Source organism: Undibacterium sp. GW821-FHT11B02, assembly GCF_058808955.1.
The window spans coordinates 1-57671 of the sequence record NZ_JBXASD010000013.1 but is presented as its reverse complement, the minus strand read 5'-3'; the positions used below and the strand labels follow the sequence as shown (position 1 = coordinate 57671).

At 49.5% G+C, this 57671-nt stretch carries 50 protein-coding genes, 1 tRNA gene and 1 pseudogene (1 of these 52 running past the window's edge); 15 read left to right on the top strand and 37 right to left on the bottom strand.

The genetic code is table 11. From position 1 onward, the window contains the following. Positions 1 to 36, top strand: the final stretch of a protein-coding gene (locus tag AC1RVX_RS24110) for a LacI family DNA-binding transcriptional regulator (RefSeq protein ID WP_493219133.1). 1035 nt of this gene lie to the left of the window's left edge; the window shows 36 of its 1071 coding nt (coding positions 1036-1071); its start codon lies beyond the left edge, outside the window; its stop codon occupies positions 34 to 36. Between the two features lie 46 nt (positions 37 to 82). Here the strand turns inward: AC1RVX_RS24110 and AC1RVX_RS24105 are convergent, their stop codons facing one another. After that, positions 83 to 3091: a DUF4982 domain-containing protein gene (locus AC1RVX_RS24105; RefSeq protein WP_493219132.1), complete on the bottom strand. Its 3009-nt coding sequence runs from the start codon at positions 3089 to 3091 to the stop codon at positions 83 to 85. A gap of 383 nt (positions 3092 to 3474) precedes the next feature. On the opposite strand from AC1RVX_RS24105, the gene AC1RVX_RS24100 reads away from it, so the two are divergent. The 4 genes from AC1RVX_RS24100 (at position 3475) to AC1RVX_RS24085 (ending at position 9262) form a co-directional block, all read left to right on the top strand. Then, positions 3475 to 4548, top strand: a complete 1074-nt coding sequence (locus AC1RVX_RS24100; RefSeq protein ID WP_493219131.1) for a M29 family metallopeptidase — start codon at positions 3475 to 3477, stop codon at positions 4546 to 4548. Between the two features lie 140 nt (positions 4549 to 4688). Further along, positions 4689 to 6749, top strand: a complete 2061-nt coding sequence (metG, locus tag AC1RVX_RS24095; protein ID WP_493219130.1) for a methionine--tRNA ligase — start codon at positions 4689 to 4691, stop codon at positions 6747 to 6749. A 25-nt stretch (positions 6750 to 6774) separates the two neighbouring features. Beyond that, on the top strand, positions 6775 to 7254 hold the full coding sequence (locus AC1RVX_RS24090) for a GNAT family N-acetyltransferase (protein ID WP_493219129.1): 480 nt from the start codon (positions 6775 to 6777) through the stop codon (positions 7252 to 7254). Positions 7255 to 7438: 184 nt separating this feature from the next. Beyond that, positions 7439 to 9262, top strand: a complete 1824-nt coding sequence (locus tag AC1RVX_RS24085) for an aminopeptidase P family protein (RefSeq protein WP_493219128.1) — start codon at positions 7439 to 7441, stop codon at positions 9260 to 9262. A gap of 105 nt (positions 9263 to 9367) precedes the next feature. Here AC1RVX_RS24085 and phoR read toward each other — a convergent pair whose 3' ends face one another. From phoR to pstS (AC1RVX_RS24050), 7 genes are all read right to left on the bottom strand, one after another. Next, on the bottom strand, positions 9368 to 10660 hold the full coding sequence (gene phoR, locus AC1RVX_RS24080; protein ID WP_493219127.1) for a phosphate regulon sensor histidine kinase PhoR: 1293 nt from the start codon (positions 10658 to 10660) through the stop codon (positions 9368 to 9370). A 301-nt stretch (positions 10661 to 10961) separates the two neighbouring features. After that, complete coding sequence (gene phoB, locus AC1RVX_RS24075) at positions 10962 to 11648, bottom strand: phosphate regulon transcriptional regulator PhoB (protein WP_241457019.1); 687 nt, start codon at positions 11646 to 11648, stop codon at positions 10962 to 10964. A gap of 9 nt (positions 11649 to 11657) precedes the next feature. Beyond that, positions 11658 to 12368, bottom strand: coding sequence for a phosphate signaling complex protein PhoU (gene phoU, locus AC1RVX_RS24070; RefSeq protein ID WP_493219126.1), 711 nt, complete (start codon positions 12366 to 12368; stop codon positions 11658 to 11660). A gap of 106 nt (positions 12369 to 12474) precedes the next feature. Further along, positions 12475 to 13254, bottom strand: coding sequence for a phosphate ABC transporter ATP-binding protein PstB (pstB, locus tag AC1RVX_RS24065; RefSeq protein ID WP_493219125.1), 780 nt, complete (start codon positions 13252 to 13254; stop codon positions 12475 to 12477). Positions 13255 to 13267: 13 nt separating this feature from the next. Continuing rightward, a complete protein-coding gene (gene pstA, locus AC1RVX_RS24060; protein ID WP_493219124.1) occupies positions 13268 to 14140 on the bottom strand; it encodes a phosphate ABC transporter permease PstA in 873 nt (290 codons plus the stop codon). Next, positions 14140 to 15123 carry a phosphate ABC transporter permease subunit PstC gene (gene pstC / locus AC1RVX_RS24055; protein WP_493219252.1) on the bottom strand — a complete coding sequence of 328 codons (984 nt, stop codon included), beginning with the start codon at positions 15121 to 15123 and terminating at the stop codon, positions 14140 to 14142. Before pstC ends, pstA begins: the two co-directional genes overlap by 1 nt. A gap of 152 nt (positions 15124 to 15275) precedes the next feature. Continuing rightward, a complete protein-coding gene (pstS, locus tag AC1RVX_RS24050; RefSeq protein ID WP_493219123.1) occupies positions 15276 to 16319 on the bottom strand; it encodes a phosphate ABC transporter substrate-binding protein PstS in 1044 nt (347 codons plus the stop codon). A gap of 244 nt (positions 16320 to 16563) precedes the next feature. Here pstS (AC1RVX_RS24050) and ppk1 point away from each other — a divergent pair, with 244 nt between their 5' ends. From ppk1 to AC1RVX_RS24035, 3 genes are all read left to right on the top strand, one after another. Continuing rightward, complete coding sequence (gene ppk1 / locus AC1RVX_RS24045; protein WP_493219251.1) at positions 16564 to 18735, top strand: polyphosphate kinase 1; 2172 nt, start codon at positions 16564 to 16566, stop codon at positions 18733 to 18735. A 2-nt stretch (positions 18736 to 18737) separates the two neighbouring features. Next, a complete protein-coding gene (locus AC1RVX_RS24040) occupies positions 18738 to 19217 on the top strand; it encodes a SixA phosphatase family protein (protein ID WP_493219122.1) in 480 nt (159 codons plus the stop codon). A 125-nt stretch (positions 19218 to 19342) separates the two neighbouring features. Then, the gene (locus AC1RVX_RS24035) at positions 19343 to 20230 is read left to right on the top strand and encodes an EamA family transporter (protein ID WP_493219121.1); all 888 of its coding nucleotides are present in this window, start codon (positions 19343 to 19345) and stop codon (positions 20228 to 20230) included. 306 nt (positions 20231 to 20536) lie between these two features. Here AC1RVX_RS24035 and AC1RVX_RS24030 read toward each other — a convergent pair whose 3' ends face one another. The 3 genes from AC1RVX_RS24030 to AC1RVX_RS24020 all read right to left on the bottom strand — a co-directional run bounded on the left by AC1RVX_RS24030 (position 20537) and on the right by AC1RVX_RS24020 (position 22910). Then, on the bottom strand, positions 20537 to 21403 hold the full coding sequence (locus AC1RVX_RS24030; protein ID WP_493219120.1) for a UDP-2,3-diacylglucosamine diphosphatase: 867 nt from the start codon (positions 21401 to 21403) through the stop codon (positions 20537 to 20539). Positions 21404 to 21408: 5 nt separating this feature from the next. Beyond that, positions 21409 to 22170, bottom strand: a complete 762-nt coding sequence (locus AC1RVX_RS24025) for a GNAT family N-acetyltransferase (RefSeq protein ID WP_493219119.1) — start codon at positions 22168 to 22170, stop codon at positions 21409 to 21411. A gap of 170 nt (positions 22171 to 22340) precedes the next feature. Next, positions 22341 to 22910 carry a hypothetical protein gene (locus tag AC1RVX_RS24020; RefSeq protein WP_493219118.1) on the bottom strand — a complete coding sequence of 190 codons (570 nt, stop codon included), beginning with the start codon at positions 22908 to 22910 and terminating at the stop codon, positions 22341 to 22343. A 108-nt stretch (positions 22911 to 23018) separates the two neighbouring features. Between AC1RVX_RS24020 and pstS (AC1RVX_RS24015) the strand changes: the two genes are divergently transcribed. After that, positions 23019 to 24080: a phosphate ABC transporter substrate-binding protein PstS gene (gene pstS / locus AC1RVX_RS24015; protein ID WP_493219117.1), complete on the top strand. Its 1062-nt coding sequence runs from the start codon at positions 23019 to 23021 to the stop codon at positions 24078 to 24080. Between the two features lie 26 nt (positions 24081 to 24106). Here pstS (AC1RVX_RS24015) and AC1RVX_RS24010 read toward each other — a convergent pair whose 3' ends face one another. From AC1RVX_RS24010 to AC1RVX_RS24000, 3 genes are all read right to left on the bottom strand, one after another. After that, positions 24107 to 24913, bottom strand: a complete 807-nt coding sequence (locus tag AC1RVX_RS24010; protein WP_493219116.1) for a DUF4184 family protein — start codon at positions 24911 to 24913, stop codon at positions 24107 to 24109. Between the two features lie 260 nt (positions 24914 to 25173). Further along, on the bottom strand, positions 25174 to 26493 hold the full coding sequence (locus AC1RVX_RS24005) for a c-type cytochrome (RefSeq protein WP_493219115.1): 1320 nt from the start codon (positions 26491 to 26493) through the stop codon (positions 25174 to 25176). Between the two features lie 21 nt (positions 26494 to 26514). Continuing rightward, a complete protein-coding gene (locus AC1RVX_RS24000; protein ID WP_493219114.1) occupies positions 26515 to 27183 on the bottom strand; it encodes a c-type cytochrome in 669 nt (222 codons plus the stop codon). A gap of 517 nt (positions 27184 to 27700) precedes the next feature. On the opposite strand from AC1RVX_RS24000, the gene rpoD reads away from it, so the two are divergent. Beyond that, a complete protein-coding gene (gene rpoD, locus AC1RVX_RS23995) occupies positions 27701 to 30442 on the top strand; it encodes an RNA polymerase sigma factor RpoD (RefSeq protein ID WP_493219113.1) in 2742 nt (913 codons plus the stop codon). Between the two features lie 90 nt (positions 30443 to 30532). Here the strand turns inward: rpoD and AC1RVX_RS23990 are convergent, their stop codons facing one another. Both AC1RVX_RS23990 and pnuC read right to left on the bottom strand, forming a co-directional pair. Beyond that, on the bottom strand, positions 30533 to 31057 hold the full coding sequence (locus AC1RVX_RS23990) for an AAA family ATPase (protein ID WP_493219112.1): 525 nt from the start codon (positions 31055 to 31057) through the stop codon (positions 30533 to 30535). After that, a complete protein-coding gene (gene pnuC, locus AC1RVX_RS23985) occupies positions 31045 to 31635 on the bottom strand; it encodes a nicotinamide riboside transporter PnuC (RefSeq protein ID WP_493219111.1) in 591 nt (196 codons plus the stop codon). The genes AC1RVX_RS23990 and pnuC overlap by 13 nt, the downstream gene beginning before the upstream one ends. Positions 31636 to 31932: 297 nt before the next feature. Between pnuC and AC1RVX_RS23980 the strand changes: the two genes are divergently transcribed. Next, the gene (locus tag AC1RVX_RS23980) at positions 31933 to 32424 is read left to right on the top strand and encodes a pilin (RefSeq protein ID WP_493219110.1); all 492 of its coding nucleotides are present in this window, start codon (positions 31933 to 31935) and stop codon (positions 32422 to 32424) included. A gap of 80 nt (positions 32425 to 32504) precedes the next feature. Here AC1RVX_RS23980 and AC1RVX_RS23975 read toward each other — a convergent pair whose 3' ends face one another. After that, positions 32505 to 34724: a TonB-dependent receptor plug domain-containing protein gene (locus AC1RVX_RS23975; RefSeq protein ID WP_493219109.1), complete on the bottom strand. Its 2220-nt coding sequence runs from the start codon at positions 34722 to 34724 to the stop codon at positions 32505 to 32507. A gap of 255 nt (positions 34725 to 34979) precedes the next feature. On the opposite strand from AC1RVX_RS23975, the gene AC1RVX_RS23970 reads away from it, so the two are divergent. Continuing rightward, a complete protein-coding gene (locus tag AC1RVX_RS23970; RefSeq protein WP_493219108.1) occupies positions 34980 to 35156 on the top strand; it encodes a hypothetical protein in 177 nt (58 codons plus the stop codon). Between the two features lie 63 nt (positions 35157 to 35219). On the opposite strand, the gene AC1RVX_RS23965 is transcribed toward AC1RVX_RS23970, so the two are convergent. The 6 genes from AC1RVX_RS23965 to AC1RVX_RS23940 all read right to left on the bottom strand — a co-directional run bounded on the left by AC1RVX_RS23965 (position 35220) and on the right by AC1RVX_RS23940 (position 41302). After that, on the bottom strand, positions 35220 to 35972 hold the full coding sequence (locus AC1RVX_RS23965; protein WP_493219107.1) for a hypothetical protein: 753 nt from the start codon (positions 35970 to 35972) through the stop codon (positions 35220 to 35222). A gap of 15 nt (positions 35973 to 35987) precedes the next feature. After that, positions 35988 to 36782 carry a MipA/OmpV family protein gene (locus AC1RVX_RS23960; RefSeq protein WP_493219106.1) on the bottom strand — a complete coding sequence of 265 codons (795 nt, stop codon included), beginning with the start codon at positions 36780 to 36782 and terminating at the stop codon, positions 35988 to 35990. 130 nt (positions 36783 to 36912) lie between these two features. Beyond that, entirely contained in the window at positions 36913 to 38040 is a 1128-nt protein-coding gene (locus AC1RVX_RS23955) for a glycosyltransferase family 4 protein (RefSeq protein WP_493219105.1), read from the bottom strand. 57 nt (positions 38041 to 38097) lie between these two features. After that, the gene (gmd, locus tag AC1RVX_RS23950) at positions 38098 to 39135 is read right to left on the bottom strand and encodes a GDP-mannose 4,6-dehydratase (RefSeq protein WP_493219104.1); all 1038 of its coding nucleotides are present in this window, start codon (positions 39133 to 39135) and stop codon (positions 38098 to 38100) included. 128 nt (positions 39136 to 39263) lie between these two features. After that, entirely contained in the window at positions 39264 to 40601 is a 1338-nt protein-coding gene (locus AC1RVX_RS23945; RefSeq protein WP_493219103.1) for an ATP-binding protein, read from the bottom strand. A 14-nt stretch (positions 40602 to 40615) separates the two neighbouring features. Then, the gene (locus AC1RVX_RS23940) at positions 40616 to 41302 is read right to left on the bottom strand and encodes a response regulator (protein ID WP_493219102.1); all 687 of its coding nucleotides are present in this window, start codon (positions 41300 to 41302) and stop codon (positions 40616 to 40618) included. Between the two features lie 238 nt (positions 41303 to 41540). On the opposite strand from AC1RVX_RS23940, the gene AC1RVX_RS23935 reads away from it, so the two are divergent. Beyond that, the gene (locus AC1RVX_RS23935; protein WP_493219101.1) at positions 41541 to 42257 is read left to right on the top strand and encodes a hypothetical protein; all 717 of its coding nucleotides are present in this window, start codon (positions 41541 to 41543) and stop codon (positions 42255 to 42257) included. An 83-nt stretch (positions 42258 to 42340) separates the two neighbouring features. Here the strand turns inward: AC1RVX_RS23935 and AC1RVX_RS23930 are convergent, their stop codons facing one another. The 10 genes from AC1RVX_RS23930 to AC1RVX_RS23885 all read right to left on the bottom strand — a co-directional run bounded on the left by AC1RVX_RS23930 (position 42341) and on the right by AC1RVX_RS23885 (position 52854). Beyond that, positions 42341 to 43282: an exopolyphosphatase gene (locus AC1RVX_RS23930; protein WP_493219100.1), complete on the bottom strand. Its 942-nt coding sequence runs from the start codon at positions 43280 to 43282 to the stop codon at positions 42341 to 42343. A 233-nt stretch (positions 43283 to 43515) separates the two neighbouring features. After that, entirely contained in the window at positions 43516 to 43941 is a 426-nt protein-coding gene (locus AC1RVX_RS23925; RefSeq protein WP_493219099.1) for a type IV pilin protein, read from the bottom strand. 13 nt (positions 43942 to 43954) lie between these two features. Next, positions 43955 to 44293, bottom strand: coding sequence for a hypothetical protein (locus AC1RVX_RS23920; RefSeq protein ID WP_493219098.1), 339 nt, complete (start codon positions 44291 to 44293; stop codon positions 43955 to 43957). 17 nt (positions 44294 to 44310) lie between these two features. After that, positions 44311 to 47643, bottom strand: a complete 3333-nt coding sequence (locus AC1RVX_RS23915; RefSeq protein WP_493219097.1) for a pilus assembly protein — start codon at positions 47641 to 47643, stop codon at positions 44311 to 44313. Positions 47644 to 47653: 10 nt separating this feature from the next. After that, positions 47654 to 48232, bottom strand: a complete 579-nt coding sequence (locus AC1RVX_RS23910) for a pilus assembly PilX family protein (protein WP_493219096.1) — start codon at positions 48230 to 48232, stop codon at positions 47654 to 47656. Next, complete coding sequence (locus AC1RVX_RS23905; protein WP_493219095.1) at positions 48232 to 49305, bottom strand: PilW family protein; 1074 nt, start codon at positions 49303 to 49305, stop codon at positions 48232 to 48234. The genes AC1RVX_RS23910 and AC1RVX_RS23905 overlap by 1 nt, the downstream gene beginning before the upstream one ends. Then, the gene (pilV, locus tag AC1RVX_RS23900) at positions 49302 to 49817 is read right to left on the bottom strand and encodes a type IV pilus modification protein PilV (protein WP_493219094.1); all 516 of its coding nucleotides are present in this window, start codon (positions 49815 to 49817) and stop codon (positions 49302 to 49304) included. The genes AC1RVX_RS23905 and pilV overlap by 4 nt, the downstream gene beginning before the upstream one ends. Positions 49818 to 49826: 9 nt before the next feature. After that, positions 49827 to 50372: a GspH/FimT family pseudopilin gene (locus tag AC1RVX_RS23895; protein WP_493219093.1), complete on the bottom strand. Its 546-nt coding sequence runs from the start codon at positions 50370 to 50372 to the stop codon at positions 49827 to 49829. A 380-nt stretch (positions 50373 to 50752) separates the two neighbouring features. Continuing rightward, positions 50753 to 52012, bottom strand: coding sequence for a putative glycoside hydrolase (locus AC1RVX_RS23890; RefSeq protein ID WP_493219092.1), 1260 nt, complete (start codon positions 52010 to 52012; stop codon positions 50753 to 50755). Next, the gene (locus tag AC1RVX_RS23885; protein ID WP_493219091.1) at positions 52009 to 52854 is read right to left on the bottom strand and encodes a polysaccharide deacetylase family protein; all 846 of its coding nucleotides are present in this window, start codon (positions 52852 to 52854) and stop codon (positions 52009 to 52011) included. Before AC1RVX_RS23885 ends, AC1RVX_RS23890 begins: the two co-directional genes overlap by 4 nt. A 211-nt stretch (positions 52855 to 53065) precedes the next feature. On the opposite strand from AC1RVX_RS23885, the pseudogene AC1RVX_RS23880 reads away from it, so the two are divergent. After that, positions 53066 to 53347: pseudogene (locus AC1RVX_RS23880) on the top strand (alcohol dehydrogenase catalytic domain-containing protein); the annotation flags it as partial. Between the two features lie 42 nt (positions 53348 to 53389). Then, on the top strand, positions 53390 to 53617 hold the full coding sequence (locus AC1RVX_RS23875; RefSeq protein ID WP_493219090.1) for a hypothetical protein: 228 nt from the start codon (positions 53390 to 53392) through the stop codon (positions 53615 to 53617). A 161-nt stretch (positions 53618 to 53778) separates the two neighbouring features. Here the strand turns inward: AC1RVX_RS23875 and AC1RVX_RS23870 are convergent. The 4 genes from AC1RVX_RS23870 to aqpZ all read right to left on the bottom strand — a co-directional run bounded on the left by AC1RVX_RS23870 (position 53779) and on the right by aqpZ (position 57070). Further along, positions 53779 to 53870: transfer RNA gene (locus AC1RVX_RS23870), tRNA-Ser, on the bottom strand. Positions 53871 to 53972: 102 nt separating this feature from the next. Next, entirely contained in the window at positions 53973 to 55223 is a 1251-nt protein-coding gene (locus AC1RVX_RS23865; protein WP_493219089.1) for an aspartate kinase, read from the bottom strand. A 455-nt stretch (positions 55224 to 55678) separates the two neighbouring features. After that, on the bottom strand, positions 55679 to 56245 hold the full coding sequence (locus AC1RVX_RS23860; RefSeq protein WP_493219088.1) for a DUF1415 domain-containing protein: 567 nt from the start codon (positions 56243 to 56245) through the stop codon (positions 55679 to 55681). A 135-nt stretch (positions 56246 to 56380) separates the two neighbouring features. Next, entirely contained in the window at positions 56381 to 57070 is a 690-nt protein-coding gene (gene aqpZ, locus AC1RVX_RS23855) for an aquaporin Z (protein WP_493219087.1), read from the bottom strand. Positions 57071 to 57671 lie beyond the last annotated feature (601 nt).

The following is a 57671-nucleotide window of genomic DNA, read 5'->3' as shown; positions in this document are numbered from 1 at the left end:
ATCGGATTCACCATCATTGAACGTGATAGCACCTGACCCGATTCTGAGTCAACATCAGACTCAGATCAGGTGTCGCTACTATTCAGTGTAGGGCCTCATAAAACTCGGCTTCGATAATTGATAGTGCTGCCTTGGCGACCACCTTGGCACCGGTATCCGTATTATTCTGGTTCGCAACTTCCTGCATGGCGAAGGCCTTGTCACTATCTGAAGCCATACCGGTCAATTCCACTTTGACCACGCGGCCCTGTACAGGTTTCAAGGGCAGGGTGACATAACCCAGGCTCTTGGGTGTCAATCCTTCATATACCAATTTGCCGTCTACGCTGATACGTATCGGGTAGCTGCGTTCACGCCAGCCTGTGAATTTGAAAACAGCTTCAGTCAAAGTGGCCGGACGTACCAGTTCATATGCTATCCATGCTTCGCCTGGCACACTGCTGCTGTGCCAGGCGGTGATTTCATCATCGTCATATGACTTGGCTGCAGTATCGACATTGCTGCCTGCTGTTACCTTTGCAATATCCATCGCCAGGCGAGATGGTTTGAATGAAGCCGTCGCCGGTGTCGGACCTCGTCCCAAATACGAAGGTAATTGTGCGCTAGCCAGTTGTGTACCCAGACCAGCATCCACTTTAACCGGTGTTGACGTGATGTCCAGGCTAGCTGATTTCAAGCCGGCAGCGGTGGCCGTCAGACGTATTTTTCCTGCATGGGTAGTACTGCGCAAGAGCACGCGATTGACACCACCCTCCACCGGCAAGCTGGGTGACAAGATATAGTTATTCTCGCCCTGGGCAATGCCTCCACGCCATTCTGCCGGGCCATCCAGTTTGAAATCAACCAGATTCAATGCAGTAGGATTGCGCTGGCCATTTGCATCAATGACTTCGACTTCCACCAATACCAAATCAGCCCCGTCTGCACGCCAGCCACTTGGTGCGGATTTGACATTCAGGCGCAAGGCCGCCGGCTCACCCGCAGTTTTCAATACTGTTTCACACAGCTTCTTGCCATCTGCAGCATAACCGACAGCACGCAATTCACCAGCCTGCCAGTTCACGTCCTTGAAGCTGAACAGGAAGCGTGCGCTTTGCTCGCCCCTTCCCAGGGATTTTCCGTTCAGGAACAGCTCCACTGCATCCGCACTGGATACCACGGTCACCGGCTTGGTTGTCGTCGGCGTGTAATTCCAATGGCCAATGATATGGATGCGTGGCTGCTCTATATCCACCCAGCCATCCCAAATGACCTGATGTGCGTAGAAGCCATCTTTAGGTATGCGCATGGCATCCACTTCACCGCTACGACGATAATTTTCTGCGCCGCGATGATGGGTATTGGTGTCAGAAAAAACGATATTCACACCGCCACTGCTGACCCGTTTTCCGGTACCCGGACGTTCACGCCAATAGTCGTACCAGCGCTGCACGTCTTCTATGGCATGTGAATCCTGGTTGCGGTTATAGATGCTGGCATCCTGTCCTTTATACAGGGGGCCATTCCCGTCCTTGTGATAAGGGGCTGTATAGTTGTCCCAGTATTTGCGCAAGCCTTCATCACGCGAATATTCCATGGCCCAGAATGGCAGTCTGGCGCTCTTGTTAATGTAGAGCATTTCACCACCGTATTCGGCTACCTGGCTATTCAGCATTTCGCGGCTGCCAGCGGCGCGTCCGCCATGTGGATCATACTGGTCACGGATGGCTTTCATCTCACGCATATGGGCTTCACTGATACCCTTGTTGCCGGATTCATAGAACAGGATGCTGGGATTGTTGCGGTTGTAAATCACTGCGTCGCGCATCAGTGCAACCCTTTGTTCCCAGCGACGGCCATCGACATCGGCTTCAGAATCACCAGCCGGCATGGCCTGTATCAGCCCTACCCTGTCGGCCGATTCTACGTCCTGCTTCCATGGTGTCACATGCATCCAGCGTACCAGGTTGCCATTGCTTTCCACCATCAGTTGATTGCTGTAGTCACTTAACCAAGGTGGTACCGACATGCCAACAGCTGGCCATTCATTCGAGGTACGTTGTGCATAACCATGCATTTGCAATACACGGTCATTCAGTTTGATCATGCCATTCGCAAATTCAGTCTTGCGAAAGCCGGTGCGGGTATGGACGGTATCCACTGCATGGCCATTCACTTTCAGCGTTGTGCTGACATCGTACAGATAACCATAGCCCCAGCTCCAGAAATTCAGTTTGCCTACACGCGCATTGGCTTTCACAATTGTGGTTTGGCCTGCGGCAATGGTTTGTTCCGGGCTGGCAAATGTGGCTACTTTCTTGCCATCCAGATCAATGATATCAACTTCATAGACCACACTGCTGGCAGCCTCCGTCTCATTCCTGATTTGTGATTCAGCAGTAATCGTGGCCGCCTTGCCAGCTATATCAAAGTCTTGCGCATAGACATAGGTGCCGGTAGTGCCCAAGTTGGAGTACAGCGGCAGGGTCTGGTACAAACGTCCACTCAGATGCAGGCGGATATTTTTGGGGATACCGCCATAATTCGCATTGAAATTATTGTTTGACCACTGATAGCGTTGGTTGCTAGCTTTTTCGCGATAATCCCAGGCATTGTCGGTGCGAACAGCAATCGTGTTTTCACCCGCAGTCACGGCCCTGCTGATATCCACACCAAAGGCCATGACACCATTTTCATGCAGGGCGACGGATTTGCCGTTGACAAAAATTTCGGCAGCCTGCCGCACACCTTCAAATTCGAGAAATACTTTGCCAGCTAAAGCACCGGCAGGTAAACGAAAGTGCTTACGATACCAGGCGATACCGGTAGATAAATCAGCAATATCTTTTTTAAAGGCTTCATCTTCGTTCCAGGCCCGAGGCAGGCTTATTGCCTTCCAACTGGCATCATCAAATGTTGAGTTCGCTGCGCCCGATGCGTCACCGACAAATAGTTTCCAGCCGGGATTGAAGTCATAGACGCTGCGAGCTGGTACAGCGACTGCCTGTGCAGCCTGCGCCGCCTGCATTGTCTGCGGCAGGCAGGCGCACAGGCCAAGCCCCAGTGATAACAAGCTGTTAAACAGTAATCGTGGTGGTCGAATTGCTTGCATGGCATACATTCATAGAAATTATTGGAATCCGGCTGTCGGCATAAATGGTAGCGCTATCAACATAGATGGTCAAGTTGCGGAACAGCCATACTAATGCCTGGAAATACACAGGTTTTCACTACCTGTCTGCTATGACAAACTGCCATTAACCAGGTAATTTTCAGAGCAATCAATTTGACGATTATTTGTCAGTCTTGACCAGAACTCATTTCATCAATTAGGGTGAAATGAATTCTAGAAACCATGTGGGTAGGCCCTGTCTATCTGCATTCCATGAGAAAAACTGCGTTTCCGGGCTGGCTGGCCTTAAAATAGCAGCTTTGGATCAATTATCCTCAGCATGCCGAATGGTTGCCACACCAGCTACCACCGCAGAAAGAACCATGATTTCCCCTGTAAGCCCCATAGAAACAGTAACAAACCCCGCAAGCAGCTGTTGCGCCTTGCCTGAGCCTGTCGTCAGGACGGCAGCGCAGCACTTGAACGATATCTTGCTGCAGGCGTTTGAGCATACCGGGCAACAGAGGGCTGTGCTGGTGTTTGACAACAATTGCGAGCTGGCAATGACGCTGACTGCAGCCTACAGGTTATGCTTGCCACAAGCGCAATTCATCGATTTCGATCAGGTAACACCGGACTTCATTTTGCAAACCCTGAATGCCCTGTCTGCCAATGACCTGGTAATTCTGGTTCAATCCACCAACTTCCGCCTTGAAGCATTCCGGCTGCGGGTAGAACTATTCAAGCGTAGCCTGAAAGTTATAGAACATCCTCATCTGGGTCGTATGCAGGGACAAGAAGTACAGTATTACATAGAGTCCCTGGCGTATGACGCTGCGTATTATCGCGGCACTGGCAATGCGCTCAAGCAAAAAATCGACAATGCCAGCACAGGCGTAGTGGATAGCGGCGGTGCCGAACTGATTTTCAGTGGTCGCTTTGAGCCGGCCAAACTGAATGTCGGTGATTATCGCGAGATGAAGAATATAGGCGGGCAGTTCCCTATCGGGGAAGTGTTTACTGAATCCGTCGCGCTGGAAGATGTGTATGGTCAAGTACGAATATTCGCCTTTGGCGATACCAGCTTTACCGTCAACCGCCCAGCACAGCCAATTACCCTGATCGTAGACAAGGGCCAGGTCGTTGATACCCGCGATTCCACACCTGAATTTGATCAGGTGCTGGCAAATATCCTTAAAGATGATGGTATCGTCTGGGTACGTGAACTGGGCTTTGGCATGAACCGTGCCTTTTCCAAAGACCGTAGCGTACGTGATATCGGCACTTATGAGCGCATGTGCGGTGTACATTTGTCACTGGGGGCCAAGCATGGCAGTTATGCAAAACCGCATATCAAGCGCGGCGAAGGCAGACACCATGTTGACGTGTTTGCCGTTACCGAAGCCGTCCGGCTGGATGAAGAAGTGGTGTACAGCAACGGTGCCTGGGTAGTCTGAAGCAGCCGCAGCAGGCAGCAAAATTAGCAAAAACACATAAAAACCCTTCGCCTGCGCTTGAGCTATGGGCAAAGCGTCTTCAATTTGGGCTTTCGCTGTTAGAATAATGCCCTTGTCCGTTCATAAAAAGTGCATCAACCATGACCCGTAAGCTGTTTGTCACCACTGCCCTGCCGTACGCGAATGCGCCTTTCCACCTTGGTCACATCATGGAGTATATCCAGGCTGACATCTGGGTAAGGCATCAGCGAATGTCAGGCAACGAGGTACATTTTGTCGGCGCGGATGATGCACATGGTGCACCTATCATGATTGCGGCTGAAAAAGCCGGTATCACACCACAGGCTTTCGTGGCGCAGATCGCTGCTGGCCGCAAGCAGTACCTTGATGGTTTCCATATTCAGTTTGACAACTGGCATTCGACGGATGGTGAAGAAAATCATCAATTGTCTCAGGATATCTATCGCAAACTGAAATCTGCTGGCTTCATCACCAGCAAAACCATAGAACAGTTCTTTGACCCGGTCAAAAACATGTTCCTGCCTGACCGCTACATCAAGGGCGAATGCCCAAAATGCGGTGCCAAGGACCAATATGGCGATTCTTGTGAAGTCTGTAGCGCCGTGTATGCACCGACTGATCTGAAAAATCCTTACTCTGTCCTGACCGGTGCCACACCTGTCATGAAATCGTCCGAGCATTTCTTCTTCAAGCTCTCGGATGAAAAATGCGTGGAATTCTTGCGCGGCTGGGCCTTGAAAGACAACCGCCTGCAATCCGAAGTGGCGAACAAATGCAAGGAATGGCTAGAAGGTGAAGGCGGCCTAGGCGACTGGGATATCAGCCGCGATGCGCCTTACTTCGGTATCGAGATTCCCGATCAACCGGGCAAGTATTTTTATGTCTGGCTGGACGCGCCAGTTGGTTACCTGGCTTCGCTGAAAAACTACTTCGGCAAAACCGGTCGTGATTTTGATGCCTTCATGGCTGACCCGACGACTGAGCAAATCCACTTCATCGGCAAGGACATCACTTATTTCCACACTCTGTTCTGGCCAGCGATGCTGAAGTTTTCTGAGTATAAAACACCAGACAACGTGTATGCGCACGGCTTTGTGACTGTCTCTGGTGAAAAAATGTCGAAGTCACGTGGCACCGGCATTTCACCACTGCGCTATCTGGAAATCGGCATGAACCCGGAATGGCTGCGTTATTATTTCGCCGCCAAACTGAATGCCAAGGTGGAAGATCTGGACATGAATCCGGATGACTTTGTGGCGCGCGTCAATTCTGACTTGATCGGCAAATACATCAACATCGCCAGCCGTGCTGCGGGTTTCATCACCAAGCGTTTCGACGGTGTGATCGCGACTGACTGGGCGACGGCGGATGACGCCTTCCTGAATAATCTGCGCAATGTTGCACCAGAAATCAAGACGCTGTTTGAAGCACGCGAATACGGCAAAGCCCTGCGCGCTGCCATGGAACAGGCTGATCTGGTGAATGCCTATGTGGATTCCAACAAACCCTGGGAATTGGCGAAAAAGCCTGAGAACGATGCCAAATTGCAGGAAGTCTGCAGCCGTTTGCTGGAAGCCTTCCGCATCCTGACCATTTTCCTGAAACCAGTCTTGCCGCAACTGGCAGCGCAAGTAGAAGCGCAATTGAATATCGCGCCTTTGCAATGGGCAGATGTTGCTACTCCGTTGCCACATCATCATAAAATCAATCCTTATGCCCACCTGATGCAAAGGGTGGACATCAAGATTTTTGATGATTTGTTTGATGCACCTGCGCCCCCTGCAGCACAAGCAAGCGCTGCTACCGACACTGCAGCAACTGACATCGAAGCATTGGCCGAAGAAATCAAGATTGATGACTTTGCCAAAGTGGATTTACGCATTGCCAAGATCGTCAATTGCGAGCATGTTGAAGGTTCAGACAAGCTCCTGCGCCTGACGCTGGATGTGGGTGAAGGCCGTACCCGCAATGTATTCTCGGGCATCAAATCAGCTTACCAGCCAGAACAGCTGATAGGCAAATTCACTGTCATGGTGGCTAACCTGGCACCACGCAAGATGAAGTTTGGCCTATCCGAAGGCATGGTACTGGCCGCTTCGGCCGCCGATGAAAAAGCCAATCCGGGCTTGTACATACTGGAAGCATGGCCTGGCGCCCAGCCAGGTATGCGCGTTCGTTAATATCTGCCTGCGCTTTTTTCTGACTATGCCTATCGTCGTCCGGGAAGCCACACTTGAAGATGCGCAACTGATCGCGCATCTTACCCGCACCTGCTGGTCTGAAAAAGTCGCGAGCAGTTCCACTGGTCATCATGAAAGCAGCGAACGGGTCAATCATGACTTGATGCAGGGTGGCGGTTTTGTGCTGCTGGTCGACGACGAACCTGTGGGTTCGGTACGCTGGCTGCCAGTGGACACAGAAAGCAATTGCTGGGAAATGCTGCGCATGGGGGTATTGCCCGCTTTTCGTGGTGAAACCCTGTCGCAGCACTTGCTGGAAGCAGTCATCCATGCCGCCCAGACTGCTGGCATAGAAGAATTGCGCCTGGGTGTACGTAGTGACCAGCCACGGCTGCTGGACCTGTATGCCACGTTTACATTTGAACTGGCACCAGAGCTTGAATATTCCCACGCCAACCCCAACGAACCTGCACCTTATGTGATGCGGCGTTTCCTGCGAAACTAGCGAAATCGGCATAATTCCTCGCACCTAATATATTTTAGGTATACTCTCATCCATTACACTGATAGTGCAGGCAATTATTTTCTTTTTAACAATGCAAAAACGCGTTTGTCGTTGCTGCTAATTAAATTGCGTACACTGCTTACACTACTCGCATCCCCGTTGATCCTGATTTGGAAATCCATCCATGAACAGCCCTGTTAGTCCTTCTGCCATCACTTCCCCGATTCCTGCCCGCCTGGTGCAATTACGCGCCGCCATGAAGGCGCAGGGGCTGGATGCCTATATCGTTCCCTCATCCGACCCCCATCTGTCGGAATACCTGCCTGACCGTTGGCAAGGACGTACTTATTTTTCCGGCTTTACCGGCTCAGTAGGGACGCTGATCGTCACTGCTGATTTTGCCGGTTTATGGGTCGATAGCCGCTACTGGAGTTCGGCAGAAACCGAACTGGCACCAACCGGCATCAAGATGATGAAAATCGCCTCTGCGGCTGCAACGCTTTACATAGACTGGCTGGCAGAAAATATGTCAGCAGACCAGACTGTTGGTGTCGATGGCATGGTGCTAGGGCTGGCGACAGCCAGGGCACTGGAGCAGGCTCTGAAGACCAAAGGCATAAAGCTCGATACCGGCACAGATCTCTTGCAACAGGTCTGGAATGAACGCCCAAGCTTGCCGCAAGCACCAATTTATGAACACGCAGCTCCATATGCCGTGGTGTCGCGTGCCGACAAACTGGCCATGCTGCGTGAGCAGATGCGCAGCAAGAATGCTGACTGGCATTTTGTATCCACCGTCGATGACCTGGCCTGGATTTTTAATTTGCGCGGCTCTGACGTCAGTTATAACCCTGTGTTTGTTGGTCATGCCCTGATCAGCCAGAATAAAGCAACATTGTTTGTATCTGACGGTAAAGTACCCGCTGCGCTGACAGCAACACTGACGAATGATGGTGTCAGCCTGTCTGATTACAGCAATGCGGCAACGGCGCTGGCGGCCCTGCCTGCGGGCAGTAGCATCATGATAGATCCACGCCGCATCACCTATGGCTTCCGCCAGACCATACCGGCTGCAGTGCGTGTGATTGAGGCCATCAATCCCTCGGTCTTTGCCAAATCGCGCAAGACGGGGCAGGAGGCGCAGTATGTGCGTGAAGCTATGGAGCAGGACGGTGCCGCCCTGTGTGAATTCTTTAGCTGGCTGGAAAGTGCCCTCGGCAAGCAGCGTATCACCGAGCTGACCATTGATGAAGAAATCTGTGCGGCCCGTGCACGTCAGCCACATTTTATTTCGCCCAGCTTCAATACCATTGCCGGCTTCAATGCCAACGGTGCCATGCCACATTACCGCGCCACCAAAGCATCGCATTCGGTGATTGAAGGCGACGGTTTGCTGCTCATCGATTCCGGTGGTCAGTACCTGAACGGTACAACCGACATTACCCGTGTCATGCCGATAGGCCAGGTATCCGATGCACAAAAGCGTGACTTCACGCTGGTGTTGAAGGGCATGATCAATCTGTCGCAAATGCGCTATCCGCGCGGCACCCTGTCACCCATGCTCGATACCGTTGCCCGCGCACCTATCTGGGCCGACGGCATCAACTATGGCCATGGTACTGGCCACGGCGTCGGCTATTTCCTGAATGTGCATGAAGGCCCGCAAAATATTTCTGGTGCCATTGCAGAAGCCCATATGGCGATGGAACCCGGCATGATCACTTCGAATGAACCAGGTATTTACCGCCCTGGCAAATGGGGCGTCCGTATAGAAAACCTGCTCTTGAACGTTCTGGCCATGCAAACCGAATTTGGTGAATACCTGGAATTTGAAACCCTGACACTCTGCCCCATAGACACACGTTGCATCACCGTAAGCTTGCTGCGCGAAGATGAAATCAAGTGGCTGAATGACTACCATGCTACCGTCTTACAACGCCTGTCAGGGCGCGTCAGCGGTGCCGCACTGGAGTGGTTAAAGGAAAGAACCAGGGCCTTGGTACACTAAGCTGATTAACACGGCCCATTGCAGCTTGTGATGGGCACAGTGAACGGCAATGACAGAATAAGATTTCATGTCATTTCCGTCATTCGCCCAAAGCAATAAGAAAATTTAGGTACTGACCGTTGTAGCAGGGAATTGCACGCAAAACTTGCTGCCCACATCCGGAGTAGATTCGATCAGCAAATTCGCCTTGTGCCGCAGTAGTACATGCTTGACGATCGCCAAGCCAAGACCAGTCCCCTGGGTTTCACGTGAACGGCTTTTATCAACGCGGTAAAAGCGTTCTGTCAGGCGTGAGATGTGTTCGGCGCTGATGCCTATGCCGTCATCCTGTACCGCAAATTTGGGGCCTTGCTCGGTATCTTTCCAGCTGATTTTAATGTGACCATTCTCAGGTGTATAACGAATTGCATTCGTCACCAGATTGGTCAGCGCACTCCGAATTTCATCGTTGCTGCCACGTATGTCCGGCCCGGTACATTCCAGAGTTATCGTATGCTTGCCAGCGGACAGGGCATGCGCTTCCTGCAATATCTGCTCCAGCAAACCCAGCATATTGATACGTTCAGGGCGCGGTGGATAATCGACTGATTCCAGCCTGGTCAGTGTCAGCATGTCTTCGACCAGGCGTTGCATGCGCTCGCCCTGTTCTGTCATCAGTTTCAAATGCATATTGCGGGTCTGGTTATCCAGATCGCTCTGCATTGATGCAATTTCCAGGAAGCCGTTGATAACGGTCAAAGGGGTGCGCAATTCATGCGAGGCATTGGCGATAAAGTCACGCCGCATCATGTCTATACGTTCAGACTCGGTGACATCATGAGTCACCAGAATTTGACGGCGGTTTTCAAACGGGATGATATGGGCAATCAGCTTGCGGTCACGGAAGGACAGCGTCAAAGGTGTCTCATAGCGCCCCAGGATAATGTAATCCATAAATTCCGGGCTGCGTACCAGATTGGTGACGCGCATGCCCTTGTCCAGTAACAGACTCAAGCCCAGATGACTTTCGGCAGCCGGATTGCACCATTCAAGAAACAGCACATCATCCATGATCACGACACCATCGGGCAACAGGGTCATGGCCTGGCGAAAACGCGCCAACCATTCTGCCAGTTCGGCCTGATTTTTTTCGTCGCCACGACGCAGTTTGTACAGACGTGAAAAAATATCTGTCCATGCCCCCCAGCCATCAGGTAAGCGCGAACTGCTGGGATGATCCAGCCAGTCAGCCAAACGCTGCAGATAAAATAACTGCACACAAAACAAGCCTATCAATCCAGCCATCCCTATCACTAAACCTGTAACAGGACCCCACAAATAGGCTGCACAGGCAGTTCCTATCAACACTAACAAAATACGCACAAATGCAGAAATCCAGAAAATGAAGCGTGGTGACATGAATAATCCTGAATATTGCTTGGAATAATAGCTTGGCATTTATACAGATATAAAGCTTGTTCTGTCATCAGAGCAGCGTGGACAAGTTTGCTGATTTTGATGAATTATCAAGCTTACTCTATCTGGGAAAGAATGGTGTCTTTTCTCAACTTCCATGCTATTAGCTGAGATAAGCAGAGTAAGATTTGATACGGTCAAATGCAGGGTGGCGGTAAAACCACATACGCGTTCCCAGTAGATTATTGCTGCTGTCCATAGAACGGGTAAGGGTAAAACCGACGCGCATGCCAGACACCAGCAGTCATTTTTCAGACAGCATATAACCGACACTGCGCACAGTCTTGATCAGCGATTCGGCATTTTTCAAGACTTTACGCAAACGCAACACATGCACGTCGACGGTTCTTTCTTCAATGACGACATGATCACCCCAAACCTTGTCAAGCAACTGGCTGCGAGAGAAAACTCGTTCAGGATGAGCCATGAAGAATTTCAGCAATTTGTATTCGGCATGGCCAATATCAACCTTGCTGTCTTCAATCTTGACTGTACAACTGACAGGGTCAAGCACTACCGGGCCGGCAGTCAGGGCCGTTTGTGCATGTTCAGGACTCTTGCGACGCAACAGCGCCTTGATCCTGGCAGTCAGTTCACGCGGTGAAAAAGGCTTGGTCACATAATCGTCGGCACCATGATCAAGACCCGCAATCTTGTCTTCTTCCATGCTTTTCGCAGTCAGCATGATGACCGGGATTTCATTGAATTGGCGATCAGAACGTATCTTCGACAAAAGTCGCAAACCGCTTTGATCTGGCAACATCCAGTCCAGCAAAATCAATTGCGGTGTACGACGCTGCAAATAATCCCAGGCTTCTGCTGTGGAGTTGACTGCAAAAGTATTCCAACCGGCAGCGCGCAGTGAAAAACTCACCAGCTCCACAATTGCTGGCTCATCTTCCACTATGAGTATTGTTGTGTCTGTAGCCATCATCAATAATTAATTCTGTTGTTCCTGCTTGATTGCCACATAGTCAGAATGACGGATGTCCTTGCCTTCAACGATATAAATCGTATGTTCGGCAATATTTTTTGCATGGTCACCAATACGCTCTATCGCCTTTGCTACCCACAAAGCATTGAGTGATGATGATATCGTACTTGGATCTTCCATCATGAAAGTAATCAAGTTACGCATGATGGAACGGAAATCATTGTCGATAATCGCATCCTGAGCAATCAATTGTACCGCCTTGGCGTCGTCCAGACGGGCAAATGCGTCCAGCGACTGATGCAACATATCAGCCACACTGCTGGCTAGCACACGAACGGTTTCATAACCGCTGAACATAGGTACGCCACGCTTATTGGTCGCCGCTTCCTTGGAAATGCGTGCGATTTTAGTGGATTCATCGCCAATGCGTTCAAGATCGGTAATGACTTTACCAGTTGCCATCACGGTACGCAGGTCATTGGCAGCAGGCTGGCGTTTGACAATAAGGTGACTGCACATATCGTCCAGACTCACTTCCAGTCTGTTGACTTCAAGGTCAGACTGTATCACTGCTTCTGCCTGTTCAGCATTTCCTGTACGGAAGCAAGACATCGCATCATGGAAATGGCTTTCTACTAAGCCCCCCATTAACAAGACCTTGGAGCGTATTGTCTCCAGATCCATATCATATTGTTTTGAAGAATGTTCGCCTGTCACAGGTTTCTCCTGAATTCGCAATTGCAATTATTAAAACACCGCTGTTTCAAGCTTGCGTCTGGCCCGTATTTATACGGTCCGACAAGCAAGGCAAGCTGTCGTTTTCTTAGCCGAAACGGCCAGTTATATAGTCTTGTGTTTCTTTCTTCACTGGATTCATGAAGATATGATCGGTTTCACCGAATTCGACCAGTTCGCCCAGATACATGTAGGCGGTATAGTCAGAACAACGCGCTGCTTGCTGCATATTATGGGTAACGATGGCGATCGTGTACTCTTCTTTCAGCTCGTTGATCAGTTCTTCGATTTTCACCGTAGAAATCGGATCCAGTGCCGATGTCGGCTCATCCAGCAGCAAGACTTCCGGCCTGACGGAGACCCCGCGGGCAATACACAAACGCTGCTGCTGACCACCAGACAGGCTTAAGCCACTCTTGTTAAGTTTGTCTTTGACTTCAGTCCAGATAGCGGCTTTTTTCAACGCCCATTCAACACGTTCATCCATCTCGCCTTTAGACAGATTCTCATACAAACGTACACCAAAGGCGATATTGTCGTAGACCGACATAGGGAAAGGTGTAGGTTTCTGAAACACCATACCGACACGGGCGCGCAACAGGTTGATGTCTTGGTCAGCATCAAGAATGTTTTTGCCGTTATAAATGATATTGCCTTCTGCACGTTGACCAGGATACAGGTCATACATGCGATTCAGCGTACGTAACAAAGTGGATTTACCACAACCGGACGGACCGATAAAGGCAGTTACTTTCTTGTCATAAATATTCAGATTGATATCGCGCAGGCTACGGGTTGCGCCGTAGTAGAAATTCAGCCCGCTGATTTCGATTGCTTTTTTCTGTGTAGAGTCTTGTGTAGTAGTCATATCGAGGCCGGTATTAATGCTGTGTTTTTTGGTTAAACAAAGTGCGCGATAAAATATTCAAACCCAGGACGCTGAAGGTAATCAGCAAAGCACCACCCCAGGCCAGTTCGCGCCAGTTATCGTAGGGGCTCATGGCAAACTGATAAATTACCATAGGCAGGTTAGCCATAGGTTTGTTCATGTCAGCATTGAAGAACTGATTGCTCAATGCGGTGTACAGCAAAGGTGCTGTTTCACCAGAAATACGGGCCACTGCCAGCAAGATACCGGTCACTACACCCGCCTTGACGGCGCGCAAACGTATCAGCAAAGCCACTTTCCAGCGTGGTGCGCCGAGTGCAAATGCAGCTTCGCGCAAACTGGCCGGAACCAGGCCCAGCATATTATCGGTAGTACGGACAACGACAGGAACGGCAATCAGTGAGATAGCGATACTGCCAGCCCAGCCAGAGAAATGCTTGACGTTAGCAACGTAGATCGCATATACAAACAAACCAATCACGATAGACGGGGCGGACAACATAATGTCTGTCACAAAGCGAGTGACAAAACCAAACCAGCTTTTATCCCCGTACTCTGCCAGATAAATACCAGCCAGGATACCAATAGGTGTAGAGATCACCGCAGCACTGACGACCATCACAAAACTACCGAAGATCGCATTCATCAAACCGCCACCATCGCTACCAGGGGCAGGTGTCGACTCCGTGAACATGGCGATATTGACGGCACTCAATCCTTTTGTCATCAAGGTAAACAATATCCACATCAGGAAAAATATGCCCAGCGCCATGGCAAACGACGACAAGCCTATCCCCAGTTTATGCATAAGCAGCCGGCGGCGATACACTGGGTTGCTGGCAGATTGCATTGTTGAGTTTTCCATTATTTGGTTCCTTCTTTTCTGGACAAGCCCAGCAACATCAGTTTGGCAGCAGACAATACAATGAAGGTGATGACAAACAAAATCAGGCCAAGCAAGAATAATGAGGAAGTGTGCAAGACTGTTTCTGCTTCTGCGAATTCATTCGCCAGTGTCGAAGCAATACTATTACCAGCAGCAAACAGTGACCAAGACAAGTGATGTGAATTACCGATCATGAATGTAATTGCCATGGTTTCACCAAGTGCACGACCCAGACCCAGCATGACACCACCTACGACGCCTATCTTTGTGTATGGCAGCACGATCTTGCGTACCACTTCCCATTTGGTGCAACCAAGGCCGTAAGCGGATTCTTTCAACACCGGCGGCACAACTTCAAACACATCACGCATGACGGAAGAAATAAATGGAATGATCATGATCGCCAGAACTATCCCGGCCGAGAGCATGCCCATGCCTATCATAGGGCCGGAGAATAAAATGCCGATGACCGGCAATTTGCCCAGCGTCGCAGCCAACACCGGTTGTACATATTGTGAAAACAATGGAGCAAATACAAACAGGCCCCACATGCCATAAATAATACTGGGCACGCCAGCCAGCAATTCAATCGCGGTACCCAAAGGGCGCTTGAGCCAGTTTGGGCAAATTTCTGTCAGAAACAAAGCGATACCAAAACTGACAGGGAAAGCGATCACCAGGGCAATGATAGATGTCACCAGCGTGCCGACGATGGCGATCATACCGCCAAACTTGTCATTGACAGGGTCCCATTCTATCGTCCAGATGAATGGCAGACCGAATTCCCTCATCGCCGGAATCGAGCGCAGAAACAGGGAAATGAGAATACCGACCAGCACGACCAGCACAAGGGCTGCGAAACTAAAGGTCAGTTTATGAAAAAAGAAATCTTGCCAGCGCTGACGGCGCATCACTGCAGCCATTTTTACCGAATCGACCTGATTCGACAACTGCTGTGCCATATCGGCTGTGGGTGGGATTGCGGTTGGTGCAGTCATGTTGACGGAGGACATTTGGGTAGTCATGGGTGTCTTTTCCACCGGAAGGTAATCCGGACAGTCCCGGATTACCTTGTTCTGTTTAGTTCAGATTCTGAACAGGTTAAAACTTTTTATTACCACAGCGTCTTGCCAGAAGCGTCCTTGATTTTTGCTTTCCAGTTGTCTTCGATCAGTTTCACAACCGGTGCTGGCAGAGAAACATAGTCCAGTTCAGCGGCCATGGCGCCACCGTTTTTGAATGCCCAGTCAAAGAATTTCAATACTTCTTTGCCTTTTTCAGCTTCAGCCTGGGCTTTATGCATCAGGATGAAAGAAGCACCAGTGATAGGCCAGGTGATTTTGCCAGGCTGGTTAGTCAGCACCAAATACATACCAGGAGCTTTGCTCCAGTCAGCACCGGCAGCAGCAGCTTTGAAGTTTTCATCATCAGGTTCTGCAAACTGGCCATCAGCATTTTTCAACAAGGTGTAAGCCATCTTGTTTTTCTTGACATAGGCATATTCAACATAGCCAATGGAATTTCTGATTTGCTTGACGCTGGAAGCTACGCCTTCATTACCTTTGCCACCTACGCCAACTGGCCATTTAACTGCAGTGGAAGAACCTACGGCTGTTTTGAATTCAGCATTGACTTTGCTCAGGTAGTCAGTCCACAGGAAGGTCGTACCAGAACCGTCAGAACGGTGCACAACAGTGATATCTTCTGCTGGCAATTTCAGGCCTGGGTTGATGGCTGCGATTTCAGGTGCATTCCATTTAGTGATTTTTCCCATGTAGATGGCAGCCAGTACATCGCCTGTCATTTTCATTTTGCCGGGAGCAATACCATCCAGATTCACGACAGGAACCACGCCGCCGATAATGGCCGGGAATTGTGTCAGGCCTTCGGCATCCAGTTCTTCTGCTTTCAATGGCATGTCAGACGCGCCAAAATCCACAGTTTTCGCTTTGATCTGCTTGATACCGCCGCCGGAACCGATAGACTGGTAATTCAAACCATTACCGCTGGCCTTTTTATAGGCTTCAGCCCATTTAGCATAAATTGGGTAAGGGAAAGTCGCGCCGGCGCCGGTAATATCGGCAGCTTGTGCAGCGCCAAATGTGACAGCAACGCCGATTGCAGCGATGAGAGTTTTGACAACACGTTTGATTTGCATGTTCACCTCAGAGTTAAATAACAGGTATTCAGGACTACGAGGCGCACTGTACAAGCCAAATATGACAAGATTATGACGTACTGCAAAGCGCATGAAATAATTGGATTTTTTACCATTTATATGTCATAAACTTGTCATGTAAGCCAACTAAAATGCTAGCGTGTATATATATGATGGCTTTCATGACATGCGAAATACTATGCCCAACCAGGTAGCCCCCTCTTCAACGACAGCGTCAGAAGAAATGAAACAGGAAGTCATTGCAGAAAACAAGCCCGTTGAGAAGCAGGCCAAAACCCCGAAACTTGTTAAACCTGCCAAGCCGGTCAAAACAGCTTCTGTTGAGTTGTCGCGTTCCGTCATCTTCCTTGACCGCGAAATGTCACAAATCGCCTTTAACTGGCGTGTACTGGCACAGGCTGAAGACCGCAGCATTCCACTGCTTGAGCGTCTGAAATATTTATGTATCGTCGGCAGCAACCTGGATGAATTCTTTGAAGTGAGGGTGGCCAGCCTGCTGGCCCAGAACACCATCGATGGTGAACTGGTGCAACATCCAACCTTTCAAGCCATGCTTGAGCGGATCAGCAAAGAATGTCATCAGTTAGCACAAAGACAATATGAATTACTGAATCAGGAAATCCTGCCACAGTTATCCAAAAAAGGCATACACCTGCTGCGCCATTCCGAACGCAATGAAGCGCAACGTGCGTGGGTCAAAGCCTATTTTGAACGTGAAGTACGCCCGCTGCTCACACCAATAGGTCTGGATCCGGCCCATCCTTTCCCGCAGGTAGTCAACAAGAGTCTGAATTTCATCGTTTCGCTGGGTGGTAAGGATGCTTTCGGCCGTGGCACTGGTATTGCCATCGTCAAGGCGCCCCGTGTCTTGCCGCGCATCATACGTTTACCTGACGACTTGTCGAATAATGGCATGGCATTCTGCCTGCTGTCCTCTGTCATACACGCCCACATTGAAGATTTATTCAACGGACGTGAAGTATTGTATTATTCACAATTTCGTGTAACTCGTGACAGTGATTTGTGGGTAGATGAAGAAGAAGTCAAAAATCTGCGTCAGGCACTGCAGGGTGAACTGCAAACCCGTCAATTTGGTGCCGCAGTGCGCCTGGAAGTCGCCAAAAACTGTCCAGAAAACCTGTCGCGCTTCCTGCTGGAACAATTCTCCCTCGACAGCGACCGTCTGTATCCCGTCGACGGGCCAGTGAATATGGTCAGGCTGGGTGAGTTGGTTGATCATGTGAAGCAGCCAAATTTGCGCTTTCCCCCTTTCTCTGCCAAAGCCATCGTCAAATATGCGCATGCAGATATATTCACATTGCTGCGCAAGCAAGACATTTTATTGCATCACCCCTTCCAGCCTTTCCAGACCGTGATTGATTTCATCCGTTCTGCATCGCTGGACCCCAGTGTGGTTGCCATCAAGCAGACGATTTATCGCACCGGCATGAATTCCGATTTGATGGAATCCCTGATCACGGCAGCCAGATTGGGCAAAGAAGTCACCGTCATCGTTGAACTGATGGCACGCTTTGATGAAGAAGCCAATATCAACTGGGCAGACAAGTTGCAACGCGCTGGTGCCCAGGTCGTCTACGGTGTGGTCGGCCTGAAAACACATGCCAAACTGGCGCTGGTGATACGGCGTGAAGAAGGTGGCCTGTTGCGTCATTATGCCCATCTTGGTACGGGCAATTATCATCCGTCCACCACGCGCTTTTATACTGATTTTGGTTTGCTGACTGCTCACCCTGAAATGGCGGCAGAAGTGAACGAGGTCTTCATTCACCTGACGGGTCTGACCAAACCCAAAAAGCTCGATTATCTGTGGCTGGCACCATTTGCGTTGCAACCACAGATCATTAAGGCCATCCGTAATGAAGCAAGGATTGCCCGTGAAGGCCGTCCGGCACGCATCATTGCAAAAATGAATGCCCTGCTGGATGAATCCGTGATTCGCGCCCTGTATGCTGCCTCATCTGATGGCGTAAAGATTGATTTGATCATACGTGGTGCCTGTGCCTTGCGCCCCGGCGTGCCAGGCCTGTCCGAAAACATACGTGTGTGTTCGATTATTGGTCGCTTCCTGGAACATAGCCGCATTTATTATTTCCGCAATGACCTGGCACATGATGTACATCTGGCCAGTGCAGACTGGATGAATCGCAATCTGTTCCGTCGCATAGAAGTAGCTTTCCCAGTACTGGAAAAATCCCTGAAGAAACGTGTCATATCTGAAGGTCTGGAACCCTATCTGAAAGACAATGTCAACGCCTGGGTGCTGGATTCCGAAGGTCATTATGAACGCAAGAAAGTGCGTGCAAAACAACTGCGTTTCTGCGCCCAGCAACATTTGATGCACAGTCTGGGTTCAGTATCTGATACGGACAGCTAGCGATGGACTTAATTCTCTGGCGACATGCGGAAGCAGAACCTGCAACAGAAGGCATCACTGATGAATTCAGGAAGCTGACTGGCAAGGGTTTAAAGCAGGCAGGCAAGATCGCCTACTGGCTTGACAGCACCTTGCCAGAGACTTGCAAGATACTGGTCAGCCCTACCATTCGCACCAGAGACACGGCAGAAGCACTGATCGCCTGTGGCAGAAAATTCAAGGTCTTGCCCGAACTGGGGCCAGCCGCCAGTGCTGCTGACGTATTGACAGCAGCAAACTGGCCCAATGGTCGCGAGCCTGTGCTTATCATCGGACATCAACCCTATCTGGGTCAGGTAGCGGCAGAATTGCTTGGGCATCCTTTGCAGGAGTACAGCGTACGCAAAGGCAATGTCTGGTGGATTACACAAAGACAGCGCGAGAACAGCGTTACACAAACCTACCTGAAAGCGATCATGTCACCTGATCTGGTCGTGAAATAAATTTCTAAAATCAAACATCTGTCACTTATCTTCTACTTGCCAGAAAAAGGTAAGGCGCGAAGTCAACAAGCAGCAATACGGACTAACTGTTAGTATACTGGCCTGCTACCTACATTCCCCTGCCGATGAAACCCGCACACATTCTCGCCGCCATGATTGCTGTTATTACCTGGGGCGTGAATTTTGTGGTGATCAAGATCGGCCTGCAAGGTTTGCCGCCGGTACTGTTTACAGCATCCCGCTTTGTCTTTGCAGCTTTCCCGCTGATTTTTTTCATCCCGCGCCCACAGACCTCCTGGAAGTGGATTATTGCTTACGGCATGTTCCAGTTCGCCTTCCAGTTCACGCTGCTATTTTGCGGTATGAAACTTGGTTTTCCGGCGGGCCTTGCATCACTGGTCATGCAGTTACAGGCATTTTTCACCATGGGACTGGCAGTATTGATACTGGGTGAAAAACCGAAACTGATGCAAGTGCTGGGCGCGCTAATTGCGCTGTCGGGCATGGCGCTGGTTGGCATGCATATTGAAGCCCAGGCTACCATGCTGGGTTTCCTGATGGTAGTAGGTGGCAGTATTTGCTGGAGCATCGCCAATATCGTCACCAAGAAAATTGGCATGGTCAATCCACTGGCAATGATGGTGTGGAGTTCAGCAATTGCCAGCCCGCCGCTGATGATTGCGTCATTGCTGTTGGAAGGTAGTGATGCCTGGCAAACCGCCTACACACAATTAAACTGGACATCGGTCGCCGCGATTTTTTACCAATCGTATCCCAACACCTTACTTGGGTTTGGCATCTGGTCCTGGCTGATGCGTAAATACCCGGCTGCCACGGTAGCACCTTTTACCTTATTGGTGCCAGTGGTCGGTATGCTGAGTGCATCAGTCATATTGAATGAACCACTGCTGTGGTGGAAAGTCTGTGCCGGCTTGCTGGTACTTGGTGGCCTGGCCTGCAACCAGTTTGGTCAACGTCTGTGGACATGGACCAAACCGGCAGCAGCCAACTAGAACTCATTTCATAAATAGGGGTGAGATGCGTTTGCCTCATAGCGCGGGCTGGCAAGGCGGACGAGGCAGTCAATAGCGGGTCTATTGACAACGAGTCCAACGCAGTCCAGCACGCGCTATGAGGCAAACCCTCCGGGAGCTGGCCGCATCTACACTTCGCGGGCGCATTGCTACGTTGTGCCGCTTGCCAAGGCACCAGCCTTGGCTACGCGTCACGCCTTGCACTGCATCCCGAATCGCCTTGCTCGCACTCATCCCTATTTATGAAATGAGTTCTAAAAAGTTGCAAAACTCATGTTGCAGAACTCAAGTACTGCCAACCGCTTCCAAATCAGCTTCATGCTCAGCTTCTGCAATGTGATCAGCTGCGACTTCAGGATGAATGATATCGTGCCAGGTCACCAGTTTTAACACGCCCTGCGCATCTTCCACCAGGGCAGACAAACTTTCTACCCAGTCACCGTCATTGCAATACAGGATACCGCCGATATCGCGGATTTCCGGTTTATGGATGTGACCACAAATAATGCCATCCACACCTTTGCGACGTGCTTCATCTGCCAGTGCGTCTTCAAACTGGGTGATATAGCTGACCGCATTCTTGACCTTGAGTTTCAGGTATTGTGACAGCGACCAGTATGGCATACCAGCACGTGCGCGCCAGTTATTGAAAACCTGATTGAATTTCAGGATGACAGTGTACAGGCTGTCGCCTACGTAGGCCAACCATTTGGCACAGGCAATCACGCCATCGAAGCGATCACCATGCAACACCAGCATGCGCTTACCGGCAGCAGTGGTATGCACTAGTTCATCACGGATTTTAATACCACCAAAATCCAGGTCGATAAACTGGCGTATGGACTCATCATGGTTACCAGGCACGAAAATGACATTCGTGCCTTTCTTGGCTTTTTTCAATACAGTCTGCACCACATTATTGTGGGTTTGATCCCAGTACCAGCGGCGCTTCAACTGCCAGCCGTCGATAATGTCCCCCACCAGGTACAAGGTTTCGGAATCGGTAGCGCGCAAGAATTCGAGCAGCTTGGCTGCCTGGCAGCCGCTCGTTCCCAAATGCAAATCCGAAATCCATATGGTACGGAAACGCTGGGTTTCCTTTTTACCGGACTTATACAATTTACTGTTGAGAAACTGATCGGCTGGTTTCATGATGGCTACTCCCCTGTTCCGTAGTGACGTGCATAACGGTTGTCCAGATTCGCTAATGGCAACATGACGAACAAATCGGCACTATGAAAATCAGGGTCCCAGGCTGGATCGCCGCACACCCAGGCACCAGCACGCAAATAACCTTTCAGCAAAGGCGGGATGCGGGCTTCAGTTGTGCTGCTGTCGATTTCGTCCAGCGGGAAAGGCGTGTGTGGTGTGACACGGTATTCAAGCGGAGCAAAATCTGCGGCAGACAAACCACGATAAATCGCAGCTGCATTCTGACCGCCATCTGTCAGACTGATACTGGCACAACCGATGAGATGAGAACAACGTTCACGGCGCATATAGGCAGCCAGGCCAGCCCACAGCAACATAATCACAGCACCGCTGCGGTAGTCAGGGTGGATGCAGGCACGCCCTGCTTCTGCCACGCTGTTGCGAATATTGTGCAGACGTGACAGGTCAAATTCTGTTTCAGAATAATAGCGCCCCATCTGGCGGGCTGCATTCGGCCCCATGATGCGATAGGTGCCAACTACTTTCAAACTCTTGGAGTCACGTACTATCAGATGATCGCAATAATCATCAAATTCATCTTTATCCAGCCCATCCGGATTGGACAGGGCTGACAAGCCCATGCTTTCGATAAATACCTTGTAACGCAGGCGTTGTACTTCCGTGACTTCTTCTGGCGTTGTTGCAAGGCTCAGATTGAGTTTGGAAAAACTTGGATTAGCATCCGCGGGTATCGTGAGTAATCGCATTCATCGTCCTTGTCATGTTGTTCGTTGATTCGACGAACGAAGGATAATCAAGGATTACTTCAGCAAGATGACAGCCAGATGTCGGTTTGATGACAGGTAAAAAAACAACAATCCCCGGAAAAGTCTAAATTTTCCAGGGATTTCTTAACGGCAAGTCTGAGACGCTGTATTTATTTTTCTTTCTTTGGACGTCCGGCCTTCAAAGGGGCCAGTCCGGCAATCAGTTTCTTCAATGCAGGTACATCTGTTTTGCCCAGCAACGCCACGCCTATGCGCAACAACTGGCTTTTCTTCACTTCCACACCGGCTTTCAGGCAAGCTTTTTTGACTGCGCCAAGTGCCGCGTATTCACTTTCCGGCATCGTGAAGCTGTCACGTACCAGTTTTGCTTTCTTCACTTTTTCTACAGGAACAACAACTGCCTTGGCAAGCGGAGCAACTACTTTGACTTCAGCCGCCTTCACTATTTTGGCAGCGACGGCTGTTTTGGCTGCAGGCACAGCCTTAGCCTTTGGTGCAGGCTTTACGATGGAAACAGGCTTAGGTACAGGTGTTTTTTTTACGACTGCTACCGGACTTTTTTTCGCAACCACTTTTTTAGGTGCACTTGCCACTACGACGGAATTCGGTTTTTTATTTGCTACGGTTGCCATTTCAGCCTCCAATTTAAAAACATGTAAACAATATAAACAATTTATTGTCGATATGCAAGCAAGAAGCATAGCCAGCAGAAATGACATCCGCATTACCAAATGCTGCACGCCAGCAAAAACAAGCCTTACATGAGATAATCCGCGCCGATTTTGTTGTGAAACGTGCCGCGTTGCTTATTTTGACTTACTTTTATCATGATCCGCTCATATTTACTCCTCTCCCTGCTGTGCCTGCTCTCCCACGCCGGCCTTGCTACTGAAATTCAAGGTGCAGGCTCGTCTGCAGCCGCCCCTTTGTATCAAAAATGGGCTGAAGCCTATGTAAAAACTGGTGGGCCTACAATTACCTACCAGGCCATAGGTTCATCTGCCGGGATCAAGAAAATCAAGGAAAATGGTCTTGAATTTGGTGCCAGTGACGCCGCCTTAAGTCAGGCAGACCTTAAAAAAGCCTCGCTGATACAATTTCCTTCAGCCATTTCTGGCGTGGTACCGGTCATCAATCTGCCTGGTATTAAAACGGGTGAATTACGTCTGAATGCCGACCTGCTGGCAGCGATATTTTCCGGCGATGTCAGCAACTGGAATGATCCTGGCATTCAAGCCTTGAACCCTGGGCTGCGCTTACCCAACAAAGCCATAGAAGTCATCGTGCGTCAAGACGGTTCCGGCACCACCTATAATTTTTCTGACTACCTGAGTAAAGTGAGCAAATCCTGGCAAACCCGCTTCGGTAAAAATTTTACGATTACCTGGAATACAAAACTGACCCAGGTCAAAGGCAGTAGCGGTATTGTGACTGCGTTGAAAAAGACGCCCTATTCGATCAGCTATGTTGACTATAACTACGTCGTGCAAGACAAGCTGGACAGCGTTCAGTTGCAAAACCGGGATGGCAAATTCTTATCGCCTTCAGCGGAGTCATTTTCTTCTGCTCTGTCCAACAGTAACTGGAGAACTGACGCCAATTTTGAAGAAATGCTGACTGACAAGCCAGGTCAAAAAACCTGGCCAATCACCATGGGTACCTTTATCATCATGCAGCAGCATGCCAAAGATGTGCAGCAAACCACGGCAGCATTGAAATTCTTCACCTGGGCCTTCATGCGCGGTGACCGCTTGGTCAATAGTGTCGATTTTGTGCGTCTGCCCGACGGCCTGCAAGCCAGGGTATTCAAGGAAATGACAACTGTCACAGATAAAAATGGTAATACGCTAAACTGGAATTTACACACCGAAGCGAACAGCAAAAACTAGAACCCATTTCATCAACATGGGCAATTTTAATCTTGCCGGATATCGGCATCAATACTCTTTGCCGGATGGGCAACCCGCCCTATCAACCATGCAGCGATGGTAATGAGCAGGGCGAAACTGCTGGTCAGACTCAGCGCCAGACGAAACAGGAAAGCCTCTTTGACCAACACGCCATTGGCCGTCAGCGACAAGCGATAGGCCAATGGTCCCGCCAACATGGCCGAAGACAATGCCGTGCCAGCGAACAACAGATAACGCCAGTTATCCGTTTCGCCAGGTTCCAACATGACGATATGTGGCAGGCTATTACGCCACTGCAAATAGGCATAGATCAGGACGGCCAATCCTGAAAGCGTACTCAGATGCTGCAGCAGATGGAAAACTGGTATGCTGAAAGATCCCCAATGCAAGGATTGGCGCAACACGTCAAAATACATAACACCAACCCCGCTTGCATGGGTAAAAGAGTCCCATACATCATGTGTCAGCGCGCCCAGCACCAGCGACACGGATATCAATGCAACGCTGTTCAAGGTATACGCTGGTAGTTGATGTCGTCTGGTCTGCAAAGCCTGGCGCTGCAATTGTGGCAGCAAATAGATCAGGCGCGGCTGCATTTTTTGCATGAACAGAAAAGCAATCCAGCCCAAAGGCAAACACACCAGAAATATACCATCCCACCGATGCGCCAGGGTGGCGAGCTTAAACCAGTGGACATAATAGCCAAAGTCTGGCGTCATGCTACCCAATACCAGTGCCAACCAGTTAAGGCGGCCACCAGCCAGTCTGCGCAGGGGTAACACGGCTGCAGGATGGGCAAAGGTCCAGGGCATATGCGTACCAGTTAAATTAATTGCGACTCAATATATTGCTTATTCAATCTGGCCATCAATCATTGCATCACTAAATCACTCCACTGTCGCAGACAGATGATAAGTTGGGACTTACGCAAAATTGCCCCGGCAAGGCGACCGCGACAAAGGCAGTACTTTAGTGCAAATCAGTTACCCATAATCTAAGGAGCTGCACCGCAGCTAAGTGGTTTTGCGCAAGTCCTATTAATTTACACGATCAGTTACCCATAATCTACACCCTATTCCAAGGTCGCCGTGCGATAACGATTAACCTCGGATGCAGTCACCACCGACGCCTGGTTGCCCCAGGCGTTACGCACATAGCTCAATACCAGCGACACCTCATTATCAGTCAGTACCTGACCAAATGGCGGCATGCCATACGGACGGGGATTACCCTTGGTGACAGGTGGAAAACCGCCAGCAAGGATCAAACGCACTGGATTTGCCACCAGTTGTGTCTGTATCGCGGGGTTAGCTTTCAATGCCGGGTAAATGGATGCTATGCCCGTACCGCCAGCACCGTGACAATCCATGCAATGCGTCTTATACAGTGCAGCGCCCGCTTTCATGATGCCATCCATGGTTTCCTTGCTGATGTTTTGGGCAGACAAGGCACGATCAAACATGTCTTTTTCTTCCACTTTTACGGCAGGAGTCGCTTGCAGGTAAGTCGCCATCGCACTCACGTCCTGATCCGACAGATGTTGCAGACTGGCAGACACAACCTCAGCCATGGGGCCGGACACTGCGGTGTCCGTATTGATGCCATTTTTCAGCAAAGCCAGCAATTGTGGTGCTTGCCACTGCGCCAGATTGATCTCGTTACCGTGTGCCAGAGAGGGGGCATACCAACTGGTCTGCGCCAGTTCTCCACCAGACAAATCAGCCGTACCGGCATTCGCCCCCAGCATATTGCGGCTGCTGTGGCAGGCGCTGCAATGACCAAGGCCATTCACCAGATAGGCTCCACGGTTCCATTCTGCACTTTGCCGTGTATCCTGCTGATACACGCCGGGGCGGAAATAAGCCGCACGCCAAAACGCCAACAAAGCCCGTTGATCATAAGGAAAACGCAATTCATGTGACTGGTTTGCCCGCTCTATCTTGCGGATGGACTGGAAATAGGCATACATGGCATCGGAATCTGCGCGTGTCACCTGGCTGTAATTGGCATAAGGAAAAGCCGGATACAACATGCGCCCATCGCGCCCTTTGCCATTATGCAAAGCCTGCCAGAAATCTTCTGCACTCCAGTTACCAATACCAGTTTTCGCGTCGGGGGTGATATTTGGTGTAACAAAATCGCCAAACTCTGTCTGCAATACACGCCCACCTGCAAAAGCGGCACCACCGCGCGCCGTGTGACAGGACATGCAGTTACCGGCACGCACCAGGTATTCGCCCTTGATAAGCAGAGCAGCAGCGTCAGAGTCTTTAGTTTTTACAGGTGAACTCTGATGATCATCCACCAGGTAATAACCATATACAGCAACGCCAGCAGCACACAGCAAGCTAACTGACACAAGGGCCAGCAAAATCAATAAAAATCGTTTCATGTATTTCTGTCGTATCCGAATTTAGCGAAGAAGACTGCCGCAAGTTAGCGGAAACTGACGCGTTCCAGCATCGGTGGGCAGTAATGCCATTACGTCAGTCGGCACGTGTTGCGCCGCCAGCCAGGCAGAAATCGCTGATATATCCTGTGGCTTCAATTTAGCCGCCACTTGTTGCATACAATCTGGAGTGTGTGCTTTACGACTGCCGGTTTGCCAGGCCCCCAATTGCGCAACCAGATAGTCCCGTGGCAAGCCCAGCAAGCCAGGAATATATGGTGCCAGACCAGTCATCTTGTCCCCATGGCAAGCGACACAAGCGGGCAAATCGCGGGATTTATCCCCTTTCAACACCAATTGGCGCCCCTGCTCCAAAACTGATGGCGGCGTATCAGATGCCTGTGGCGCAGAATAAGGTGGATGCTGATTTGAAAAATAATCCGCAATTTCTTTCAGGTAGGCGTCCGACATATGGGCAACCATATAACGCATCGCCGGATAGCCGCGCTTGGCATCGCGAAAATTAAGCAATTGATTATAAAGATAACCAGCTGGCTTACCCGCTATCCTTGGGTAAAAACCATCGGTACCGGCCCGGCCTTCAGCACCATGGCAAGCTGTACATGCCTTCAGTCGCTGGGTCAGGGTATCAGGAATACTTTGTGCCTCAGTAAACACTGGCACTATCAACATAGCTGAAAAAAGGATATTTCTGCAAAAATAGGGGAGAAAACGGGCGATCACTGCCATTATCAACACAGACAAAAAAAGAAGTACAAAAATTGTAGCCTAACAGCTTACTTCAAACATTTCCTGAAATACACCAGATACATAGATGTAGATCAAACTCCATTCATTTTTACTTAAAACTGGTCAGACATCAAACTTCGCAGAAAAGATCATTGCTCCGGTTTAAATACTGCCCTTCAGCACAGGACAATGATAGATATCCCCTTACTGAAAAACTTTCTTCGCAGAAAAGCAAAGTCTTGCTTGTCAAGAAGGCCCAAGCCGAGGATAATTCTGCCCTTTCGTCTCGATTTGAGACTCAGATTCAGCAAGATGAGATTGGCCCGCTTTAACCAGCGGGCTTTTTCATCCGTGCCACGCCTGCCGTTGATCTGTTACTGACGATCGCCAGCAGCTTTTTCGCCCTTGCTATTGCCAAAAACTTTTGACAAGCATTTGTTGTCGTATTCGAATTTGTTACATGAAAAACAGCTTAACTGACTCAAACACTTCTCCAGCAACAAAAACAGGATCCACGCTCACTTTAGGTAAAAAGCCGCCTCTGCAACTGAACCGCAATGCGCAGACTATCACGCGCACAACGACAGTACAGATGGTCGTGCCCGTCGCTGACATCACAGAAGAGACGCCAACCCTGGTTTCTGCACCGGTAACGGTAATCACCAAGCGCCGTTCGCGCCTGCAATTGACAGGTGCGGATACTGGTGTCGCCGACACGGCAGAAGCAGTCACGTCTGTTGAGCTTGACACCCCCGCTCTGCTTGCTGGCGATAACGGCGACCAGGCAGATGAGGTTACGCTAAATCACGCTCAGCCAATGCAGGTGCGTGAAGAAGCCATTGCTGCAGACAGCAAGCCAGATACTGGCGATACCGACGCCGCCAAGCCGCGCGTGGTGGTGATCCGCAAGACAGCACCCAAACTGGCGAAAAAATTGCTACTGGCTGACCAGCAGGCACCAGCACCCGTGATCATAAAACGTGAAGCACGTATAGGTTCGGGCAAACTGGCACCGCCAGCACCGGTAGTGACACTGAAACCGATGTCCGCCCCCCCCGCGTCCAAGTCTGCACCAGAATCGGTTGCTGCACCTGTCTTTACGCCTGTTACGGTCTCTGCGACAACCCCTGTTGTGACACCTGTCAGCAATGTGGCTGACATTGACACCTCAGGTTACATCTTGCCAGCGATGCGTGAACCGGCAAAACGTGGCCGCAAATCATCCGAATTCAATTTTGAAAATGATGAAATCCTGGCATTGAATGCAGCAGAATCTGCCGAAATGAAACGTGCAGCACGTGCCAAAGCCAAAAAATCAAGCGCGGGCAGCTCTGCCAGTATCGCCAACAATGAAGAACAACTTGACCAGTATCGCAAGCAACTGACCAAGCTGATCAACCTGGGTAAAGACCGCAGCTATCTGACCCATGCTGAAATCAATGATCATTTGCCAGACGATGTGGCAGACGCAGAAATGATACAAGGCGTCATCAGCACCCTGAATGACATGGGCATTGCTGTTTATGACAGCGCGCCTGATGCCGCCATGATGCTGCTGACCGACAATGTCGCCACCAATGTCAGCGAAGACGAAGCTGAAGCCGCAGCCGCTGCCGCACTGGCGACAGTGGATTCTGACTTTGGCCGCACCACCGACCCAGTACGCATGTATATGCGCGAAATGGGTGGTGTTGAGTTGTTGACGCGTTCAGGCGAAATCGAGATTGCCAAGCGCATAGAAGATGGTCTGAAAGACATGGTGCAGGCGATCTCTGCCTGCCCTGGCACAATACAGGAAATCCTGGATATCGCTGACAAGATTTCCAAAGATGAAATCCGTGTCGACGACATCATAGATGGCATGCTGGACCCAGATGCCGCAGATGCACCCGCGATAGAGCTCAGCGATGCCGATGAGCTGGATGACCTTGATGACGACGATGATGCTGTAGCCGACAACGCGAGCGGCATCAGCGATGAACAGCTACAGCAATTAAAAGCCACCGTGCTGCAAAAATTTGCAGTGGTTGGCATGCGCTTTGAGCAAATGCAGGCAGCCCGCGCTGCAGATGGGTATCAGTCACCTGCCTATCAACAGGCGCAGCAAGCGATTACCCGTGAATTGCAAGGCATGCGCTTCAGTGTCAAAACCGCTGAAAAATTGTGTGACACGCTGCGCAAGCAAATGAAAACTTTGCGGCAGACAGAAAAGCAGATGCTGGAATTGATGGTCAACAAATGCGGTATGCCGCGTGCTTACTTTGTTGAGCATTTCCGTCAAAATGCCTGCAACCCTGAATGGCTGAACCGGGAAATCAATGGCACATCCAGTTATGCTGCCATCCTGGGTCGTAACATCCATGCGGCGCGCGAGTTGCAACAACGACTGATCGATCTGGAACAAAATGTCCGCCTGCCTTTGCATGATCTGCGTGAGATCAACAAGCAAATGGTGGCGGGTGAAAAACGTTCCAGCGAAGCCAAGGCCGCCATGACCGAGGCTAACTTGCGTCTGGTGATCTCCATCGCCAAGAAATATGTCAACCGTGGCCTGCAATTTCTGGATCTGATCCAGGAAGGCAATATCGGTCTGTTGAAAGCGGTTGATAAATTTGAATACCGCCGCGGCTATAAATTCTCTACCTATGCCACCTGGTGGATCAGACAGGCAATTGCACGTGCCATTGCTGACCAGGCACGCACTATCCGTGTGCCGGTGCACATGATAGAAACCATCAACAAAATGAACCGTGTCAAGCGCCAGTTGCTGCAAGCCAGCGGGCTGGAACCTGAACCGGCAGCCATAGCCGAAAAAATGGGCCTGCCGGAAAACAAGGTACGTGAAATTCTGAAGATTGCCAAAGAACCGGTGTCACTCGATGTCCCTATCGGTGACGATGGCGATTCGCAACTGGGTGACTTTATTGAAGACAGCATGACCCTGTCGCCTATGGCCGCAGCCATGCAGGCATCGGTACAGGAAAAGCTGAAAGAAGCACTGGATTCACTGAGTCCACGCGAAGCCAAGGTCTTGCGCATGCGCTTCGGCCTGGAAACCAGCACCGAATTTACGCTGGAAGAAGTGGGCAAGCAATTTGAAGTCACGCGTGAGCGCATACGCCAGATTGAATCCAAGGCCATGAAAAAATTGCGCCACCCTGCCCGTGCCGACCATTTGAAGAGTCTGATGGAAAGCAGTTAAGTCTCTCGCGTTCTCAATGCACTAAAAAAGCACTGTCTTTCAAAGAGCAGTGCTTTTTTGTTGGAAAAATTTTAAAGCCCCAGTCAGATTTCACATCGTTAAAAACGACAATGCAAATTGCACCTGCTCCAACCTTTGTGCAATGCTGCCTTCAACCAGAAGGAAAGGGATTTCCCGGTCTTCCAGCACATTCAGCACTTCTTCATGGATCAACTGGCGCACCGCAGCCGATTCACGTTGCAGACCATCTGGCATCCACGGAAAATCTGGTGCAGTCACAATGGTGAAATCGTATTGATGTGCCTGATCCAGTGCATCCAGTTCTGCACCGGCATCACCAAAATAATGACGGCTGTAAATGGCGGTCATGCAGGGGCCAGTATCGCAAAACAACCAGTCTTGCGCTTTTGATGCTAGTTCGGCTTCACGTTGCAACTGCGTGCGGGCGATCAGAATCTGTTCTTCCTGCTTTGGTACGCGCTGCTGTTGCTCGACAAACTCACGCAGGTATTCGGGCACCCAGATGGTCTGGTAATGTGCTGCCAATGCCTCTGCCAGGATGGATTTACCTGACGATTCTGCGCCCAGAATCACGACCCGGTTTACTGTGGACATACTTTACTCCAGGCGCGCAGGCCCATGACTGCCATCACAACAAAGATGCCATACAAAATAGCAGTCAGCATCAGATTTTTATAGATATACAAGCCGACGTACAGAACATCGACGATGATCCAGACATGCCAGTTCTCGATTTTTTTCCGGCTCAGCAGAACCTGCCCCAGCAAACTACCTGCTGTCAGCAACCCATCAGCATACGGTACATCGGTATCCGTGCAATATTTAAGGAAAACGGCCAGCACCGCAAATGCCAACAGACAGGCTACCATTGCTATCCATCTTCCATTTGTATTGAGCCCGGTTACAGGCAATGTGGCAGATTGTCCGTCCCCGCGCAACCATTGTGACCATCCCCAGGCAGACACGCCAACAAACACAAACTGCAAACCCATGTCGCCATACAATCTGGCGTCAAAAAATACCGCCGCATATAAAGCGGAAGACACAATGGAAAACAGCCAGGCCCAGTGCAGTTGCCGTATATTCAAGGCAACCGTGATCACAGACAGGATAAAGGAAAGCAGCTCCAGTAAGGTGGTACTGAATCCGAAGAGGGGAAGTGGGTCATTCATCTTGCATAACTTGGGGGCGGATAGTCAGGTGCTGATATCAAGTACTGGTGAGCCCGCATTATCAGCGAAAGTGTTCAGAATTCACAGGGAAATGTAATCAAACGCTGCCTTTTTCTCAGTATATTACGCAAAATTCAAGAAGTAATTGCGCCTGACGACAACATTTAGATTGTGAGGTAGCACCCTAATCCGCTATATTTCTAAGTGACTGTTACACAAATTATGTTTGCGCTTGCTGTGTCACCTTGGCATTTTCATTTTGCTACAGCCTCTGAAAACTCTATTGAAACAAATTCCATGAAAAAACAACGTGGCTTTACGCTTTTGGAAATGGTGCTGGTCATCGTGGTGATCTCCATTTTGGCAGCAATGGCTATTCCTTCCTATTTGTACAAGATCGTCAGAGAGCAGATAGAGGCGGCGATTCCTCTGGCAGATATTGCAAAAAAACCTATTGCCGCGGCATGGCTGGCCGAACAGAAATTCCCGGCTGACAATGCCGCGGCAGGTTTACCGATGGATGACAAGATCGTCAACAATCTGGTCCGTTCAGTTGCCGTCAAAGATGGTGCTATCCATATTACCTTCGGCAACAACGCGCATTCAGCACTGAAGGGAAAAATACTTAGCCTGCGTCCTGCCGTCGTCGACGACGCCCCAGTAGTCCCAGTTGCATGGGTATGTGCTTCGGCACCAGTACCCGACAAAATGACGGTCAAAGGCGTGGACAGGACCACGATTCCGGAAGCCAACTTGCCACTCAATTGCCGCACCAGAGTCAACAAATAAACTGGTGCTGGCAATGACTTCTGGCCACTCTATTCCTTACTGTCGAAATTAAGTAAACAAGTACTGTATCTTTAAAGGATTCAGAACTTGTGTTCAAACATCAGACGCGCGGTCACCGTGGTGGGCGTGGTATTTGTCTGGCGCACTGACCCACTGCCGTCTGTATAGGTGTAGATGCTGGCATTGATATTGTCCTGATGCAGAGCATTGCCTATCGATGCGCGCAAATTGGTTTTTGCGTCAAACTTCCACAAAGCATATAAATCGAGCACACGCTTGGGCACCGAATAACTGCTTTGTGCAACAGAAATACGTACCGGACCACCATCCTGGAAGCTGGCATTGCCACCGACTGTCAAAGGCAGTTTGTCGAGCTTGTAATCAATACCCAGGTTGGCACTGATAGGTGTCTGGGAATCCAGTCGATTATTTGGGCCAGGCACGGTACTCAGGTCAGACCAGTTAAATGACAGATTGGCCCTGAAATCAATCGCTGGCGCATCTGCCATCATGGCCCGCAACGGCAGTTTGGCTTCAAGTTCGATACCTTTAGTGGTGGCCTGTCCATCATTCACCGGCATGCTTACCCACTTGCCACTGACTTCCTGGGTCAAGCTTGTACGGGTAATATCATCAATCCTGCGCATGAACACGCTGGCGCTCAGCATACCGCCACCTGGCAAGTAATGTTCATATGCCATATCCAGGCCCCAGGCCAGTTCCGGCTTCAAGTTCGGGTTCCCCATGGAGTCGGGACTGGTGGCACTATTGTTATTGGAAATAAATCGGCGCGGAATCAGGCGATTGGTGTCCGGCGCCTTATAGGTGCGGGTAATACCCAACCTGACCTGATCGTTTTTGCTGTCTGGCAGCTTATACAGTGTCTGCAATATCGGGCTCCAGACACTGGATTTATTATGTACTTCGCTGTAGGTATTGCCCTGGCTACGGGTGTCCAGACCTTCCCAGCGCAAACCACCATAGACGGACCATTGCTTGGTGACATTCCATTCATCCTGGGCAAACAAGGCCAGACGAGTCACGTCGGCATCAAAATCTTCATTCAGGTTAATTGGGGGCAGTTTGCTGATCGCAGTATTGACTATATCAATTTGCTCGCGGGTCTCTGTACGCTTGCTGTAAGCACCATCCCAGCCAAATACAAAGGAATGATTTTCGACAAATGGTGCACTGTACTTGCCACTCATGGTCATACCTTTGTCGGTACCGCCAGAGGTTGATTTGCGGTCCAGTATCTGGCCGTTATTTATATCGTAGCCCAACAGCCCGACATCAACTGTACGCCTGTTGAAATTGACACCCAGCTTGACATCCAGTTTGGCACTGTTTTCCAGTTTATGTATCCAGTTCAAATTGGTACGGAACATCGCAGCTTCAGACTGAATTTGCTGACTGTCACTTACATAAGTTGGCAAGGCGCCAATGCTGGTATTGGATGATTCGCGATTATGTCCAACGAAACGACTGGCATTGATAAAGCTCTGGGTCGTCAGGGTGTCGCCGTTTTCAAGATTCCAGTTGACGCGCGGTGCAAATCCCAAACTGTTGAAGGTACCCCAACCAAGCATATCAGTATGACGCAGCAGATTGGGATTGCCGTTGGCATCAGTACCAACCTCATCAGAATAACTCGGTCGTTCATACTGACCATGGGTCAGGTTGCCGGACAAGGAATACGACATGCGTCCAGATTTATCAGATACCTGATAACTCAGATTTTCACCAAATTTTCCGCCATCTTCAAACAGGCCGGCTTTGAACTCTTTTTGTGCAGTCTGCACACTTTTCTTCAGAACGATGTTGATGGAGCCGGCGATAGACTGGGTACTTAATTCAGCTGTGGCTGCGCGAATAACCTCTATCCGTTCAATCATGTCGGGTGACAAAGAATCCAGAGAAAAACCTGGTGGGCTGGGCTCGCCATTCAACATGATCTGGGTATAACCTGCACCCAATCCACGCATACGAATATCCCCACCACGTCCCTGGACGCCACCCATGGTCACACCCGGCAGACGTTTCAATACCTCACTGACAGTAGTATCTCCATAACGCACGATATCTTCCTGCGTGACGACAATTTTGGTGGCCGTGTCATGACGACGCTCGTCATAATCACGCGCGCCTTGTACTTCGACCTTTTGCATTTTGGAGTCAGTTTTTTCTACTGCTTCTGCTTTTGGTTGATTGGCTTGCTGCGCCATTGTCGGCTGGCTGAATGCAGCCATGATTGCCAGGGAAAGGATAGTTGGACGTAAAGAAAGATTCTTGCTTTGCATATAGATATTATTGTTGCAATAGTAGTAAAAGTTAAGCCTTGGACCATACCACATGATACAAAGTTCCGCATCGCAACAAGCCCTTGCGTCAACTTGTTGAGCAATTTTCCCAACGGCTGTGCAAACCCAGGCTTGCCGCTTTCCCGCGATAACTCAGGTGGTTTGGAAACAAAGGAAACATAGACTTACATTCTTGCTGTCAACGGCAAGCGCCGTCACGCATTGTATGTAGGTAAGATCAAACAGGAGAACATTATGCGTACTCGTCTAGCACTACTGGCATTGCTGGCTGCCACACTGAATCTATCAGGCTGCGTTGTAGTACCAGCAAATGGCTACGTAGCCGGACCATCCGTTGTTGTCAGGGCACCCCCTATCGTCATCGATAACGGCCCTTATTGGGGTGGTGGCAGGCACTGGCGTCGTTGGTAAGTTGAATGAAGCAGTAACAGCAGTTGCCACAGTTGCACTACCGTTACTGCTTGAGTTTGAATTTCATTCAAACATCGGCGTAATAATGACCGGGGTATTCTGCGTCAGCACTTGCCCTTTGTCGGCAACATCGGCAAAACGAACACTGGCTAGCTTGTTTATGTTGGGCAAGTTATTCGAATAGGGGTTGCCGTCCTGCAGAGGCAAAACGGTGATTTGTTGCTCCCCATTTCTGAACCGGATGCCCGCCTGTGTCATATTGCGCGCATAGGAAAACTTAACTCCTGTGCACTTTTTACCAAGCACATTGGTATCACCTTCGGTTCTCAGATACGTCCAAGCCTGTTCACAAGCCGCTCGCAATTCTGCCATTTCATACACGCCATCGGCTCGGGAAATGATGGAAATTCTGGATTGAAACACCAACTCTTCAGGTGCATGATTGACCACCAGTTCTGCATTATCATCATAAGCTGACTTCAACAAAGGAAAATTGGAACGGCCCGTCGCATCAAGTGGCAAGCTGAGACGCATGTTCTTGCTGACCAGACTTAGCTCCAGATCTTCCGACACATAATTACCCTGCCTGCCTAGCACCTGAAAGTGATTCTGTATGAGATTCTTTGGCTTGCCGTATTTTTCAAACCGTATCATCAGTTTATAGACATTGCGATAGCTGACCCATTCAGCATCCACTTTTTTTGCCTGCTCCAGCATCACTGGCTGATGGCTTGCCACTGCGCCAGACTGCTGCGCACACGCAATACCAGATGCCAGCAGCATCGTTGCAAAGATTGAGGAATACTGAATGATCATACGTTTCAAAACTGATTAATATCGATAAGCCAGACCGGAATACACGGTCACATAATTACTCTTGCCCAGCCATAAACTGTCTCTGCCACTATCAAACTGGTGCGTGGCCGTTATGTAAGAAGTTAACATCCACGCCGGGCTAAATTCCCAGTTCCAGTTAAGTCCGAGATAGGCATTCCTGACATTCGCATCAGTCTGACTTTGCATCTTAACCAGCGACGCAGCAAAACCATTACCGGATGAAATACTCACATCAGGGTCAAAGCGTGCACCTGACTGATCATAAGAACGCCTACTCCAGGTCAGGCCAGATGACAGGGCGACGCCATGATGCAGTGCCAACTGATGGTAGGTACGTGCCTCCAGATTGAAGTAACTGCTTTGCTTGCCCGACACGCGTCCCAGCAGTGCTTTAGAGCTCAGACGCAATCCGCCTACGGGTTGATAATTTAAAAAGCCACCTGCCTGGAAACTGCCATCCACATCTCCATAGCCTGCCAGCTTACGTGCTGCGGAAGCACTGCAACCACGCTGGTAGGCCAGCAACGGTCCGAATTCAACACGGTCAAATGGGCTCAGGTGTAATCCCAGATTGGTGTTGCGCAGGAACAGGCCATTACTCCATTGCATTTGCACATTGGGCATGATGCGCGTAGTCTGTTCACCACCCAATTCACAACTGGGTTCAGAAATTAATCCAAGCCCCAGATACTTGTCAGAACTACCGTCGGGCAGCATGGTGGCCGCTGGCGTCTGTGCTAAAGCAAACTGCGCGACACTGAATAAAAGTAAGAAAGAAATAGATTTCATGCTGAATAATTTTTTTAATTGGAATAACCAGCTTATTGTAAACACAGTAGAAATCTCAGTCTGTCTTTTTATCGCGACCAAGATGGGTGATGTGGAGAAAAACGAAAAAGATATGTTCCTATCTTCATAGCTAGGGCATATTGGTATTACCGGAGATCACATCGACATACAAGCGCACATAATTTCTGGCCATGATATCGGCAGTAAACACAGATTCATATCTTTGTTGTGCCTGGCGCCCCATCTGCACGGCCTGTTGCGGGCTGTTCCACAATTTTGTCATGGCAACGCGCAAAGCCTGGGGATCATCCGGCGGCACAACCAGGCCTGTTTGATCTGCGATGTTGATATAGGTTGTCCCGGTACCTATTTCACTGGAAATCATGGGCTTGGCATACATAGCACCTTCCAACAGTGAGATGCCGAATGCTTCCGAACGTAAATGTGAAGGAAACACCAGGCCATAACATAAACTCAGCAAAGCGGTTTTGTCTTCTTCCGGCAGAGCACCCAAAAAATGGACATTCGTCAGTTTCAATTCCTGTGCCTGCCGCTTGAGCGCCAGCTCTTCCGGGCCATTGCCGACGATGACAACAGGCATATCCGTATCAGCTACTGCTTCCAGTAAAATGTGCAAACCCTTGTAATACCGCAGCATGCCCACGAACAAGAAAAAGCGCTCACCGAAACGCTGGCGCCAATGCGCAGCAACCGCAGGTGATGGCTCAGGATAAATGCTCTTGTCCAGCCCATAGGTAATGACCTCGGTCTTGTCACGGTAACGATGTAGAATCGGGCTGGTGGACAAATAATTGGGTGAAGTAGCCACTATCCTGTCTACATCATTCAAGAACCAGTTCTTCAAAGGTTCATACACCTTCATTAAAAATTTCTGTCTGACGATGTCGGAATGATAGGTCACGATACTGGGTTTCCTGATTCTGCCAATGAGATGCATCAAATCCATAAAAGGCCAGGGAAAGTGATAGTGAATGATGTCTGCGCTATTCGCCAGTTCGATGAAACGCGAGAGTGCCTGCCATGAAAATCCGGTCGATGCAATTTCAAAATTCTGCCTGACCCTGTGTATTTGATGCCCTTCCAGCTCAAGCTCAAGCTGGCCCTTGCTGCGCGTCAGGGTCAGCACTTCATTACTGACACCCAGACGGGTAGTGCCGACGGCCAGTTGCCGTATGACCTGCTCTATCCCGCCAAAGGTATCGGGATGATACGTGCGATAGAAATGTAAGACCTTCATTGCAAACCCCGTCTGTTACGGCATATTCCCTATCCCGCCGGCATGATGGGCATTCCTTCAGTACGAGCTGCGTGCCGTATTCCTGCGCAAATCGGCCTCTACCATCATCTGACACAACTCTTCCAGTGTGGTCCTGGTTTCCCAACCCAATACTGTTCTTGCCTTTTGCGGATCGCCTATCAACAACTCGACTTCCGCTGGTCGATACAATGCAGGGTTGACTTTCACCAGGGTCTTGCCGGTTTTGCGGCAGATACCGACTTCATCTTCGCCTTCCCCGCGCCAGTGCAATTGTCGGTCTGCGGCCCAGAAAGCCAGTTCCACAAAATCGCGTACTGTCTCGCTGCGGTTGGTTGCCAGCACAAAGGTATCTGGTACATCGGCCTGCAACATACGCCACATACCTTCGACATATTCCTTCGCATAACCCCAGTCACGCTTGGCATCCATATTCCCCAGTTCCAGACAATCCAGCAGACCCAGGCGAATTTTTGAAACGGCATCGGTGATCTTGCGGGTAACAAACTCACGCCCTCGCAGAGGTGATTCATGGTTGAACAAGATACCGCTGCTGGCAAAAATATCGTAGGATTCACGATAGTTGATAGTCATCCAGTGAGCATACAGCTTGGCAACCCCATAGGGACTACGTGGATAATACGGTGTGGTTTCAACCTGGGGAATGGCTTGTACCTTACCAAACATTTCGGAAGTTGATGCCTGATAAAAACGGATCTTTTTATTGACGATGCGTATGGCCTCCAGCAAATTCAAGACTCCCATGCCAGTGATGGCCATGGTCGTGACGGGCTGCTCGAATGACACACCGACAAAGCTTTGTGCCGCCAGATTGTAGACTTCCGTCACATTGATATTTTGCAGCAGGCGTATGCTGCTACTCAAATCAGTCAGGTCGTATTCCACCAGATGCAAATTAGGGTGCGTACTGACGCCGAGTTCTTCCATACGCCAGAAATTGACGGAACTGGTGCGGCGATAACTGCCAAACACGGTATATCCCTTACGCAATAACAGCTCTGCCAGATAGGCACCATCCTGTCCTGTAATACCTGTAATCAATGCTCTGCTACTCATTCGCCCTTCTCGCTTGTTCCTGAAGCTGCCAATAACAAAAAACACGCCATGCGAGAATGATAGTGACCATGAGAAGACAAGTCGTCCCCGAGTTGTCGCGCAAATGTCATCAATTTGTAAGATGCGTATCAGATGATCGCTAAGGAGGCTTCTGCAACAGCAGGAAGGTGTATGACAAATCTTGCGCCACCCAGATGACTTTCCCCTACGGTAATACTGCCGCCATGTGCATGTATGGCTTTTTGAGTGATCGCCAGGCCAAGTCCAAAGCCGCCAGTTGCCCTGTCGCGGCTGCGGTCCAGCCGGTAAAAGGCATTAAAAATCTGCTCACGCTCTTCCACAGGTATGCCCGGGCCATCATCATCAAGTGCGATGACAATACCCCCATTCACATTTTTTTTGAGCGCGATGGCGATATGTCCAATGGCGTATTTACCAGCATTTCTGAGCAAATTGCTGACAGCCCTGGCCAATAAGCGTTGATCACCGACCATACTACCTGCTTCATCCGAAAACAGAGTATCGACCTGAAAACCTGACAATTCATGCTGCAAGCCAACCAGGCAAGCCTGCAGGCAATCTGCGACAACAAATTCCTCCAGCTTCAATGTGGGTTGCTGATCGAGTTTGCTGAGACTTAATAACTCGGTCACCAATGAATTCAATTCGAGCAGATCTGCTTCCATGGCGGCAGCACGAGTTTCCAGTTTGGGATCCTTGGCTGCGCTGCGCAGCAGTTCCAGGCCGAATTCCAGGCGGGCGATAGGGGTACGCAGTTCATGCGAGACCGAATGCAGCAGATTTTTCTGTGCATCAAGCAAGCCTTCTATACGTGCTGCCATCTGGTTCATACGCTGAGCAAGGGGGTAGATGCTATCGCTCTCACGCATCTTCGCTCGTATCTTCAGATGTCCTTCACCGAATTCATCGGCGACTTTTTCAAGCGCTTGCAAGCCGCGCCAGTGGGAACTGGACCAGATGGCAATCGGTATCAACAGGCAAAATGCGACGATGATATAGCGCACGACTTCAGTTCTGATCACGGGCATCACGTCAATAGGTAATTCTTGCGCGTACAAGACTTCTTCATCACTGCCTATGTAGCGCTGCCCCTGCAAGTCAACACGGCGATAAAAGGATTTACTGGCAATATCGATCACCACTTCACCTCGCATGAATTGTGCCTTCTTTTCTGCAGCGACCTGTCGAAGTGCACTTTGCAGGGGAATCAACTCCAGTTTGCTGTGGGTAATTTCGCGGACTTTATTCAGGCGTGCCAGCCATTCATCAGGACCGGCCTGATCGACATACTGTGTGAGCAAAAAGACCTGCCCTGCAGCCTGTTGTTGCGCGACTTCTTCCAGCGGATCACCAAAGAAACTTTGGATCACGATGTAGACGGCAACGGTGGCGACACTGATGGACAGCATCACCAGAATGGAAAAACGCAGGAACAGGCGATTCATGAACGATTCATAGTCTAGTCCCAGGCGGACGGGCTGAACAGATAGCCCTCCCCCCAGACTGTCTTGATTTTATCGGCATGGGTATCATCAAATTTACGACGCAGGCGGGAGATTTTGTTGTCAATGCTGCGATCCAGCCCGTCGAACTCTATACCCCGCATCTGTATCAGGATATCGTTACGTGACAAAACCTTGCCTGCGGCCTCGGCAAGGACCAGCAATAATTTGTATTCTGCACTATTGAGTGTTACGTTTTGCTCGCGCCAAAATACGCTGCGGTCACGCCTGCACAGCCTGAATGCACCAAAAACCAGATCCTCACTGTCATCAGAGGTAACATCCTTAACGCGTCGCAACAAGGCCCGCAGGCGAGCCAGCAAAATGCGCGGCTGCACTGGCTTGCTGACGTAATCATCTGCCCCCTGCTCCAGTCCGGATACTTCGTCAAAGGCATCTTCGCGGGCCGTCAGTATCAAGATAGGCACTGTACTGATGGCACGCAGTTGCCGGCACACGACCATGCCATCCAGTCCTGGCAACATCAGATCAAGCACCACCAAGTCGGGCAAAGTCTGTTGAAAATGGGACAATGCGATATCACCCCGGCTGACAATGTCAACGGTAAATTCATATTCACCCAGATATTCGGCCACCAGACTAGCAAGCTTGGCATCATCTTCCACCAGCATTACACGAAACATAACATCTCTCCTTTGCCCGCATTGTAGTAGAGCTCTCTTCAAAATTGCGAGAAATGCCAGCCTAAATCCGGTCAACTTACAATTTTCAGACAATTTCAGTTTACGGGGTGGCTTACAAATTTACGACAAATATCGGACATTTCGGGACTGATTTACGACTGACAGCTCGCTATGCTCTCGGGCAACTCATGGACTCACCCGTGTACTCGCTCATGTATTCAATTTAAAAGGATGAAGTATGAAATTTCACTCAGCCCTGATCTCTATTCTGTTCACCACTGCCGTACTAAGTGCCTGTGGTGGCAGCAGCAATTATGTGCCCGCTCCATTACCTGTGCAAATCGATATCGATTTCAATAGTGAACCGATGGGCTGGGTGTCAGGTATTTCAGATTTTTCGGTGGCAACCATGCCTACGGATATGGTCACTGAATATCGCCCCCTTCCCGCTCCCTTGTCCGGTAAGGGTCTGTATGCATTTGGTACCAACCGCAGCGATGATCTGTTTATCTATATCAAGAAAAGATACAGTGGCTTTGCACCCAATACCGGATATGCCCTGCGTTTTCAAACCACGATCGTCAGTAATGTCGCCAGTGGTTGTTTTGGCGTTGGCGGTTCACCGGGCGACAGCGTCTGGCTATTTGCCGGGGCCTCATCAATTGAGCCGCTGACCATACAGAAAGGGGATGAATATGTGATGAATATCGACCGTGGCGGTCAAAGTGGCTCGGGTAAATCAGCCCTGGTCCTTGGGACCATAGGTAATGCCAGCACCGACTGTGGACATGCTCCCTATATGGAGAAAAAACTCGATAATCAGACAGCACTGAATGTCAGTGCCGATGCGAACGGTAACATTTGGCTACTTTTCGGTTTTGATTCCGGTTTTGAATCCACCAGCCATATTTACTACAAGAGTATCAGCGTGCAAGCGACGCCTTTGTCCAACTAAGTAATGCACCGACACGGGAAGCAGCTTGGATAAGCTGCTTCCCGGTGCAAGCCCAGTCAGGAACAAACGGCTTAATTTCGCGTCTATCCATCCTGATTAATTCGGTTAATCAAGATCGCCAGTGTTTGCGCAGCTTTATCATTTTCCACCTGGCAGGTACCGGCATTTTCATGACCGCCACCACCGAATTCCAGCATTAGCGGGCCAATATTGGTTTTGGAAGTACGGTTCAAAATCGACTTGCCGGTTGCAAACACGGTATTCTGATTTTTCAGTCCCCACAGTATGTGAATGGAAATGTTGGTATCCGGGAACAGGGCATAAATCAAAAAACGGTTGCCAGCGTAAATGGTGGCTTCATTGCGTAAATCCAGCACCACCAGATTTTTGTGCACCGTAGCACAGCGCTGTATCTGTTCTTTGCATTTCTCTTCATGCTCAAAATACAGATCCACTCTTTCTTTCACGTCAGGGTTCAGCATGATTTCATCTATGCTCTGGGTCTTGCACAGTGCAATCAATTCCATCATCAGGTTATAGTTTGAAATTCTGAAATCACGAAACCTTCCCAGACCTGTACGGGCATCCATTAAAAAATTCAATAAATCCCAGCGCTGCGGATGTAAAACTTCATCCTTGTTGAAGCGGGCTGAATCCCCCTTGTCTACAGCAGCCATCATCTCGTCCCAAGACGCGGGGAAAGACTTTAGACCACCATAGTAGTTATAGACAACCCGCGCCGCAGAGGGAGCATCCGGTTCGATGACATGATTGTTTTTTTCCGTACTGGCATTGCGTAAGGTTTCGGACAAATGATGATCAAATGCCAGATGCACTCCTTGAACATAGGGTAAATTGGTACTGATATCGTTTTCCGTAACAGCGATCTTGCCATCCTGCATGTCTTTGGGATGGACAAATAATATGTCGTCGATCAAATCCAGATGCTTGAGCAAAACGGCACAAACCAGCCCATCAAAATCGCTGCGGGTAATTAATCGGAATTTTTTGGCATTGGCAGACATAAATACTCCCTCATTAATAGGTGGTAATTCGCTGTAGGGAAAGGCAAATTTGATGAGCCTGAATATGAACCCCGGAACTCATTTCACATTGAGTTCTAAATGTAATCACTTTCTCTGTTCTTGTCTATTCACAAATAATTTATACTCATGCCAGTGCGCGTAAAAGCAAAAACGCCGCTTTGCAGGCGGCGTTTTTGTTATTCTTCCGACAAAATCGGAGATATTACCAAGCATTACTTCCAGGTCTTTTCATCAGTGGAGAAGCTGCCATCGTTATTCTTATCCCAACGCTTGGCACCAGTTGAATCAATCTCCAGGATACCGTTACCTGTTTGCGTACCGGTGGGTGTGGCACGCAAGGTGAACGATGATCCAGTAATTGCTTGCAAAGTAATGTTGTAATACGGGGTACCTGATTGCGGCGAAACGGTAAACGGTAAAGTCGGCGCAGTTGGCGTTGCACCCGGCATATAGGTCAGGGCTTCTGTATGCGTTCTTTCCATAAACTGTGCCAACGACATCAAATCAGCTTGCGCCGTCGTGCGTCTGCTATTTTGCATGCTGGACCTGTAATTGGTGACTGCCACACCAGTAATGATAGCTATCACTACAACAGCAATCATTACCTCAATCAGGGTAAAACCTGCATTTCTTTTCATCTGTGGCTCCCGATTATTTTCCGCTAGGCTGTTGCATTACCCAAACCTCTGTAATGACCTTATTAGCTTGTCCGACTTTTTTCTCGGATGCTACTTTGACACGTGTACCTTTTTTAATATTTGTCATGGTTGTCGTCTTATTGCCATCATGCACCACCACCGACGGGGAGACAGTATAGTTGGTCGAATCGATGGTGACAGTGCGCTTTGATGTGTCAATATTTTGCACATAAGATGGTGCCGTACCGGTACTTTGTTTTTGTGCGGCCAGGTCTTGTGGCGTAATACTGGCATATGCCTGACCTCCCAGCATGCATGCCAGTAAACTACCTATCAAATATTGCTGTTTCATACCTGTTCCTCCTGTCGTTACTGGACTTGACGCCACATGATACGTTTCTGAGTGATTGACGCTTTTTCAGTCAGATTATTAATACTGCCGTCGGATTGACTGGTCAATTTTTTCTCCGTAGCGAACGAGGTGCCCGTGCCAGAATTACCATACGACACACCCTGCTTATTGATCACACGCGGTGTCGATGGAATCGCCGAGGTCATGACCCCTGCGGTGGCCACATCTGTTGACGAGAATGTGGTCGCTGATACCGTTGGAAAAATCGGATCACTAATCATATTGCCAGTTACTGCATCCAGTTCCATGATCCAGCCACTACCACCAGATGCACAAGGGTCAGTACTGGGAATCAAGGTTGAGAACACGATATTGCTATCATTCAACAAGGGGTCCGTCACCTGACGTTCACCACTGGTAGGCAAATCAACATACCACCCCTTCTTGTTCAGAGGTGACACATACATCGTTGTAGCCACCCCATTTTGTGTGCTGGTGCGGAAAGTGCTGCCCGCCCCTGACGTGGTGCTGGTATTGATAGTTTGTGCCAGCAATACACTACGCCCACTTACGGTTGCACCGTTATCCCAGATACCATAAAAACTTTCTGGTGAGGTATCGGTCAAATCAGTTGCAGCAAGATATTGACCAGTACCAAAATACACCATATATCCAGAAACAGGATTACGACCTACCGTGACTTTGCCAGTGACAGGCTGAACTTTTCCAGTTGCGTCTTTGGCAGTGAACAGTGGTAGTGGTGCAGCGCTAGTACCAAAAGATGGCCCCCAGGAACTCGCATTGGTCGAAGTCACATCAAATTTCCAGACATTGCCCAGCAAATCACCACCATAGATATAGTCGACAATATTGTCGCCGTTGACATCTACAGGAGTGACACTACCGATACCATTCGGTGTACTCGCGCTACCAGCCATGGTATACAACTTCTTGATCAGTGCACCGGTCTGGATATCCACAATATAGATAGCGGCAGCACCTGTCGCACTTGCTTTGCCATCAGCTGCCGTATTGTTGTAGCCGTTACCAAATACTGCGGCCCATTTACCATTCGCCATCTTGACGATCATCGGTTGGGTATAGGTGTAGCCCAGGTCATATTCTGTGCCATCATCTGCATCATTGAATTCCCACAGGACGGTAGTAGCAGCATTGGCTTCAGTAAATGACGACGGGTTTGTTACATCCAGAGCAAAAATACCCTGTCCACCACCGCGCAAACTACCAACCAACACTGAATGCCATGCACCACCATAAAATACGTCACCAACGGTAGGTGAGCCATCTACAAAAAACCGGTGAGCATAAGCAGAATCGGTTAACTTGGACAAATTGGAATACACCTGGGTTGGTATATAAGCGATTTTCTCAGTTCCATCAGTTGCACTGAAGCCATGCAACATACCGTCATTGGCTCCAACATATACCATGGGGGTACGAGTGGCATTGCTTTGTGCAAAGGTCACATATTTAGCCGACTCCAGACTATCTGGATAGGTATAAGGTGGTTTGGCAACATACACGGAATTCGAATCGACAATATCACCCAACACACTTCTGGTGCGCGGCCTGAACAAAGGAGCAGCTCCCTCGTTCGACCTGTCACCACGTATATATTGCAGACGTAATTGTCCCTGTGCATCTGCAGTACCTGCCGTATTCTTATTCAGTGCAGTAACCTGATTGATGTTGATTTCAGTGCTCGCACTTGGACTAGCTGGGTTACTTGGCCAACGGAAAGCCACACCGTGCCCAGTGGCATTTGTAGTAGTCAGATTATTGGTCAGGATAACGCGGCCTGTATTCCAGTTCTGAGCATTCAGTTTTTGTCCTGCATCCCAAGACAATGCACCTAAAGCACCTGTTGCGGTAATTGGGTAAGACAGCAATTGGCCAGACCAGTCAATACTACTGAATTTACCCTGGAACAGGGCTGAACCGCTATTGATCTGGGTAGAGTTCAAGGATACCGCAGAGGCTGAACCAACCTGTGCCGTGATATTGCCTGCAATAGCCTGTATCGCATTGTTAAATGCCGTCGCATCCGACGCCAGATAAGCACTGGTTGTACCACCAGCTGCTGCCATTGAGTTCAACGCTGCTACTGCAGTAGCATTTTGTACGGTATCACCCAGGCCAACAACGTAAGTCTTGATATCTTGCGTACCAAATGACGGCACCGCTGTTGTGCGCAAGGCTGTAATCGCAGCAACGGTGTCATTCAAAGGTTTGCCTGCCGCTCTGTCGGCCGCAGAATATTGATTGCCTGAGGTATCAGCTGTTGCCATACCATCGGTTACCAGCATCGCGAAATTTTTCTGGCAATTGTATTTAACAGGGGTGGAAGCCCCTGAAAAATAAGTTTTCACCGAGCCCATAGCACCAGGCAAGGGGGTGAAAGTCGATGCATTCTTGATCTCTGAGGTAGCAGTATTGGCGGTTTCAGTTGCCAGATAAGATATCAGATTATTGTAGTGGGTTGTGCTGTCTGGCAGCACTGCTTCGTTCAGCTTGCCTTTACCGGAATTTGTTCCGCCATAGCCCCATGCGCGTGGCAAATACAATTGGCGGGTAATCGGTGGATTGGATGGTATGTAGCCAGCATCGGTTTCACTCAAACTAATGGGGCTGCAAGTGCCGAGCGGACATCCAGAAAAAGAGCTGGTAGCCCAAGAGTTGGTGGCAGTGTGGTTACCATAAAACGTATAGGTTGTACCAGTTCCACCAGTCAACGCCCACATGGCTTTACAGTACGTCAAGCCGGTGAGCGTAGTTGTTGCACACTGAGAAGCGCTCGGAGAACCGGTGTACAGCACGTCATTAATTGTGGCGTCGTCACCAGAGGTATCGTAAGTCACATAGGTACCGCCGGTAAACGGTGTTGGATTAGCCACGCAGGGCTGGCCACCGGATGTTTGCAAAGGACTACCCGAACAACCGTCAGTAAATGTCATCCCGGTAGTACTGCCCAGATAGTACGCATAGGTGATATAGAAGCTGGTACTGGTAATATCAAAAGACATCAGGCCCCAGTTAAACGCACTACGATAATTGGTAATGGTATTGCGCATGACCGTACGGGCGATATTTGAACGGGTGCTTGCATCATCCCCTGCAATCAGCTTACCTGCCATGGTTCCATCCATGGATTCCGAATTATCCAAAACCACCAATACGTTTGGCAAAACAGAGTTGGTCACGAACAAAGGTGTTTGAGACAGAACAAGTGCCGCCGCACTCGCTGTGCCAGAACTCAACAGTGTCAATACACCAGCCAAGATCGCTGGAGCACGCAGTTTGAGGATTTGGGTATTACCAGGAATTCTCATGATCACTCCATCACTTCAGATAAACAGTTTGCAAGGTCACCTGTGCAGAATCAGTACCACCCCAGGCTTTCACAGTAATTCGATAGGTTGCTTGTGTTGGTGGTGGTGCACCGCCCACATCCAACGGGCCACCTGCAATATTCGGAATATTTTCTGCCATCATTTCGATGATATAGCGGGGTTGCTTGGCGACGTTAGGCACCGTCATCGAATACGGTAGTGTCAGACTGGTGTTATTCCAGACATCCAGCGTCGTGTCGAGCCAAACAGGGGTTGACGTGGACGAAGGCAGACATAAACCACCAGTGCAGCCAGCATTAAAACCCGCCGTTGGCGTCAGGTTGGTATCCACATACAGTTCTGCATCACGCAAGGCTGATTCTGCGGTTTGAAACGCCAGGTCCTGATCGCGAAAATTACCAGCACCTTTTTCTTGCAGCACATTCATCTGCATGGCACTGATACCGATAATAGCCAACAAACCCACCATCACCAGTACTACCGCCAGAGAAACCCCTTTTTGACGTGCGAGAAACGGCGCAGCGCGTTTCGTGCCGATCCTAACTTGGAAGCTATTATTTTTGTCCATCACAAAACTCTGTTTCGCAGGCTGATCGTTGTAGAGAAAACACTGCGTAAGCGATAGTCCGTCGCAGTTGTCGTTGAGCCATCAAAGGTATAACTTTGATAGGCTTTAGTTACGTTATCACTGGCCGAGCGCATCAGCATTGAGATCCTGATGCTGATCACTTTACTCATGTCTATGCCCGTTCCATTCGCAGGAATATAGGAATTCGGTGCATAATCGCGCTTGGTGTTATCAGTACCAACGGTCGGGTCCATGCCGTAATAAACCTTGAGTCTTTCCACATTTTCGACCAGTTCTTCAGGCGCATTGGTACCGACAATACGCCACAATGAAGGATTCGAACTGAACTGGCTGGGCGCAATATAGAAAGTTGTTGAAGCCAATTTGTAAACTTCAGCCCCACTGCCATATACTTTCGCCAACGTGTTGTTGACATTGCCCGGACTACCGCCGGCACCATGGGTCAACGTACCAGTAGCATCAGGCGTACCGGACACCTGGAAAATCGTTGATATGATGCAATCAGAAATCACCAGCGCATCATTGGCAGCAAAACCATTTCCCGTATTCACGTTAACCGCGTCTGTGGTCGCTGTCATATATGGCGCGACAACGACCGCGGGATTACCGGTCACGCCACGTACGGTCAGTATGTCGCTGTTCTTGTCTGCATTGGTTGGTATGGGTAAATCAGCTGGGATGGTGGGTGACCAGTTAGACCCTGTACCATCATATCCAACCACCTGTGCATCCAGTGGATTGGTACCATAATTATAGGCATATGGTGGGCTGGTATTGATGCGATTCACAAACCCGGCAATCTTGGTTACTGTCCAGTCGGAACGGCAACCAAAATCACTGGTAGTGCGGACTGTCTTGGAAAGCAGGTCCAGCGCCATCCTGCCACCTTCCTGAATTTGCGATTGCTCCTGCTGCACAGAATAACCTTTGGAACCGGACGCAAAAATCGACCCTGCCACGACCGTAATGATCATGCCCAGCGTGAGTGCAATCATCACCTCTACGAGGGAAAGGCCTTTTTGACGATACATGATGGATGATAGGATTTTCATGGCTGAAAATTCGTCACAAAAAGTTGTTTGGCTTTTTCACCGTGAGAGTCATCCCACCAGATTTTGATGCTATAAGTTGTTCCCGTACCGCTACAAGCAGGGGCCGCAGCCGTACCTACGCGGGGATCAGGAGTATTGTCCAGGCAAACTATGCCTTCGCCACCTGGCAGCACATTAGCGTTCGCAGTATTCCACTCAAACACGTCATGCTTTGCCATATCCATCGCGCTACATGGTGTAGCTACAGTAGTACAGCCGGGATCAGCAGGAATACCCGACGCACTGGCGTAATAGGCCAAACCCGGGCGGTTAGTACGAATACGATCTGCCATATCACTGACTTGCGCCGTCGCTATAGAGCGCAACTTGGAACTGGAATTGGCACGCATGCCTGAAATTTGCAAGCCAGCATTTGCCAAGGCAGCCAAAGACAGTATCAATATGGCGACCAACACTTCCAGCAAGGAGGCGCCAACCATATGTTTCAGCACAATGCTCTTTTGCAATCTCATATCATCATCCTAGGGACAGGCAACACCCGTGGTTTTATGCACCAGACCAGTAACAAGAACAGATTGTGAAATACCAAAATTTCCAGAAAGGTTACTGTCGCAAAACGTGACCACTCCCGCATATGGCAAAACACCAGTAGACCGGTACTGAATATTCGCACCGGTATTAAAACCAGTGACGGTAATAGTTGAGGTACCTGTTGATGCACCGCGAATTTCCAGTATTTCATCCTTGCCGGATGTCACAATGCCATCTGCATTTTCATCAAAGAAAATAATCCGGCCAGAACTCCAGGAAGTGCCGGTACAGGTAGCACCATCCGAGCTGGGGCACATGGTAATCGTGCTACCCGTCCTGGTTTTCGCCTTACCTTTCATAAAAGCCAGATCCTGAGAAAACAGCGTGCTGTCTGCATTCAGTTTTGTACGCATAATGATGCGCTGAAAGCTTGGGTAGGCAATCGCCGTCAAAATGGAAATAATCACTAAGGCAATTAACAACTCCACCAGGGAAAACCCCCTGGTCTTGCCTTGCAATGTTTTGCGATTGATCATGGATTTGGGGTCGTACCAAAGTTTATCGAATACAACATGAACTCATTTCATCAATAGGGATGAGTGCGAGCAAAGCGATTCGGGATGCAGTGCAAGGCGTCGTCGCGCAGCTAAGGCTGGTGCCTTAGCAAGCGGCGCAACGTAGCAATGCGCCCGCGAAGTGTCAATGCGGCCAGCTCCCGGAGGGTTTGCCTCATAACGCGTGCTGGACTGCGTTATCAGGCAAACGCATCTCAACCCTATTGATGAAATGAGTTCTAGCTTGATGATGAATATAAGATAAAAAAACTTCATTGGCGACGTGAAACAGTTGACCGGTAATATCCATCCGACAAACGGTTATTAGACTTTATTGAACTTATTTTTTGCTGGGTTCTTCATCAATTTTTTTTCAGACCTTCGAGGCTGTACCTGTTACGGGGGTTCCATAACATCCAGCCGTCGCTGCCAATTTTTTCTGCAGCATCAATCTGCTGCCGGATTTCTACACCCGTGAATTCCCTGTGATCGAAGGCATAGTCGGGAAATGCCTGCAACCAAGGACGAAAACGCAGCGCAGAAACACCACTACGGGTGACAGCATGCCGCAGCGTCTGGCTAACAATTTCATAAGGATGCTTCACAGGATTTGTATAGCCGGGAATGCCAAGATGGAATCCTGATGGGTAAAGCATGGGGGATAGGTAATCAACGTTTTCCAGCAGGCTTTCCAGTTGCTGGCCAATTGAAGTGTCATTGGTATTCCAGGCGACATATCCAAAAATATCAGCGGCGACAAATACATTAAAGGGTGCCAACCGTTTTTTCGCGGCAGCCAAAAATCCCGATATAGCGTCAACCCTCTTTTGTTCTGTATCGGCTGAAGCAAAACGTGCTTCAGTACTGTCTGGAAAGCGGATATAGTCGAACTGGATTTCATCGAATCCCAATTCGGCTGCTTCAGCGGCAATGTCCAGGCTATAAGTCCAAGCCTCAGTATGGGATGCGTCTATCCAGGCGAGCCCTTCTCTGTCATGGAATATACCGCCATGTGCTGTTTTGACAGCCCATTCTGGATGAGCTGTCGCCAGCGGGTCATCCTTGAAAACTACGATACGTGCAATCAGGTATATACCCCGTTCTTTGAGTTGCGCCATCATCGCAGGCATATCACGTACCGTCGTTGTCCGTCTTGCTCCAATTGCCTCTGCCATGCTTACCGTGCCTGGATAGGGTATCCAGCCACGGTCGCCTTTGATATCGATCACCAAAGCGTTGATTTCCGTTTCTTTCAGAACGTCCAACGCTGCTTCACGCAGTTGGTGGTCTCCTATGCCAAAAATGGACAGATACAGCGCTTTTGGGCGTATGGGTGTCAAACGTAATGGCGGCACTTCGTTCGCACCTGCCTGCAATTTCAACTCGCTACGACCATAACCTGGGGCCCGCGCGGCAAGCTTGCTGGCAGCACCTGGGAAGCTGTAGCGGCCATTCTTATCTGTGACCAGCACATTGCCTTCAACTGTCACGATCGCGCCTGCCAACGGCTGTTTGCTGCTGGCATCCACCACAAGACCGTCCAGAGCCAGGGCCGCTGGGTTTACCATGTTGACTGCAACCAGCATCAGCAGGTCCAGTATGAATGTTCTTTGAATGTTCATGGTCGCGCTCCTCTCGCTTCGCGTTCACCACGTTGCAGCAAGCGCACCAGCCCGTCGCTGCCATAGTGGTCAACAATCAGATAGCGGGGCAGCGCCATCATCGCATCTGTATTGACGAAGCTGTGATTTTCCAGCGCGAATGCAGCTTTATAACCTGCTGACTTTGCTGCCTGTTCCAGCTCTGAGCTGTGAATACCATATGGCCATGCCAGCAATCGCGCATCAGCACCAAGTTTTGCTTTGAGCACGGCACGGGGTTTTTCCAGCTGAACGAGAACAAATTCCCTATACTTTTCTGGTGACTGATGCATGCGCTCATGGTTGAAATTAGGGTGCCAGTAAGTGTGAGATTGCACTTCCACTAAACCACTGGCCATGATCTCGCGCAGTTGCTCCCAACTCAATGCGTAACTGGCATTGGAGATCGCCGATGGATAAATAAACAAGGTGACTGGCAGGTGTTCATGCAAAATCACTGGTAGCAGTTCTGTATAAACCGAACGATGACCATCATCAACAGTAATCGCCAGTGCTTTTTCTGGTAATGAAGTCTTTCCTGATACTCCGTCTATGAGCATATTCAATGGGACGAAGTGATAGCCTTCCTGCCGTAATCGGCTGATCTGCGCGATGAAAACAGATGTGCGGACCGTCATATCGTCCGTAACCACAGCGCCAAAGCGGTGGTAGACCAAAATGGAGTAAACATTGGCAACGGCAAAGACGGGAACACAGGAAAGAGCCGCGAAAAAGAAAAAAAACAATCCACTCCCACGCAAGCCGTATCGCCTTAGAAAGTACGGCACACAGGTAAAAAAACGAATGAGCCGAAAAGGATTCATGGTTTAACTCTAGTTCTCCAGTAAAGGAAAATCAATCCCGCCAAGATTCACAGAGATAGATTTGGGACCGTCTTGCCAAAAAGGGAACGCCACGCAGGTAATGACGCTGGCCGAACCAGGACAAGAATTGGTATTGTGCGAGATCCCTGTGCCGGAACCCACGGATCAGGACGTTCTGCTTCAGGTGCTTGCATGCTGAGTTTGCCGCACCGACGTGCGCATCATCGATGGCGAGCTAAAGCACAGGAATAAAGGCATTATCCCTGGCCATGAAGTAGTAGGTCGTGTTTTGCGTACAGGTCGTCAGGCAACGCGTTTTCGCACCGTAGACCGCGTAGGCGTTCCCTGGCTGGGTGGTGTTTGCACACACTGCCCATATTGCAGAAACATGCAAGAAAATCTCTGCGATCAACCAAGCTTCACTGGCTATGATCATTTGCCAGATCGCCGTCGCCCAGGGCCACCAAGTCTATGCCTTTGTACGGCCTGGTAATATACACAGAGGAGGCACGGTCGTTTATGCAGGCATTCACACATGAGCGATATTCCTGCAGTTCCTTACGCATTACTGTGGGGCGAGCGATTTGTGCGACCCGTCGCCAACCTTACACGCAACGACGGTGACGAGTTCTTTGCCATGATAGAACGCTATCTGCTCAAAACGCACGTGCAGACTTATGCGCTACAAGATGCCAACCAAGCCATTACTGCGCTCAGGGCCGGTGCGATAGATGATGCAGCGGTACTGCTGCCATCGCAGTGACAGACCCAATCTGTACCAACAGGTGCATAACTTACAAGGAAAAGGACGTGTGGTTACAAGAAGATCCACAAATACCCACAGAAAGCAACATGCTGAATGGCATACCAAGGAACACAAAAAAAGAAAAAGCCCTTGATAAACAAGGGCTTATTCAGTATTGCTGGCGGAGATGGTGAGATTCGAACTCACGATTCAGGTTACCCCAAATGCTTCCTTAGCAGGGAAGTGCCTTCGGCCACTCGGCCACATCTCCACACTATTACAACCGTCAATTACTCAGTCGCAATCGAGACCGAGATAATAGCTGCTTGAATGATTTTGGTCAACAGTCAGCCAGAAAAAATCATCTTTTCTTTTATGCACTTTCCAAACCGAAGGCTTTATGCAGCGCACGTACAGCCAGTTCCATGTACTTTTCGTCGATCAATACAGAGATTTTGATTTCAGAAGTAGAAATCATCTGGATGTTAATGCCCTCTTCCGACAAGGTACGGAACATCTGGGAAGCAATACCGACGTGGCTACGCATACCAACGCCAACCACCGACACCTTGGACACTTTGGAGTCCCCTATGATACTACCAGCGCCGATATGCGCCTTGACGCTGCCTTCCAGCACTTCCATGGCCTTGGCGTACTCACCGCGTGGCACAGTGAAGGTGAAGTCTGTCTTGCCTTCTACAGACTGGTTCTGGATGATCATATCGACTTCGATATTGGCATCAGCAACAGGTCCCAGGATTTGATAGGCGATGCCTGGCTTGTCTGGCACACCCAAAACGGTGATCTTTGCTTCATCACGGTTAAACGCGATGCCGGTGATGGTAGCTTGTTCCATGTGTGTATCTTCCTCAAACGAAATCAGGGTGCCAGAATTTGCTTCTTCTTCCAGCGGCATTAAAGGGTCTGTCAATGATGACAATACGCGGGTAGGCATGCGGTAATTACCGGCAAATTCAACAGAACGGATTTGCAATACCTTGGAACCCAGCGACGCCATTTCCAACATTTCTTCGAAAGTCACGGTTTTAAGGCGGCGCGCATCAGAAACCACGCGTGGATCGGTCGTGTAGACACCATCTACGTCAGTGTAAATCAGGCATTCTTGCGCCTTCAGGGCAGCAGCCACCGCCACCGCAGAGGTATCTGAACCACCACGGCCAAGCGTAGTAATATTGCCTTTGTCATCCACGCCCTGAAAGCCGGTAATAATGACAATCTTGCCTGCATCCAGATCAGCCTTAACCTTGGCTTCATCAATCGACGCAATCCTGGCCTTGGTGTGGGCTGAATCAGTCTTGATGGCAACTTGCCAGCCAGCATAAGACACAGCCTGCTTGCCTATTGCTTGCAGGGCAATCGCCAGCAAACCGACCGACACTTGCTCGCCGGTGGATGCAATCATGTCAAGTTCACGTGGATCAGGTTGCGCGGAAATTTCTTTTGCGAGACCGATGATACGATTGGTTTCGCCGGACATTGCTGAAGGCACCACAACTATCTGGTGACCGGCATCATGCCATTTGGCGACGCGTTTGGCGACGTTCTTGATGCGTTCTGTCGAACCCATCGAAGTACCGCCGTATTTGTGGACGATTAAAGCCATAGATATAGAAGACTAAAGGGTGAAAAATGCGAAAAATCAACCTCTTACTGTACATGTTGCCCCGCAAAATAACAAGGCACTCTGACGCAGAAATTCTGAAGAAATAGCGCCAATTGCTGAAGTGAAAGCAAATTTTCTACAGAAATATGATATTTCAATCAAGCTATTTGTGAGAAATTGCTAAGAAAAACGCTGCCGTATTGAGAGGAGATATTCCTGTGCACCTGCGCGTGCCAGTTATCTTCAAGGAGTATATGAAATGAGCTGTAAGATTTGTCATAGTTACAGATCATAGAAATTTTCATATACTCCTAAGGAGTATGAATAGAAATAAGTATTTATACAAAATTTGTAAGTAGGGACAGTCGCAAATTACTTATTTGCATATCAATATAAGAATTCAATTGCTGTTCAAATGATATATATCAAAATTTTATAAAATTTGCGTCAGCAATTTATTTTTTTCCATATTTCGAAAATAAGCGGCGCCAGCCTTCATGGCCCAGTTCACGCATGGTCTCCATGTTTTTTTCATAAATCTGTTCCGCCTCGGGGAAAGCCAGAACTGCCTTGTCGATACTGTCTTCACGCAACAGATGTAAAGTTGGGAAAGGTGATCGGTTGGTATAATTTTCAATATCGTCCAGCTCGGTGCCAGCAAACTGATAATCAGGATGGAAACTGGCGATCTGCAGTTGCCCGTCCAGCTCAACCTCTTCCAGCAAACCATCCGCAACATCCAGGAAGTCATTGAAATCCAGAAAGTCATTCAAGGTCATCGGATGAATCAGCAGTGTTGTCTCAGTTTTTTCCGGAATTGCTTCTGCCAGCAATTCCAATTCCCGCGCCAAATCATCCAGCAAGGCTTCTGGCGTACGGGCCTGGCTGACGACATAACGAATTTGCTGTTTCACTTGAACAGCCTTGGCGAAAGGACATAAATTCAGCCCGATTACAGCCTTTTCCAGCCACAGTTCAGTAGCCTCAATGACATCCGCAGGATTAAAGAGATTGCTGGTCATAATCATCATCAAAATGAATAAGGCCCGAGAATAACATGCCAATTTTCCGTCTGCATGACATCGGAAAATTTAATGTAAAACCCAGGCCAGACAAATCACGACAGCATCTGCGTGAAGTAAATATTTTGCTTTACATCACTTATCTTCACTAGCAATTGATTTATAAGCTAGTGCTCCAAGTACTGCACCAACAATAGGAGCAACCCAGAATAACCACAACTGCTGCAAAGCCCAACCACCCACGTAAATCGCGACACCTGTACTACGGGCCGGATTAACTGAAGTATTGGTCACTGGGATACTGATCAAATGGATCAGGGTCAGACCCAGGCCAATGGCAATCGGTGCAAAGCCTTGCGGTGCACGGGCATCCGTCGCGCCTAAAATGATAATCAAGAACATGGCTGTCATCACGACTTCTGTCACCAATGCAGACAACAAAGAATACCCGCCTGGTGAATGATCTGCATAACCGTTAGATGCAAAACCGGCTGATACATCAAACCCGGCTTTGCCACTGGCAATCAGGTAAAGAACGCCTCCTGCCACAATGCCACCCAATACCTGGGCAACAATGTACGGCAACAGTTTATTCGCAGGAAAACGACCGCCAGCCCACAAACCGATGGACACCGCAGGATTCAGATGACAGCCAGAAATATGGCCTATCGCATATGCCATGGTCAGCACTGTCAGGCCAAACGCCAGTGAAACCCCATGCAAACCGATGCCCACACCCGGAAATGCGGCTGCCAGCACGGCACTACCACAGCCCCCCAGCACCAGCCAGAATGTCCCAAAAAACTCTGCACCGTATTGTTTCATTTGCTTACTCACTTTTCTATTGAGGAATATGGATATTAACTACCTTACTCTCATCCGCCTTAAAGATGAAAGCAAAGTGGCATCAATATAGCAAATTTATGTTGCCTTATTGTTAAAATTTGTGATGGAAAGTGTGAAAACAGGGGGTATTTCAGACAAATTAAACATGTTTTTCAAATCGAAAAACATGGAAAGGCGTTAAGAACACTCACCACAGAGGCACGGAGACACAGAGGTTCCCAGAGAAAGACAAGGGAATCTGCTGATCAGCAAACGACACACCCAAGTGATATGCCGAAGGCAGGGTCACAGAGTAAAAGCAGAGGTGCGCTTTGCACTTGCTTTGTTTTTCTCAGAGCATCTCTCTGTGGATCTCTGTGGTATAGCAGGAAATTCGTGCAGCATGCTGCGCGCCTGCGAAACGAAGGCTGCTTGCAAGCGGCCCTTCCTAACTCTGTGCCTCTGTGTTGAGGTCTTGGGTGTTGATGTTGATGTTGATGTGCGCGTGTATTTTCTGATTGCACAAAGCAAAACCCCCAGTCACTGTAAAGTAACTGGGGGTATGCGGAATAAAAGCCTGACGATAACCTACTTTCACACT

What these genes read in the sequence shown, in the direction of transcription:
- AC1RVX_RS24105 (WP_493219132.1), bottom strand. Translation starts at nt 3,091, where the DNA reads ATGCAAGCAATTCGACCACCACGATTACTGTTTAACAGCTTGTTATCA.
- AC1RVX_RS24100 (WP_493219131.1), top strand. Translation starts at nt 3,475, where the DNA reads ATGATTTCCCCTGTAAGCCCCATAGAAACAGTAACAAACCCCGCAAGC.
- metG (WP_493219130.1), top strand. Translation starts at nt 4,689, where the DNA reads ATGACCCGTAAGCTGTTTGTCACCACTGCCCTGCCGTACGCGAATGCG.
- AC1RVX_RS24090 (WP_493219129.1), top strand. Translation starts at nt 6,775, where the DNA reads ATGCCTATCGTCGTCCGGGAAGCCACACTTGAAGATGCGCAACTGATC.
- AC1RVX_RS24085 (WP_493219128.1), top strand. Translation starts at nt 7,439, where the DNA reads ATGAACAGCCCTGTTAGTCCTTCTGCCATCACTTCCCCGATTCCTGCC.
- phoR (WP_493219127.1), bottom strand. Translation starts at nt 10,660, where the DNA reads ATGTCACCACGCTTCATTTTCTGGATTTCTGCATTTGTGCGTATTTTG.
- phoB (WP_241457019.1), bottom strand. Translation starts at nt 11,648, where the DNA reads ATGGCTACAGACACAACAATACTCATAGTGGAAGATGAGCCAGCAATT.
- pstB (WP_493219125.1), bottom strand. Translation starts at nt 13,254, where the DNA reads ATGACTACTACACAAGACTCTACACAGAAAAAAGCAATCGAAATCAGC.
- pstA (WP_493219124.1), bottom strand. Translation starts at nt 14,140, where the DNA reads ATGGAAAACTCAACAATGCAATCTGCCAGCAACCCAGTGTATCGCCGC.
- pstC (WP_493219252.1), bottom strand. Translation starts at nt 15,123, where the DNA reads ATGGCACAGCAGTTGTCGAATCAGGTCGATTCGGTAAAAATGGCTGCA.
- pstS (WP_493219123.1), bottom strand. Translation starts at nt 16,319, where the DNA reads ATGCAAATCAAACGTGTTGTCAAAACTCTCATCGCTGCAATCGGCGTT.
- ppk1 (WP_493219251.1), top strand. Translation starts at nt 16,564, where the DNA reads ATGAAACAGGAAGTCATTGCAGAAAACAAGCCCGTTGAGAAGCAGGCC.
- AC1RVX_RS24040 (WP_493219122.1), top strand. Translation starts at nt 18,738, where the DNA reads ATGGACTTAATTCTCTGGCGACATGCGGAAGCAGAACCTGCAACAGAA.
- AC1RVX_RS24035 (WP_493219121.1), top strand. Translation starts at nt 19,343, where the DNA reads ATGAAACCCGCACACATTCTCGCCGCCATGATTGCTGTTATTACCTGG.
- AC1RVX_RS24030 (WP_493219120.1), bottom strand. Translation starts at nt 21,403, where the DNA reads ATGAAACCAGCCGATCAGTTTCTCAACAGTAAATTGTATAAGTCCGGT.
- AC1RVX_RS24025 (WP_493219119.1), bottom strand. Translation starts at nt 22,170, where the DNA reads ATGCGATTACTCACGATACCCGCGGATGCTAATCCAAGTTTTTCCAAA.
- AC1RVX_RS24020 (WP_493219118.1), bottom strand. Translation starts at nt 22,910, where the DNA reads ATGTCATTTCTGCTGGCTATGCTTCTTGCTTGCATATCGACAATAAAT.
- pstS (WP_493219117.1), top strand. Translation starts at nt 23,019, where the DNA reads ATGATCCGCTCATATTTACTCCTCTCCCTGCTGTGCCTGCTCTCCCAC.
- AC1RVX_RS24010 (WP_493219116.1), bottom strand. Translation starts at nt 24,913, where the DNA reads ATGCCCTGGACCTTTGCCCATCCTGCAGCCGTGTTACCCCTGCGCAGA.
- AC1RVX_RS24005 (WP_493219115.1), bottom strand. Translation starts at nt 26,493, where the DNA reads ATGAAACGATTTTTATTGATTTTGCTGGCCCTTGTGTCAGTTAGCTTG.
- AC1RVX_RS24000 (WP_493219114.1), bottom strand. Translation starts at nt 27,183, where the DNA reads ATGTTGATAGTGCCAGTGTTTACTGAGGCACAAAGTATTCCTGATACC.
- rpoD (WP_493219113.1), top strand. Translation starts at nt 27,701, where the DNA reads ATGAAAAACAGCTTAACTGACTCAAACACTTCTCCAGCAACAAAAACA.
- AC1RVX_RS23990 (WP_493219112.1), bottom strand. Translation starts at nt 31,057, where the DNA reads ATGTCCACAGTAAACCGGGTCGTGATTCTGGGCGCAGAATCGTCAGGT.
- pnuC (WP_493219111.1), bottom strand. Translation starts at nt 31,635, where the DNA reads ATGAATGACCCACTTCCCCTCTTCGGATTCAGTACCACCTTACTGGAG.
- AC1RVX_RS23980 (WP_493219110.1), top strand. Translation starts at nt 31,933, where the DNA reads ATGAAAAAACAACGTGGCTTTACGCTTTTGGAAATGGTGCTGGTCATC.
- AC1RVX_RS23975 (WP_493219109.1), bottom strand. Translation starts at nt 34,724, where the DNA reads ATGCAAAGCAAGAATCTTTCTTTACGTCCAACTATCCTTTCCCTGGCA.
- AC1RVX_RS23970 (WP_493219108.1), top strand. Translation starts at nt 34,980, where the DNA reads ATGCGTACTCGTCTAGCACTACTGGCATTGCTGGCTGCCACACTGAAT.
- AC1RVX_RS23965 (WP_493219107.1), bottom strand. Translation starts at nt 35,972, where the DNA reads ATGATCATTCAGTATTCCTCAATCTTTGCAACGATGCTGCTGGCATCT.
- AC1RVX_RS23960 (WP_493219106.1), bottom strand. Translation starts at nt 36,782, where the DNA reads ATGAAATCTATTTCTTTCTTACTTTTATTCAGTGTCGCGCAGTTTGCT.
- AC1RVX_RS23955 (WP_493219105.1), bottom strand. Translation starts at nt 38,040, where the DNA reads ATGAAGGTCTTACATTTCTATCGCACGTATCATCCCGATACCTTTGGC.
- gmd (WP_493219104.1), bottom strand. Translation starts at nt 39,135, where the DNA reads ATGAGTAGCAGAGCATTGATTACAGGTATTACAGGACAGGATGGTGCC.
- AC1RVX_RS23945 (WP_493219103.1), bottom strand. Translation starts at nt 40,601, where the DNA reads ATGAATCGCCTGTTCCTGCGTTTTTCCATTCTGGTGATGCTGTCCATC.
- AC1RVX_RS23940 (WP_493219102.1), bottom strand. Translation starts at nt 41,302, where the DNA reads ATGTTTCGTGTAATGCTGGTGGAAGATGATGCCAAGCTTGCTAGTCTG.
- AC1RVX_RS23935 (WP_493219101.1), top strand. Translation starts at nt 41,541, where the DNA reads ATGAAATTTCACTCAGCCCTGATCTCTATTCTGTTCACCACTGCCGTA.
- AC1RVX_RS23930 (WP_493219100.1), bottom strand. Translation starts at nt 43,282, where the DNA reads ATGTCTGCCAATGCCAAAAAATTCCGATTAATTACCCGCAGCGATTTT.
- AC1RVX_RS23925 (WP_493219099.1), bottom strand. Translation starts at nt 43,941, where the DNA reads ATGAAAAGAAATGCAGGTTTTACCCTGATTGAGGTAATGATTGCTGTT.
- AC1RVX_RS23920 (WP_493219098.1), bottom strand. Translation starts at nt 44,293, where the DNA reads ATGAAACAGCAATATTTGATAGGTAGTTTACTGGCATGCATGCTGGGA.
- AC1RVX_RS23915 (WP_493219097.1), bottom strand. Translation starts at nt 47,643, where the DNA reads ATGAGAATTCCTGGTAATACCCAAATCCTCAAACTGCGTGCTCCAGCG.
- AC1RVX_RS23910 (WP_493219096.1), bottom strand. Translation starts at nt 48,232, where the DNA reads ATGGACAAAAATAATAGCTTCCAAGTTAGGATCGGCACGAAACGCGCT.
- AC1RVX_RS23905 (WP_493219095.1), bottom strand. Translation starts at nt 49,305, where the DNA reads ATGAAAATCCTATCATCCATCATGTATCGTCAAAAAGGCCTTTCCCTC.
- pilV (WP_493219094.1), bottom strand. Translation starts at nt 49,817, where the DNA reads ATGAGATTGCAAAAGAGCATTGTGCTGAAACATATGGTTGGCGCCTCC.
- AC1RVX_RS23895 (WP_493219093.1), bottom strand. Translation starts at nt 50,372, where the DNA reads ATGATCAATCGCAAAACATTGCAAGGCAAGACCAGGGGGTTTTCCCTG.
- AC1RVX_RS23890 (WP_493219092.1), bottom strand. Translation starts at nt 52,012, where the DNA reads ATGAACATTCAAAGAACATTCATACTGGACCTGCTGATGCTGGTTGCA.
- AC1RVX_RS23885 (WP_493219091.1), bottom strand. Translation starts at nt 52,854, where the DNA reads ATGAATCCTTTTCGGCTCATTCGTTTTTTTACCTGTGTGCCGTACTTT.
- AC1RVX_RS23875 (WP_493219090.1), top strand. Translation starts at nt 53,390, where the DNA reads ATGAGCGATATTCCTGCAGTTCCTTACGCATTACTGTGGGGCGAGCGA.
- AC1RVX_RS23865 (WP_493219089.1), bottom strand. Translation starts at nt 55,223, where the DNA reads ATGGCTTTAATCGTCCACAAATACGGCGGTACTTCGATGGGTTCGACA.
- AC1RVX_RS23860 (WP_493219088.1), bottom strand. Translation starts at nt 56,245, where the DNA reads ATGACCAGCAATCTCTTTAATCCTGCGGATGTCATTGAGGCTACTGAA.
- aqpZ (WP_493219087.1), bottom strand. Translation starts at nt 57,070, where the DNA reads ATGAAACAATACGGTGCAGAGTTTTTTGGGACATTCTGGCTGGTGCTG.